Below are 57671 nucleotides of genomic sequence, written 5' to 3' on the forward strand. Positions count from 1 at the left end.
AGTCATCACTGTGCGGGTAGCCGAGTTCGTCGCAGCCCTTGAGGAACACATCGCAGATCGGATGGGTCTGGCCCTTCATCGGCGTGATGCTGATCGGGCCGCTGCCGCCGTGGTATTCGCTGTCGCCTAGCGGATGGTTCTCCAGTTTGCGGAAGTACGGCAGCACGTCCTTGAAACCCCAGCCGTCATTGCCGTTGGCCGCCCAATCATCGAAATCATGGGCTTGTCCACGGACGTAGACCATCGCGTTGATCGAACCCGAGCCGCCCTGCACTTTGCCGCGCGGGGCATAGATTTCCCGGTTGTTCAGCTGCTTTTGCGGCTGGCTGTAGTACATCCAGTTGAAGGTCGGGTTGTAATACATTTTGGCGAAGCCGACCGGGATCTTGAACCACAGCGAACTGTCCTTGCCGCCCGCCTCCAGCAGCAAAACCGTGTATTTCCCCGAGGCCGAGAGCCGGTTGGCGAGGATGCAGCCTGCGGCGCCTGCGCCAGCGATGATGTAGTCGTATGTCATGTAAGTCATTGTCCAAATAAACCGTCAGGCGCGAACCCTGTGGGAGCGGGCTTGCTCGCGAAAGCGGTGGGTCAGTCACTATCGTTGTCGACTGTCAGGCCGCCTTCGCGAGCAAGCCCGCTCCCACAAGGGGAACTGCGCCAGTTTCGTCAGCCTCTGGCCGGCGATGTGTCTTTGACGTCTGCCGGGGTCGGCGCCATTTGCAGGTGCAAGCGCTCACCGGTGTACGGCGAATGCTTGCGCACCACGTCCATGTTCAGCTCCACCCCAAGGCCCGGCTCGGTGGACGGGATGATGTAGCCGTCCTCCCATTGCAGCGGTTTGGTCAGCACTTCGGCGTGGAAACCGCCCCAGGTCATGATGCTTTCCTGGATCAGGAAGTTCGGCGTGCAGGTCGCCAACTGAAAGCTCGCCGCCGCGCCAATCGGTCCGTTGTAGAGGTGCGGGGCGATCTGCGCGTAGTAGGCCTCGGCCATGCTCGCGATTTTCTTGGCTTCCAGCAGCCCACCGCAGCGCGCGACGTTCATCTGCAGGATCGACGCACCGCCGGCCTGCAACAGCTTGAAGAATTCGTACTTGGTGGTCAGCCGCTCGCCGGTGGCAATCGGGATGCTGGTCTTGGCCGCGACTTGCGCCATGGCCTCTTCCTGACCCGGCGGCACCGGTTCTTCGAACCACAGCGGGTCGTACTTCTCCAGCCGCTTGGCCAGGCGGATCGCCGAGGACGGCACCATCTGCCCGTGAGTGCCAAACAGCAGGTCGCACTTGTCACCCACCGCTTCGCGGATCTTGCGGCAGAAGGTTTCGCAGCGTTCCAGCACTTCCAGCGAGATCTGGTGACCGGAGTACGCGGTGTACGGTCCCGCCGGGTCGAACTTCACGGCCGTGAAGCCTTTGTTCATGTTCTCGATGGCGCATTCGGCGGCCAGGTCCGGGTCGTCGTAGTCGTATTCGCCCTTGCTGTTGACTGGATACAGGTAGGTGTAGGAACGCAGGCGTTCGTTGACCTTGCCGCCCAACAATTCGTACACCGGTTTGTTCGCCGCTTTGCCAATGATGTCCCAGCAGGCCATCTCCAGGCCGCTGACTACACCCATCATGGTCAGGTCCGGACGCTGGGTGAAACCGCTCGAATAGGCCTGACGGAAAAAGCGCTCGATGTGGTGCGGGTCATGGTTGAGCAGGTAGCGTTCGAACACGTCTTCGATGATCGGCAGCATGGCTTTGGGGCCGAAGGTCGCGGCGTAGATCTCGCCCACACCTTCAATACCGCAATCGGTCTTGAGCTTGACGAACAGCCAGTACATGCCGCCGATGTGCGGTGGCGGTACGGCAACGATATGGGTTTCAAGGGCGACGATTTTCATCTCAGGCACCTGTTTAATTCAAAGAAGTTAATTCAAAGAAGTCTTGATCAAAGATTGACGGTTGATACGAGCGCGCAAGGCCAGGGCCGCGAGGGTCCCGAGCAGGCCGACGAAGGCGATGTAGCCGAAATACAGCTTGTAACCAAAGGCACCGGGGAAATGCTCGGTGAGGTAGCCGTTGATCAAGGGAATAAAGGCGTCCGGCAGGTAACCGACCACCGAGACAATGCCGATGGCCAGCCCGGTGATGCGCAGCGGAATGTTGCAGGTGTCGAGGATCGCCCAGTACAAACCGCGAATGGCGTAGGTCATCAAACCGATGAAGATCACCGTGCCGATCAGCAACCCCAGGCTGTTGAGTGCCGGGAACACGATCAGGCCGACCATCGCCAATGTCGCGAGGAACAGCGCCACGATCAGCACCGAGATGTTCGAGAACTTGTCACCGAGCCAACCACCGCCGATCCCGCCAATCGGGCGCATCCACAACTTGATGGTGGTGATGGTGCCGGCCATGACCGCAGTCATGCCGCCGCCCTGCAAGTAATCGGAGAAGCTGTAGGTGGCCCAGAAGATGTGATAACCGCAGAACACAATGGCGGTCACCAGCCACAGCTCAGGGATTTTCACCAAGGTGGTCAGGTCGCTGAGCAGGTTGTACTTGCCCTTCTCCACCGCCGCCGTGTCGTCCATCGACTTCGGGTCTTTGATCAATACCAGCACACAGCCGATGGCGATACAGGTGAAGGCATACAGGTAGACCACGTGCTTGAAGCCTTCGGCCGCTGACTCGCCACGGGTTTCGGTGGCGAAAGCAAACAGCCCCAGCGCGACGGTTGCCAGCAAGGCTTCCACCAGGCCGCGACCGCCGTCGAGGACGCCGAAAAACCGGCCCTGTTCCGTGTGATGGGCAATCATCTTCACCCGCTTGAGCACCGAGGCCCAGAACGTCAGGCCGGTGGTCAGACCCCAGCAACCAAAGATGATCATCAAACCGGTCATCGACGGCGCCGTGGAGTACCAAAGCCCCAGGGCTCCGGTGGCCACCAGCGAAAAGAAAATCAGAAAACGTGGCGCAATCCGGTCCGCCAGCCAACCGCTTGGCAAGTAGCTGAGCAGGAAAATCGTCCCAAGCATCGAGTACAGATAACCCAGCTCGCTGTGGTTGATCTGAAACACCTCGAGCATGGTGGTCTGGTAGACCTGACGCAGGTACAGGATCGGGTAGATCGCACCGGCGGCCAGCACCAGCAGCATCAGTTGGAAATAGCGACTTCCCTTGTCACTGTGGCTTTTTGAACCCGCGTTCGAACCCTGAACAGCGGCAACAGTGGTTGCAGGCTTGGACATCTGAGTGACCTCGGGCAGCCCGGTGGTCCGGGTGCCCCAATAATTGTTTTTATATAAATCAGGTGTACTCAGGCAAATGTGAGAGCGGGCTTGCTCGCGAAAGCGGTGTGTCAGGCCATTGATGTGTCGACTGACACACCGTCTTCGCGAGCAAGCCCGCTCCCACATAAGCGGGAGGGGTGTTCCGTATGAATCAGTACTTCATGATTACAAGCCGCGTCTGGGTAAATTCGAGCATGCCGTGCTTGCCGTCATCGCCGCCCAGACCGGAACGTTTCCACCCGGCATGGAAGCCCTGGTACGGGTCGGCCGGGGTGCGATTGACGTACAACTCGCCAGCCTCGATGGCGTTGGCCACTTTCATGGTGGTGCGGTAGTTCTCGGTGTACAGCACCGACGACAGGCCGAACTGGTGATCGTTGGCCATGGCGAGCGCTTCGTCGATGGTGCGGTACTTGAGCACTGGCAGCACCGGGCCGAAGATTTCTTCCTGGATGATTTCCATGTCCTGACGGCAGCCGCTGAGCAGGGTCGGCGGGTAGAAATGACCTTTGCCTTCGGGCAGCACACCGCCTGTTTCCAGTACAGCACCGTCGGCGATGGCGCGCTCGACCATGGCGTGGATGTTCTGCTGCGAACTGGCGTTGACCAACGGGCCCATCAGGCTGGCGTCGGTGGCACGGTCGCCGAACTTCACCGCGCTGATCTTGGCTTTGAGCAGTGCGAGGAACTGGTCGTAGACGCTTTCCTGCACATACACCCGCTCGACCGCCGTGCACAGCTGGCCACAGTGAGTGGTTTTGGAGGCAATGATCGCGGTCGCGGCGGCTTCCAGATCAGCGTCGGCTTCGATGATCGCCGGGGTTTTACCGCCCAGTTCCAGCGATGGCTTGGCAATGTTGGCCTTGCAGTAATCGAGCACGATGCGCCCGGCGTTGACGCTGCCGGTCAGGGTGATCAAACCGACAGCCTTGTGGGTGCAGACGCTGGCGGCGGTGGCGTGGTCCATGGTCAGGATGTTCACCACGCCGGCCGGCAAGCCGGATTGCTGCACAGCCTTGGCGATTTCAAACGCCGACGTCGGAGTATTGTTGCTCGGGCGCACCACCACGGTGTTGCCGGCAATCAGCGCCGGGGCGATTTTGCGCAGCAGCGTATAGACCGGGTAGTTGAACGGAATCAGGCACGCGACCACGCCAATCGGCTCGCGGTGCAGGAACAGGTTTTCGTTCGGGGTGTCGCTGGGAATGATCTCGCCTTCGATACGACGCGCCCACTCGGCGTGGTAACGGGTGATCTGCGCGGCGTAACGGGCTTCGTTGCTGGCGTCGACAACGCTCTTGCCGGACTCGGCGGCCAGGGCGGCACCGATGTTTTCGGCGCAGGCCTCAAGGGCTTCGGCGAAAGCCCGCAGGTGTTCGGCGCGTTCGATGCTGGTGAGTTTGCCCCAGACCTTCTGCGCGGCGGCTGCGGCGTCTACGGCGGCCGTGGCTTCAGCGGTAGTAGCCGCCGAGACCTGACCGACCAAGGCTTCGGTCGCCGGGTTGTAGACTGCAATCAGCGCATCGCTGGCAGGCTCAATGAAGTGACCGTTTACAAAGTTTCGCTCGAGTCGCATGTGAATCGCCCATCGTTGTTTTTATCCAGTTCCCGCAGTCTTGGCATCCTGCACGGGTTGAACAAACGATTTATTGAGCGGGGGAACATTCGAAAAAGGCAGGTTACCCCTTGAACGAATCAAATCCCCTGTGGGAGCGAGCTTGCTCGCGATGACGGAGTGTCAGGCAACACTAATGCGACTGATACATCGCCATCGCGAGCAAGCTCGCTCCCACAAGGGTTATGCGGGTTTAGCTGGCGGCGGTGGAGGGTTCGAGCTGGCGCTGCGCCAACCAGATTTCCTCCTGCAACCACTGGCTGAACACCTGCAATTGCGGCATCAACGTCTGCTCCGGCCGGGTCACCAGCCAGTAGGATTGATGCCCTTCCACGTGCACGTTCAGCACCTGGGTCAACTGCCCGCTGGCCAGCTCCGGGGCGACCATGTGCCAGTCGGCGATGGTGATGCCCAAACCATCGGTGGCCGCGCGGATGGCCAGGTCCAGCAGGTCGAATTCATAACCGCCCTGGGTGTCGACACCGCTGATTTTCGCCGCGTCCAGCCAGTGTTTCCAGGTCAGGTAGCGCTGGTCTTCCCGGGCCAGCACGTGCAGCAAGGTCAGGCGATTGAGATCGATGCCGCCCTCGCTCCATTCCCGCGCATACAGCGACGGCGCGCACACCGCGATGTGCCGTTCCTGGATCAGCAGCGAGCTGTCCAGCCCGTCCCATTCGCCATCGCCAAAACGGATCGCGCAGTCCAGGGTGCTGGTTTCCGCCAGGCTGTCCTGCAGGCGGGTGGTGATGCTCAACTCCAGTTCCGGGTGCTTCTCCCGCAGGCGTCCCAGGCGTGGCATCAACCAGCGGCTGGTGAAGGTCGGCGGCGCGTTGATGTGCAGCCGATTGGCGTGAGATTTCTGCTGGATGCTGCGCACCGTCAGCTCGATCTTGTCGAAGGATTGATGCAGCGCCCGCAGCAAAACGCGGCCGGCGCTGGTCAGTTCAAGGTGATGATGCCGGCGCTCCAGCAGGTTCTCGCCCAGTTGTTCCTCCAGCTGACGCACCTGCCGGCTGACCGCACTCTGGGTGACATTGAGCAACTCCGCCGCCCGGGTAAAGCTGCCGGTGCTGCCGGCCACTTCGAAGGCTTTGAGCGCATTGAGCGCGGGCATTTTGCGTTTCATGAAGGTGACTCGCGCAAGGGCTGACGAGTGCCAAGCATCCCACGGCTTGTGGGAAATTTCCTGAGTAACATGCATTTTTGTGTTGTGCAGGACGATTTCAATCTGATGATGAGCGGCTTTGGGTGGGAGCGGGCTTGCTCGCGAAAGCGGTATGTCAGGTGACATTTTTGTCGAATGACCCACCGTTTCGCGAGCAAGCCCGCTCCCACCTTTGATCTCATTGGCCGATGGCGGGCTGTCTAGCTCAAGCCCCCACCTTCCCTGCGCTCAGTAACATGCCTTTATCGAACGTTTGCGCGTTGAATTTATCGTTTGTCGATCTTTGCGCCGACGACAAAACTGCGGCCATCTCAAATAAAAACAACATGAGAGCTGCCCCATGCCCCATCTCGACGAGCTAACAACTCTGGACGGCGCTCTGCCGCATCCAGCGGTAAACGACCTGTGCACTCAAGTCAAAAGTGGCGAGATCAACCGCCGACAATTCCTGCGCACCGCCGCGCTGCTGGGCATCACCGCCGCCAGCGCCAGCACCTTCCTCGGTTCCGCCCTGCTCGGTAATTCGGCCCACGCCGCCGATTCCGTGCCGCCGCGCCAGGGTGGCAGCCTGCGGTTTGCCTGCGCCATCCAGGAAATCCAGGACCCGATGCTGATCACCTGGATCGAAGCCTCGAACCTGCTGCGCAACTCGCTGGAATACCTGACTTGGGTCGACGCCGACAACATCACTCACCCGTACCTGGCCGAAAGCTGGAGCCCGTCGGACGACCTGAAGACCTGGACCTTCAACCTGCGCCAGGACGTGAAGTGGAGCAACGGCGACACCTTCAACGTCGAGGACGTGCAGCACAACATCGAACGCTGGATTGCCGCCGACTCCAAGTCGGTCAACCGCACCGCGTTCCAGGACATCAGCGCCTTCGAAAAACTTGGCGACTTCCAGTTCCGCCTGGTGCTCAAGCGGCCGATGCTGGCGATCCCGGAAATGCTCAACGCCTTCACCTGCGCCATCGTCCACCGCAGCTTCAAGGCCGGTGACGACTGGGCGAAAAATCCGCTGGGCACCGGTCCATTCAAGCTTGTCTCTTTTGCCGTGAACAAGCAGGCAACCTTCGCCAAGCGTGCCGACTACTGGCGCAAACCGGCCAACCTCGACGAGTTGCGTTACGTCGACATGGGCACCGACATCTCCACCCACCTCGCGGCGTTGCAGGCCGGGCAAGTGGACGTGCTGTACCGCGTGACCGTGGCCGAACTCGACCTGGCCAAACGCTTGCCGGGCGCGCAATTGCTGACCTGCAAATCGGCGCAAGCCGTCGTTATGCGCATGGCCTGCGACCAGAAGCCGTTCGATGACCTGCGGATTCGCAAAGCCGTGGTGCTCTGCGCCGACAACGCGCAAATGCTCAAGATCGCCTATCGAGGCATGGGCACCTTGGGTGAAGACCACCACGTCGCCCCGTCCCACCCGGAATACTTCCCGCTGCCCAAACGTGCCCGTGATGTGGCTGGCGCGAAAAAGCTTCTCGCCGAAGCCGGGCATCCGAACGGCATCGACATCGACCTGATCGTCGGCAACACCCAGGGCCGTTACGAACAGGATTGCGCGCAGATCCTGCAACAGAACTGCGCCGAGGCCGGCATCCGCATCAACCTCAAGGTTATTCCGGCCACCCAGTACTGGCCGATCTGGGACAAAGCCGCGTTCAGCCTCACCTACTGGGCTCACCGCCCATTGGGCGTGATGTCCCTGGAACTGGCCTACCGCAGCGGCGCGGCCTGGAACGAAAGCCACTACAGCGACCCGGCCTTCGACGCCGCGCTGGATAAAGCCATGGGCATCATCGACCCGAAACAACGGGCCGTGGCCATGCAAAGCGTCGAGCAAATCCTGCAAGACGCCTGCGTCATGGTGCAGCCGTTCTGGGGCGACAAGTTCACCGCTGCCAGCAAGAAGGTCCAGGGCTTCCAGGTTCACCCGTCGGACTTCTACCCAATGGATGAAGTCTGGTTGAGCGCCTGATTCAAGCGCCCGAACGCGCTCGTCCACTGCGGTGCGGCGGGCGCCATCCCTTGATTAGCCGGAGCGTGCGAGCATGGCTGAATTTCTATTGCGCAAGTTATTGGCGCTGGCGGCAACCCTGCTGTCGGTGTCAGTGATCGTGTTCCTGGCCCTGGAACTGAACATCGAGGACGTCGCAATCAACGTCCTCGGCCCCTACTCCGCTGCCGACCAACGCGCCGCGTGGCTAGTGGAACACGGTTACAACCAACCCTTTGTCTGGCGCTACCTGGTGTGGCTGAAGGATTTTGTCCACGGCGACTGGGGTACTTCGGTGCACTTCCGTGAGCCTGTGATTGACCTGCTGCTACCGAATCTCGGGCAAACGCTAATCCTTGCTGGACTGGCCTTGCTGGTGATGGTACCGGTGGCGCTGACGCTCGGGATTCTGGCGGGCATTCGCCAGGGTTCGGCGGTGGATCGGCTGGTGTCGTTTCTTTCGATCGTCACCACTTCAATTCCGGACTTCGCCAGCGCGGTGTTTGTCTCGGCGATCTTCGTCTTTTGGCTCAACTGGCTGCCGGGCGTAAGCAGCATGAGCGACGGCTTCAACGCTGTGGAACTGGCGCTGCCATTGATGGTGCTGTGCCTGTTCGGCATCGGTTATCTGGCGCGGATCACTCGCGCCTCGATGGTCGAAGTGATGCAGGCGCCGTACATCCGCACCGCCCGCCTCAAAGGCGCGTCGACTTCACGCATCGTGCTGCGCCATGCGCTACGCAACGTGCTGATCGCACCGATCACGGTGATCATGTTGTACATCCCGTGGTTGCTGTCGAACGTGATCGTGGTCGAGGTGTTCTTCGCCTACAAAGGCTTCGGTTCGCTGCTCTACACCGCGTCGCTGAACCATGACGTCTACTTGATCGAAGCCTGCGCGATGATCAGCGGCATCGTGGTCGGCGCGACCAAAATCTTCTCGGACCTGGCCTACACCTGGCTCAACCCGCGCATCACCTTGCGCAGTCTTGGCGGAGGTGGCCAATGAACTTCCTCAACTCGTTCAAACATCCCTTGGCGTTGCTTGGTTTGCTGCTGGTCGGCGGCTGGGTGCTGATGGCGCTGTTCGCGCCGTGGCTGGCGCCCCACGATCCACTGGAAAGCTTCACCCCGCTGCTGACGCCGATGACCCCGGATGGCAACGGCATGAGCTTCCTGCTGGGCACTGACATGATTGGCCGGGACATTCTTTCGCGGCTGATCTGGGGCACGCGCACCGTGTTGTTCTGGTCGATCCTGGCGACGCTGACCGCGTTCGCCGTGGGCATCGCCATGGGCCTGTGTGCCGGTTACTTCAATGGCTGGGTCGATGGGTTGCTGTCGTATGTCGCCGACACCGTGCTGTCGTTCCCGGTGCTGGTGTTGTACATCGTGATCATCATCGCCCTCGGCGCCTCGGCGCTGAACATCCTGATTGCGGTGACCTTCACCAGCGCCCCGGCAATCTTCCGGATCATGCGCGCACTGACCATCGACATCCGCTCCCGGGACTACGTGCTCAGCGCGATCACCCAGGGCGAAGGTTCGCTGCGAATCATGCTGGTGGAAATCCTCCCCAACTGCGGCGGCCCGCTGATCGTCGATTTCTGCCTGCGCATCGGCTACACCGCAATCATGATCGGCGCCCTCGGTTTCCTCGGCCTCGGCCTGCCACCACCGACCCCGGACTGGGGCGGCATGATCAACGAAGGCCGCAGCATGGCCATCGCTTTCCCGCACCTGGTGATCTTCCCGTGCATTGCCATCTCCACCCTGATGCTGGGCCTGAGCCTGCTGGCGGACGGTCTGGACGAACACGCCCAGAAAGGCACAAGGAGTTGAGCATGAGTCAAATGCAGAATTTGCAACAGGTGCTACGCGTGGAGAACCTCTCCATCGAACTGCCCGCCGGCGCTGACCGTAGCCACGCCGTAAAGGGCATCAGCCTCGACGTACGCAAAGGTGAAATTCTTTGTGTGATCGGCGAATCCGGCTCCGGCAAATCGGTGCTTTCGGCGGCGATCATGGGCGACTACGCCAAGGGCCTGCGGCACAGCGAAGGCGTGATCGACTTTCTCGGCGACGACATCTGCCGCATGGACGAACACTCCCTGCGCCGCTTGCGCGGCAACCGCATCGCGATGATTTTCCAGGAGCCTATGGCGGCGCTGAACCCGGCGATTCGCATCGGTCAGCAGGTCGAGGAGATCTTCGACATTCACGCGCCGACCATGCCCGCCGCCGAGCGCCGCGAACGCATGCTCGCCCTGCTCGACTCCACCCAATTGCCCGACCCGCCACGGATCGCCAACAGCTTTCCCCATCAACTCTCCGGTGGCCAATGCCAACGGGTGGTGATTGCCATGGCGCTGGCGATGAACCCGGATTTGCTGATCGCCGACGAACCAACCACGGCACTGGACGTGACCACTCAGGCCCAGGTACTGAAACTGGTGCGCGACCTGCGTGGTCGCGGCCAGCACGGGATTCTGTTCATCACCCACGACTTCGGCGTGGTGGCGGAAATTGCCGACCGCATCGCTGTGATGGAAGGTGGCGTGCTGGTGGAAATCGGTGAGCGCGATCAAGTGCTGAATGCACCGAAGCACCCGTACACCCGCAAGTTGATCGCGGCCGTACCGGCGTTGCACCCCGAGTTGCACGCACCGTGCGCCGAGGGTGAGTTGGCGTTGCGCATCGAGCATCTGACCAAAACCTACAATGTCGGCGGCCGTTTGGTGCCGGCGCTCAAGGATGTTTCGCTGCAACTGCCACGGGGCAAGACCCTGGCGATTGTCGGCGAATCCGGCTCGGGCAAGAGCACGCTGGTCAAAGCAGCGATTCGGCTGGTGGAAAGTGACAGCGGCCACGTCTGGGTCGGTGACACGGATTTCCTCGCGTTGCGCGGCTCGGCCCTGGCGGCCAATCGGCGGCGGATCCAGATGATTTTTCAGGACCCTTACGGCTCGCTCAACCCGCGGCATCGGGTCGGCGACATCATCGCCCGCGCTGCGCAACTGCGTGGATTATCGGCCAAGGATGCGTGGACCGAGGCCGGCGACTTGCTGGAACAGGTCGGGCTCAAACGTGACGCCCTCAAGCGCAAGCCACGGCAGTTCTCCGGCGGCCAGCGCCAGCGCATCGGCATCGCCCGGGCCCTGGCGATGCACCCGCAAGTGTTGATCGCTGACGAAAGCGTCTCGGCGCTGGATGTCTCGGTGCAAAAACAGGTGCTGGAGCTGCTCGCCGAGCTGCAACAGCGACTGAACCTGAGCATTTTGTTCATCACCCACGACCTGCGAGTGGCGGCGCAGATCAGCGACTACATCGCGGTGATGCGTCAGGGCGAAGTGGTGGAATACGGCACGGCGGAACAGGTGCTCTTGCGCCCGCAAAACACCTACACCCAGACCTTGCTGGCGGCGGCACCCGGCGCTTCGGCGATACCGGTGGTGCCCGTCGCGGAGCCACCGCTGAGGCTGACCCGACCTCAAGCCAACTGAGTCAATAACCCTTTCCCCATGCCGCAGCGTTCGCTGCGGCCCGGGCTGCTGTTGCCAACAATAATCAAAAAATCGGGAGTATCACTGTGCGCACATCCACCCCTCGTGCTATCCGTTCCATTGCCCTAATTCCTGTGCTTGGCGCCTTCGCGGCGCCGGCCATGGCGATTCAAGTGACCGACAACCTCGACCTCGGCGGCGCCGTTCGCGCACGTTGGGACTATGACCCGGATCGCGACATCCAGAAGTTCAACTTCGACACCGCGTTCCTTACCGCCAAGTACAACTCCGACACCTGGATTGGCGCAGCCAAGTACCGCTTCTATGGGCGGGCCTATCCTTACCAGTACACCAAGAATGTCGGTGACGTCCAGTTCGCCGAATCGGCGTGGATCGGCTACAAGTTCAACCCCGACCAGCAGGTCCAGGTTGGCCTGAACCAGGTGCCGTTCGGTTTGCAGCCGTACTTCGGCAGCACCTTCTACGAAACCCTCGGCAACGTCGTGGGCCTGGAAGACCTGGAAGAAATCGGCGCCAAGTACATCCAGCAAAGCGGCGACTGGAACATCCAGGCCGGCTACTACTTGCGCCCGGCCTGGCAAGGCAAAGGCACCAGCAAGGGTGACACCTACTCCAGCGTAGTGTCCGAAGCAGACAGTTACGTCGCCGACGGCAGCAACAACCAGGAACGCAACACGGTGGTGCTGCGGGTGGCCAAGGCCCTGGACCTGGGACCGTGGAAATCCGAAGTCGGGATCTCCGGCCTGACCTCGACCCTGGAGAACAAGGACACCAACAACGACGGCCGTCGTAACGCCGTGGCCGTGCACTACATCGGCAAAAACGGCCCATGGGGCGTGCAACTGCAAGCGGCGCGGCAGCAGATGTCGCCGCGCAACCCCGGCACCGATGAACTGGTGACCCTCGGCGGTTACGACGGCACCTTCAACGTCGCCAGTCGCGGCAACCTGTACGTGGCGGACGTGAGCTACGACGTCGGAGGCAAGTACCTGTTTGATCAAATCAGCGGGGTGAAGCTGTACGCCAACTACAGCGCCTTCGACAAATCCGCCGACGACTTCAAGACCTCGCAACGGATGATCTTCGGCACCTCGTTTTCCGTCAGCAAATTGTGGATCGCGACGGAATGGTTGTATGGCAAGAATGATCCGTACATCGGTGGGAGCAGCTACACCCAGAGTTTGGGGGCTGGCGGTAGTAACCAGTGGGAGAATCAGCTGTACATGAACATTGGGTATTACTTCTGATCCGGGATTTTTGGCGCCTTTAAGGGCCCCTTCGCGAGCAAGCTCGCTCCCACAGGTTTAGCGCATAACCTGTGGGAGCGGGCTTGCCCGCGATGACGTCAGCCCAAACACCACTTGCATCAGCCCATCACTGAAGAGTCAGATACGCCCTACAGAACATTCACCAAAAACAATAAACCTGCCCGTGCGTTAATGCGTCGAAGGCAGTTCCGGAGTCATCCTTTCATGCGTCAACTGCCCTCGCTCAACATGCTGCGCGTCTTTGAAGAAGTCGCGCGGCATCGCAGTTTCAGCCAGGCGGCGCTGGGTCTGAACGTTACCCAAGGCGCGGTCAGCCGTCAGATCAAGCAACTCGAAGACTATCTCGGTGTAGCCCTGTTCATTCGCACGCCTCAGGGCCTGTCGCTGACCGAAACCGGCATCGCCCTCTCCCCACACTTGAGCGACGCCTTCGACCACATCGAGCGCGCCCTGCAAGCGGTGCGCGTGCCCAACCTGCGCCAGCGCCTGCGCATCGTCGCACCACCGACCTGGGCCACGCGCTGGTTGTCGGCGCACTTGCGTGCCTTCTGCCAACGCTACCCAGACATCAGCCTGAGCGTGACCCACCAGAGCGGCCACGACAACCTCGCGGAAATCGACTGCCACATCCGCTTCGGCCTCGAAGCCGCTCACCATTGCAGCAGCCAGTTGCTGGTGATGGAACGGCACATGGCGGTGGCCAATCCGGAGTTGTTCGTCAACGGCCAGCCGCCGGACTTGCGGCAGTTTCCACTGCTGCACATCCTGCACGACGGCAAGCGCTTGAAGGTTTGGGAGAATTGGTTGGCGGCGATGGGGCGTGACGATATCGATGCCGCGCAAGGGCTGGAATTCAGCACGCTGGATCAGGTGATTCACACGGCTCTGGCCGGTGGCGGGTTGGCGGTGATTGACCGGCAGATGATCGAGAAGGAACTGGCCAATGGCAGCCTGCTGCCGATCACCCCGGTGGAAGTGGTGGGGCCGTATGGCTATTGGCTGGATGTGGCGAATGACAAACAGGGGTTGTCGAAAGTGCGGTTGTTTACCGAGTGGCTGGGGTTGGTCAGCAACCCATAGAACAACGACATTCAAGTGTGGGAGCGGGCTTGCTCGCTCCCACATTGGTTAATGGGTGGGTGTTAGAGCCCGCCCATCAACAGGTATTTGATTTCCAGGTAGTCGTCCAGACCGTACTTCGAACCTTCGCGACCGAGGCCCGATTCCTTGATGCCACCGAACGGTGCGACTTCCGTGGAAATGATCCCTTCGTTGATCCCGACCATACCGGCTTCCAGGCCTTCGGCCATGCGCCACACGCGACCAATGTCGCGGCTGTAGAAGTAGGCCGACAACCCGTACGGCGTGTCGTTGGCCCGTTGCAGCACCTCGGCTTCGTCCTTGAAGCGGAAGCACGCGGCCACCGGGCCGAAGGTTTCGTCCTGGGCGATCAGCATCTCGCTGTTGGCGTCGGTGAGGATGGTCGGCTCAAAGAACGTGCCGCCGAGCGCATGACGACGACCGCCGCACAACAGTTTGGCGCCCTTCTCCAACGCATCGCCCACGTGCAGTTCGACCTTGGCCAACGCCGCCGCGTTGATCAGCGGACCTTGCTCGGTTTCACCGTCCAGCGCACTGCCGACGCGCATCGCCGCGACCGCTTCAGCGAGTTTGCCGGTGAAGGCTTCGTACACGCCGTCCTGAATGAAAAAGCGGTTCACGCAAACGCAGGTCTGCCCGGTGTTGCGGAATTTCGAGGCCATGGCGCCTTTGACGGCGGCGTCCAGATCGGCGTCGTCGAAGACAATGAACGGTGCGTTGCCGCCCAGTTCCAGCGAGACCTTTTTCAAAGTCTCGGCGGCCTGGCGCATCAGCAGTTTGCCGGTGCGGGTGGAACCGGTGAACGACAACTTGCGCACGATGCTGGAAGCTTGCAGCGCCCCGCCAATCGCCACCGCGTCACCGGAAACGATGTTGAACACGCCCGCCGGAATGCCCGCCTGTTCCGCCAGCACCGCCAGGGCAAAGGCCGACAGCGGGGTTTCTTCCGACGGTTTGAGGATCATCGTGCAACCCGCCGCCAGCGCCGGGCCGACCTTGCGGGTGACCATCGCCAACGGGAAGTTCCACGGGGTAATCGCCGCGACGACGCCTATGGCTTCCTTGACCACGATGATTCGCGCGTCAACCTTGTGGCTCGGGATCACGTCGCCGTAAGCGCGCTTGGCCTCTTCGGCGAACCACTCCAGAAAGCTTGCGGCGTAGACCACTTCGCCCAAGGCTTCGGACAACGGTTTGCCCTGTTCACGGCTGAGTAAGGTGGCCAGGTCCTTCTGGTTGCTCAGCATCAGCTCGCTCCAGCGCTTGAGGCGCTGGCTGCGTTCCTTGGCGGTCAACTTGCGCCAGGCCGGCAAGGCACGGTTGGCGGCCGCGATGGCGAGGTTGGTTTCTTCGGCACCGGCCTTTTGCACTTCGGCGATCAGTTCGCCGTTGGCCGGGTTGAGCACCGGATAAGTCGCACCACCGCTGGACCATTGGCCATCGATGAAATTGCCGTTACGGATCAGCGCGCTCATGCCACATCCTCGGTCAGATTGAAGCGTTCCAGACCCGCCCGGGCCGAGCGCAGGATGCGTTTACCGGCGGTGTAATCGTTGATCACGTCGCACGGGGTGTAGTTGCGTTCCAGTTCATGCAGTTCTTCGGCATCAAGCCTGGTCTCCAGTGCCGCCAGGGCACTGTCGAACTGCGCGGTGGTGTCAGCGCCCACCAGCATGCAATCGACGCCCGGATGGTTGGCGACCCAGGCCTGGGCGATCTGCGCGTTCGATACACCACGGGCACGGGCCACCCGTTGCACCGAATGAGCGATTTCGAACGAGGCTTCGTCGCTGTACATCTGTTGGGTGAAAAAGTCGGTCTGGTTGCGGGTCGATTGCACGTCGCCGGTTAGCAACCCACGGGCCAGCGGACTGAACACCGAGACGCCAAGGCCCTGATCGCGGCAGAACGGGATCATCTCGCGCTCTTCTTCGCGGTAGGCGCAGTTCAGTTGCAGCTGCATGTTGATCGGCTTGACCCAACCATTGCGTTCGCAAGCCATGAGGATCTTCGCCAGTTGCCCGGTGAGCATGGTCGACACGCCAATGTAACGGGCCTTGCCGGAACGCACGATGTCGTTCATCGCGCTCATGGTTTCTTCAACCGGGGTGTTCACGTCGAAGTAATGCAGCATGAACACATCAACGTAATCCATGTTCAGACGCTTCAACGAGGCATCGATGCTGTCCATGATGTGCTTGCGCGAATGGCCGCTGGCATTGATGCCGTTGCGGGTGCCGTAGCCGACTTTGGTGGTGATCACCAGGTCTTCACGACGGGCCAGGCGCTGGACGATACGCCCCACCACTTCCTCGCCTGTGCCTGCGGAATAGAAGTCCGCCAGGTCGATGAAATTCACCCCGTTGTCCAAAGCGTGGGCGACGATCGGCTCGCTTTGCTTTTCATTGAAAATCCACGGTTTCCAGTCCGGAGTGCCCATATTCATGGTGCCCAGGCACAGGCGGGAGACTTGCAGGCCGGAGTTGCCCAAACGAATGTATTGCATGGCGCGGACCTCAGGCTTTTGGCGTGTAGAAAGGGTTGCTGATGTGATCGACCACATCCGCCAGTTGCGCGGTTTCCGGCTTGCCGGTCAGGGCGGCGCGGATCGCTGTGCGGCAGGCGTTGTAGTTGTTCAGGTAGACCGCATCGAGGTCATCGCAGGCCGGGTTGACCCAGTTGGCCGTGACGATGGCCCACTCGTCTTCGGCTTCCGGTGGCAAGGTGCCGTCCAGCAGCGCTTCAAGTACAGCCTTGGCGATCCCGGCCTGGGATGCGCCCCAAGTGGCGTTGCCATGCAGGTCGCTGCTGATCGCGGCTTTGTTGACATAAAGGGTCATCGGCTTGACCGGGATGTTCGGCTGGGCGATCACCATGAACGGGCAATGCCCCTGGCTCGGCGATGCCAGGCTGTTGGCAAACGCCTGCCCTGCCGGACCGTTGCGCGGGCCAATCAGAATGTTGATGTGCGCGGCGTTCACGCCAGGGCCTTCGAAACCTTCACCGATGTACAGGTCGAGTTCTTTCATGGGTCATTGCTCTTTTTGGATTTTTTTGGGTGATCAGAAGTGCACGCGGATCGTGAAGATCGCGGGGCAAATATCGGGGTTCGAAGAGCGCAGCACAGGGCTGGCGAGGACACGGCAGTGGGGCTTAGTCATGATTGCAAACGCTCTTTGTTGTTGATGAGCTGTGTTTGCGATTTTTTAACACTGGGGGTTCGGGGGGCTGTAACCATTAAAAGTCATGGGGGCATGAGTTCTGGTCATACCCAGCCCCGCCTGGTAGACCGCTGCCACGCCTTCGAAGACGTGTTCAATGTCGAGCGCCACAGCTCTATTTGAGAGGATGCCCTACGCAGAAAAGGGCGACCGGAAAAAAGGGCCGTTCAAGACGCAAGGCTTCCTTCATCTTAATGTCATCAAAACCCATCACGACTACACCGCCCAGACCCGCTGCGGTGACCGCCAAATACATATTTTGAGCGGCTGCTCCAGCTTCGAAATCAACGTAGCGTGCGCCCCTTAGACCGTCGGCTTGTTGAGCCGCGGTATCCATCAACGTTCATCCATGCGAGTTTGTGCTGACAGTAGCAGACGCTCTGCTGCCTTCTGCTCGCACTCAAAGAAATTCCTTTCGGATGTCGATACTCGACCGTTCGCCAATATTCCGGTAGTTCTGCGTGAGCCACGCCTCGGCCTCGCGTCGTCCGTTGTCGCGCAGTCCGCAAAGGAAGTCCCAGCCCGCGTTGTACTTGCTGGACACGCTGAGGGCGCACATCGCTTCGTCGGACCGAATGGAGTGGATCATCATCTCCTTCATCTCGTCGCGATCGACCTTGCCTTGCTGGATGAGGTCGGTGACAAAGGCGATGGTGCGCATCTCACGCATCAGCGACGAGTTGAAGCTGATTTCATTGATGCGATTAAGGATATCGGCAGCTGTAATGGGCACGCCCGTGCGGACGAGCGGGTTGATGTGGACGATCACCACATCGCGCGTATTGCAGTGGTAGATCAACGGGAAAATGGCCGGGTTTCCCATATAGCCGCCATCCCAGTAGTGCTGGCCGTCGATCGTGATCGCCTGGAACAATGTCGGCACACAGGCCGAAGCAAGCACCGCTTCGGCGCTGACGTCCTCGCCCGAGAAGATGCGTATCTTCCCCGTCTCGACATTGGTTGCGCACAGATAGAGGTGGAGCGGGCATTGCTTTCGCAAGGCGGCGAAATCGATATGACTCTCCAGCACCTCCCGCAGCGGATTCAAGTTGTGGCGATTGAACTGGTAAGGCGAGAAGATACGAAGCGCCATGTCCGCGAACGCATACACGGGCGAATGGTCCAGCCCGAAGCTGTGCGTCCCTTTCAGCCATGGCATCCAGCGCAATGGGTTATGACGCTCGGCGGACTGCGCCACGGCGTACCAGAAATCGTGCAGCGCCTGGCGCGCGCCGGTCTCGCCACCTTGCAGCATGCCGTAGGCCAGCACGACGGCATTCATCGCGCCGGCACTGGTTGCACTCACCCCTTCAATGGCAAGCCTGCCGTCCTCGAGCAACCGATCGAGCACCCCCCAAGTGAACGCACCGTGCATCCCGCCGCCCTGCAAAGCCAGCGCGACTGACTTACGCTCATGCGTCATCGATCGTTCACTCCCCGCTTGGTGCCCAGGCATCGAGCAGCGCCTTGGCTTGTAGCAAATCAACGCTGTCGAAGCCTTCGGTGAAGAAACTATAGATGTCGGCCAGCATCTGCCTGGCCGCCTCCCTGTCTCGTGTTGCCCATAGCTGAGCAAGGCTCACTGTGGCTCGTAACTCGAGTGACTTTGCCCCTTGCTGTCGAGCGATCGAGATCGCCTGGTGAAAGCATGCTTGCGCTTGCTGCTGCACGGCAGAATCCTGTCTGTCTTCGCCCGGACATTGGAGGATAAGAGTTCCCTTGAGCCTGTACAGTTCTGCTTCGTAAAAGTGCTCGCCTGTTCTGTCCACCATAGCCAGCGCGTCGGTCACGACATCCAATCCTGCCTGCGGTTGCCCGGCGCGCCCGTGAGCTGCGGCCAGCAGGGCCAGAAAATAAGAGCATCCAAGCTCTGCTCCGGCTGCCTGGTAAGTGGCGATACCCTGGGTGATCTGAGCGATACCCTCGTCCAGGTTTCCCTGCTCGGCGCGAGCCCAACCCTGGAGAATAGTCCCCCACGCCAAATAAAACGGAAACCCTTGTTCGAGTGAAAGCTTGATGGCGGCATCAGCACACTCTTCGGCAAGTTGTACGTCGTGCCGAAACTGTCCCAGTATCGAGGTACCAGACAGGGTGAAGGCCAGGCTGAACGGGTCGCAAATCTTATTGGCCAGAGCAAGGGCATCCCGGCTGCGCGTGCTTGCCTGATCGGGGAAACCCAATAACCAAAGGGACCAGGCCGAGTGTGTCAGGGCGTAGCCCGGGTCTATGCCGTACGTAATGGCATGTGTGCTATGACGGTCCGGATTGTAGAGGACACGCACCCGCTCCTGGTGTTCAAGGGCATTGCGCAGATCCCCCTGTAAAAGCAATGTCGCCCCGAGTGCCGCATGGGCTCCCACGAGCAAGTCCGGATTCTGCGCAGTTTGCGCAACACTGAGCAATCGTTCACCCAGTTCGCATGCAGTTGAGTATTGCGCACGCAACTGGTAGTGCGTCCGCAGCCCCAGCAGCGCAGGGAAAAGCGAGTCGTCGCCTACTTGCGCGCATAGCGCCAGTGCACGGGTGTAGGTGGCCGCCACCTCGGGCACACCATAGCCTCGCACGGCCATCAAGGCCGGCCCCAGGCAGAGCAGCAACGTCAGTTCCTGATGAGCACGCGCGGGCGTGTCGGGCAGATGCTCGAGCAATTCCAGCGCCGCGCCGAGGTGCCGCACCGCATCGAGATGGGCACTATGCTGGAGGGCCTGTTGCCCGGTACGCTGCAGGTATTCCACGGCCTTCGGGACATTCCCGCTCAGTCTGTAGTGGTGCGCCAGTTCGCTGCAGTAATCCGCGATGCGGGTGGGGAACAGTGCCTCAATGGCCTGCGCCGTGCGTTCGTGCAGTGCGCTACGCCGCTCCGTGAGTAGCGAGTAGCCTGCGACCTCCTGGGTCAGCGCATGCTTGAACGAATACTCCACCTCCGGAAAGGCGGGCCGCTGGTAAATGAACTCCGCGGCCTCCAATCGGGCCAGCAGATCGCGCAAATCGTCGTCCATCCGAGCGCCCCGTCCATCATAGATGCGCTGGATCAGACTGAACACAAACTCCTTGCCGATGACGGCGAGCGTCTGCAGCAATTCCTTCTGCGCAACGGGGAGCCGGTCGATACGGGCGGCGAGCACACCCTGCACAGTGGTGGGAATGTGCAGCGCAGCCGGAGTTTGCTCGATCCGGTAACGGCCGGGTTCGCCGAGCAGCGATTTCTCCTCGACCAGCGTTTGCACTACTTCCTCCATGAAGAAAGGGTTGCCCTCCGTCTTCTCCAGGATGAGCTGTTTGAGGGGGACGAGGGTCAGATCGTCCCCAAGCAGGGCCGCGAGCATTCCCTGGGCTTCGGCCGGGCCCAGCGGTTCGAGCCGCAGCTGGCTGCAATGGCCCGCGTGCGTCCACACAGGTTGATACTCGGGCCGGTAGTTCACGAGGAGCAGGATCGGAGCACTCGCCACGCGGTCGATGAGGCACGCGAGGAATGCTTCGGTCTCGCGGTCCAGCCATTGCAGGTCCTCGAACAGCAGTTCGATCGGCTGATCGCGACTCTCGCGCGCCAGGAGTTGCGTAATCGCGTCGAAGATGCGATCGCGCCGGATCTGCGGATCCATTTCCGCGAGCGCCGAACTGCGTTCGCCAATACCCAGCAGATAAAGCAGGTAGGGCACGAGATCCTCGAAGCTGCGCTCAAGCGTCAGGGTCTTGCCCATGACCTTTTCCCGGCACCGCCGCTCGTCGTCCAGGGCAGTGATCTGAAAATAGTTTTTCAGAAGCTCGATGAGCGGAAAATAAGCAAAGGCCTTGCCGTGCGACACCGAGAACGTCTCCAGCACCAGACAGCCGCGCCGCGAGCGTTCCTTGAACTCATGGAACAGCCGCGACTTCCCGACCCCGGCCTCGCCTACCACCGCGACAACCTGCCCGAGGCCCCCTTTGGCCTGATCGAGCGCCTGATGCAGGTGGTCCAGCTCGACCTGGCGGCCGACGAACCTGGCCAGTCCGCGATGTGCCGCCAGTTGCAGGCGCGTGCGCAGCGCGCCGATACCCTGCACCTCGTACACGACGAGCGGTTCGGGGATACCTTTGACCTGGGTGGCCCCCAGAGTCCTGAACTCGAAATAGCCCTCCGCCAACTTGTGGGTGGACTCGCTCACCAGGATCGACGATGGCGCGGCGATTCCCTCCATCCGGGACGCAATGTGGATCGTGTGCCCGACCGGATCGTAATCGGTGTGCAAATTGTCCGTGCGGATCGAACGCACGACGACCTCTCCGGTGTGGATGCCAACGCGGATTTGCAGCGGAATGCCTTTCTCCAGACGAATACGGTCGCCATGTCGGTGTATCGCCTCCTGCATGCGCAGAGCCGCATACAGCGCCCGCTGCGGGTGGTCTTCATGGGCGATGGGTGCGCCGAATAGCGCAAGGATGCCATCGCCCAGCGTCTTGGCCACATAGCCTTCGTAGTAGTGGACGGCTTCCATCATCAGCGCAATGACGGGCTCGATCAGGCGCTGGGCCTCTTCCGGATCGAGGTCGTGGATCAGCGCCATGGAACCAGCCATGTCGGCAAACAGCGCCGTGATGGTCTTGCGTTCGCCGGCGGTCTCGCCCCGGGCTTCCATGGCCGCCTGTTCAGCGCGGATGCGTTCGGCAAGGTAATGGGGCGTGTAATGAATGGGCGCTGGAGAAGCCTCTGAAACAGGCTGGGGGCGCGGTGATGGCGCAGCAGGCGCATCGGTTAGCGGTGCGCCGCATTCACTACAGAATTTGGCGCCAAGGCCCGCCTCGTGGCCACAGCGCGGACAGCTGCAAGACAGCCTGGTGCCGCACGCTTCACAGAAGCTGGCCCCGGAGGGATTCTCGAATTCGCAGTTTGCGCAGCGCATACGACCTCCTCCTTTGCCTGGTGCCTGCTTCTTAACATTAGGCGCCGGACCCGCTGGCGGCAAGACGCAACCGGATGAGGCTTTTTTTAATACTCGTTCGTTATGCAGACGGTGCCTTCAGTACCTGCTGCACCGCACCGTCCACACTCAAACCACTGAGTACTACCTGCAAACGCTCTGTTTCCGGCAAGGCCGACAATGCTGCTTTGGCCTCGTGCTTCAATCGTGCCAACACCAATCGCCGGCCTTCGACGCTGACATGAACAAAGAATTCCTCCAGCGCCTCGATGCTGGTGCCATCCAGGTCGGGTGACTCCTCCAGACTCAGAATCACCGTATGAATCGGCTCCTCACTGTCTCGTATCAACCTGAGCGCCCCGCCCAGGATCCGTTCGACATTGGCGAAAAACAGTGGCTCACCGGGGCGAAGAATAAGCACACCAGGAATTTTCAGGGCCAAAGGATGCCGCTGCAGGTCGACGTAATCATGCCCGCCGCCCATTTGCCCAAGGATCTGGATATCCGCCGAGGACATCTGCCGCAGCATCAGCATCACGCTGATGGCAACCGCTACCAACAATCCGTCCAGCACGCCGAGTACCAACACCGCAACCACGGCACAGATGACCAGCAACCGATCGCGGCGCCAGATAAAATAGCGCCCTAGCGGCTCCAGGCTCAGCCCACGAGCCAGGGCCTGAATGACGATGGCGGCCAGTACCGGCTCCGGCGTCAGGGCAATATATGGCAGCACGGTCAACACGATGACCAGCACCACCAAGGCCGCGACACCCCCCGCCAGACGTGAACCGGCACCTGCTGCTTCATTGGCGGAGGTCGCCGAATAGCCAGCGCCCGCCGGCATGCCATGAAACAGGCCGGACAGCAGATTGGCCGCCCCCAGCGCCAGCAAATCCCGGTTCGTAGACACCCGATCGCCATGTTTGAGGGCAAAAGAACTGATCGAGCCGTACGACTCGGCATACAAGATCATCACCATGGCAAAGCCCAACTCACCGAGGCGCAACCAGCTAGTGAATGGCAACACCGGCAACTGTGGGACTTCCAGGCTCAGGTCGATCACACCGATCAGATTCACACCATAGGCCGGCAGGTTCAGCCACTGACCGGCCGCGATGCCGACCATCACCACCAACAGTCCTCCCGGCATGTGTTTGACCCGTGCAAACAGCCATAACAGCGCCAGGGCAACCGCCGCAACACCGGCGCCGGTCCAGTTCCAGCGCGGTAATTGCTCCAGTAACTCAGGCAGAAAGCGAATCAGGTTGCTGTTCGTCAGGTGCACGCCAACAACCGTCGCGACCTGTTTGAGGATGATGGTGATCGCCAGCCCTAAAGCGAACCCGCGCAACACGGGCTTGGCAATGAAGGACGTCACGCTGCCGAGCTTGAACAGCCCCGCCAGTAAAAAGAACGCCCCGGTGACCAATACCAGACCGATTGCCAGCGTCAATCGCAGCGCCGAATCGCCACCGGCAAGCGTCGCGGTTGCCGCTGCCAGAACGGCTGCCGAAGAGGATGTCGCGGACACAATGGCGAAACGGCTGGTACCGAACAGCCCGTAACACAGTAAACCGGCGAACAAGGCGATGACCCCGGCCTGAGGCGGTAATGCACCAATGCTCGAATAGGCAACGGCTTCAGGCAACAGCAAGCCGGCAATCGACAAGCCTGCCAGCAGATCCTGCGTCCGGCTTGCCTGCGGCGGTGCCGCCTGCTCTGGGGCTGGCGCAGAGGTTGGGGCGCGCGGACTACTCAGCAATCGAACTGACCCCGCTCGACAGGAAACGGGGCTTCTGACTGCGTGCAAGATTCATGGTGTTGGCCTGAAGTTTCTGACCCTGATCGGTTACAAGGTCACTGGCGATTCGGCTCTGGGGGGGAAATCAGCCCGGAGAAACTTACTGAACGGCGTCGCGTCCGTAAGCCGCAAGCATAGTCGCCAATAGCGATACGGCCTTGATATCAATCAACCGGGCAGCGTTCACACGCTGAACCGGCCGTCGCCAAGGGTCAGTTAAGGTGCGAAACCTGTGGGAGCCGGGCTTGCCCGCGAAGCGAACACCGCGGTTTTTCAGGCATTACGCGTCATCGTTCTTCGCGGGCAAGCCCGCTCCCACAGGTTTTTCTGCAACTTAACTGACCCTTGGCCGCCGGCTCAGGTTCAGGCTGTGAGCGAATAGATCAACGCCGAAATCGCCACCAGCCCTACCAGCGTCACGAAGACGTTGGAGGCCTGACCGCGATACCGAGCCATGGCCGGCACACGACGAATCGCATACATCGGCATCAGGAACAGAATCGCCGCGATGATCGGGCCACCGAGGGTCTCGATCATGCCGAGGATGCTCGGGTTGAGCGTCGCGACGATCCAGCACACCACCAGCATGAAAGCTGCAGTCATGCGATCCAGAGCCTTCGGCGTCGGGCGACGACCGCTCTTGACGATCAAGCCCTTCAAGCCTTCGCTGGCGCCAATGTAGTGGCCCAGGAACGACTTGGAGATCGCCACAAATGCAATCAGCGGTGCGGCGAAAGCAATCGTCGGGTTGCTGAAATGGTTGGCCAGGTACGACAGGATCGACAGGTTCTGCGCCTTGGCTTCGGCCAGTTGTGCCGGTGACAAGGTCAACACACAGCTGAAGACGAAGAACAGCACCATCACCACCATCAAGCCGTGGGCGCGCGACAGAATCTGTGAGCTGCGCTCTTCGGCATGGGCGCCATAACTGCGCTTCTGATCCACTGCAAACGCCGAGATGATCGGCGAGTGGTTGAACGAGAACACCATCACCGGAATCGCCAGCCACAGGGTATGCAGCAGGGCCGACGGCTCAGGCAGCGTGGAGGCGGTAGCCAGAATGCCGCCGTTCCAGTGCGGCACCAGAAAAACCGCTAAAAACAGCAAGGCAACGATGAACGGATAGACCATCAGGCTCATGGCCTTGATGATCGCTTGCTCTCCGCAACGCACCACCGCCAACAAACCGATAATCAGCACGAATGACAGAATCGCTCGCGGTGGCGGCGTGATGTGCAACTGATGTTCGAGGAAACTGCCCACGGTGTTGGTCAGGGCTACGCTGTAGATCAGCAGGATCGGGAAGATCGCGAAAAAATACAGCAAGGTAATCACTGCGCCCGCCTTGATCCCGAAGTGCTCTTCGACCACTTCGGTGATGTCCGCACCTGCGCGGCCGGAGAGCACAAAGCGAGTCAGGCCACGGTGCGCATAAAAAGTCATCGGGAACGCCAGCAACGCCAGGATCAACAGCGGCCAGAAACCGCCAATGCCGGCGTTGATTGGCAAAAACAGGGTACCCGCACCGATCGCCGTGCCGAACAGGCCCAGCATCCAGGTGGTGTCATGGCGATTCCAGCTACTGAGGCTAGCTGGTTGAGCCGCTTCATAGCGTTCGTCGACGCTATTGGCTTGATCATTCATCCGGTCGGATCTCCGCATTCCGGTCATTTGCCACACAGTCGGAGCGAGTCAGAAAAAGCTGACAGGCAGCGCCCCGGCCGTAACAGGGGCGCGATTCTCCGGGATTAATGAACAGAAGCAAAGACTTAGCTGAGGAGCGGTTATGCGGATCAGTTTTGCCGTCTCTCTCGAAAAATAGATTTTTAAAGAAATCTATTTTATAAATGTTACTTAACATGTATTTTTGATCCACTCAACAGCCACCCTCCTGCGGAGTCATCCCATGCCTTTAGTTCGTGTCGACATCAAAAAGCACCAGGACCCCACTTACGTGAAACGGGTCGGCAAGCTGATCTACAACGCCATGCACACCGCCATCGGCGTCCCTGAGCACGACAACTTCCAGATCCTCGCCGAGCACGATGAACAGCACTTCATCTACGACCCGGTCTACCTGGGCATCAACCGCACCGACAACCTGGTAATCATCCAGATCACCCTGAACGAAGGCCGCAGCCTTGAGCAGAAGAAGCTGCTCTACACAACCATCGCCGAAAGCCTCAACAGTGAACTGGCCGTGCGCCTGGAAGATGTGTTCATCAACCTGGTAGAGGTCAAGAAAGAGAATTGGTCGTTCGGCAACGGGGTTGCTCAGTACGCCGGTTGACCCCAACATGACGGCTTGAATCTGCTTTTATCTTTTATGTGAGCCACTGATGCCCCGAGTCTCCCGCAAACAAGCCGACCTCAACCGCGAAATCATCGCCGAGGCTGCGACGCGCCTGTTTCGCGAACGGGGCCTGCACGGCATCAGCGTGGCCGACGTGATGGGTGCTGCCGGGCTGACCCATGGTGGTTTCTACGGTCACTTCGATTCCAAGGAAGCGCTGGCGCAGGAGGCCTGTGGCCGCGCATTCGAGCAATCGGCGCAGCGCTGGCAGGTCAAAATCGACGAAAGCACCGACAAACATACTGCGCGACGGGCCATCGTCGAGCCCTACTTGTCACCCGCCAATCGCGATAATCCTGGAGAAAGCTGTCCGGTGGCGGCCTTCGCCGGCGACATGTGCCACGAAGCCTGCGAAAGCGGGCTGCATCAGACCTATACACAAGGCCTGGAAACACTGCTGCAGACCTTCTCCTCGCTGATGGAATCCGACAACCCCGACACCGACCGACAAGCCGCGCTGGTGCAGTACTCGCTGTTGGTCGGCGCTTTGACCCTGGCGCGGGCCACTCGCGGCGAGTCGTTGTCCGATGAAATCCTCGACGCCGCCCGGACGTTTCTGATGGCGCAGCGCTGACGGTAGCGTTGACAAGCTTCGACAGCCAACAGCATGATCGGCCCATGAACATTTTCGCGCTCATTCTCACCCGTACCACCACGACCGCCTACGGCGGGTCGTGTGGTCGTTACGTGGATTGAACATCGCGCAGTGAACCCAAGGCCCCGCCAGCAATGGACGGGGCCTTTTGTTTCTCCGTCCATCTGGCACACAAGGAGAAACACCATGCCATCACTCAGCGCCAAACACCCCGCTCTGTTGATCATCGATATGCAGGTCGGGCTATTCGATGGACCGGAAAAACCCCATGACGGGGAACGCGTTCTGGCCAACATCAATCAACTGATCAGCAAAGCTCGCCTGACCGGCGCGCCCATTTTTGCGGTGAGGCATACCGGCCCTCAAGGTTCGCCCATCGCCTCCGGGAATCCATTGTGGCAACTGCTGCCCACCCTTGAACTGGACTCGAGCGTTGACACGCTGTTCGATAAAACCAGACCCAGCTGCTTTTTCGGCACCCCTCTGACCGATCAGCTGACAGCGGGCGGGATCAATGAGTTGGTCATCGTCGGCATGAAAACCCAGTTCTGCATCGACACTACTTGCCGTGTTGCCGTCGAACTGGGGTTTCAACCAACCCTGGTAGCGGACGCCCATACCTGTATGAACACGCCAGCGCTGCCGGCGGCAGCGATCATCGAACACCACAATGCGACGCTTGGCGGGGCTTTCGTGAAACTGCTGAACACGGCAGATGTTCAATTCTGACGGGATAAGTGCCAGCCGCTAAAAGATCGCAGCGTGGCTGCAGCTCCTACGCCGACCGATGGGTGAACACCGATCCCCCTGTAGGAGCTGGCGCAGCCTGCGATCTTTTGATCTTGCACCTGACCTCTAAACGCGCCGGGGTTGCGGGGGACACCTGTTTCGATAAGCTGCGATCTTTCAACCCACACCGCGCCGCGCCAACTACCCTTGTCAAACATTTCCCGAGCCAGCAATCTTGGGTCTTCTTCAACAATGTCCTGGGGATGGGCAGCGCACTATTTAAAGCTTCGGCAAATCCATCGATTGAAATCCTTAGGAGCGCAGTATGCCCGTCACCGTTCTGGTACTGGTTGAAACCATTAACGACTACCTGCCGATCCTCGAAAAAAGCGGTTTTCACCTGATTCTGGCGCCTACACCCGCCGAGCGGGCTCAGGCCATAAAGACTCACGCCGGACAGATAAAGGCCGTGCTGACCCGCGGTCCCCTTGGGTTGTACGCTGAAGAAATCGCCGCCCTGCCGCATCTGGAAATCATTTGCGTGATCGGTGCTGGCTATGAACATGTCGACCTGCAAGCCGCCAGCAACCGGGGCATCCGCGTGACCAACGGCGCTGGAGTGAACGCTTCGTCGGTGGCCGACCACGCCATGGCGTTGCTGCTGTCCCTGGTGCGTGACATCCCTCGAGCGGATGCGGCGGTCCGGCGCGGTGAGTGGCCGAAAATCATGCGCCCGTCACTCGCTGGCAAACGCCTGGGCATTCTCGGCCTTGGTGCTGTCGGCATGGCCATCGCCAAACGCGCCGCCAACGGCTTCGACATGACGGTGAGCTATCACAATCGTCAGTTGCGCAGCGACGTGCCCTATAGCTTTTGTTCGACCCCCGCCGAACTGGCCCGGGCCTCTGACTTTCTGATCATCGCTACCCCTGGCGGTCCGGGCACACACCATTTGATCAACAAACAGGTGCTGAGCGCGCTGGGTCCTAACGGCTTTATCGTCAACATTGCTCGGGCCAGCGTCATTGTCACCGCTGATCTGATCACGGCGTTGGAGCAACGCCGGATCGCCGGTGCTGCACTGGACGTATTCGATGCCGAGCCGCAAGTGCCGGAAGCGCTCAAGGTGCTGACCAATGTGATCCTCACGCCGCATGTCGCCGGGCTCTCTCCAGAAGCGACCCGAGGCACCGTTGAGTTGGTGGGCAAGAACCTTCTGGCCTATTTCTCCGGTCGCCCGTTGTTGACGCCAATTGAGCTACCGCTCGCGAAATGATCGGGGGTGACGCATTGGGCTTTCAAACGTTTGTATCAAAAGCAATGATTGTCCGGCAACACGCTCACCTATAAAGGCTTGCTGTGGTTGTGGGCTCCGGGTGGGCGCATTAGATTAGCCAATGATGATGGCCCTTAAAAATAAGCAGAAGGGATAAGCATGGCGCTTACTGACCAGTCCACCCGCATCCGCTCCGGCGAAGAACTCGATGTCAACCTCATCGACCCGTACCTCAAGGCGCACATTCCAGGCTTGAGCGGAACGCCGCAGATCAGCCAGTTTCCGGGTGGTGCTTCGAATCTGACCTACCTGCTGGAATACCCCGAGCAGGAGTTCGTCCTGCGTCGACCGCCGTTCGGCCATAAAGCCAAATCCGCCCACGACATGGGCCGTGAATATCGCATTCTCAATCAGCTCAAAGACGGCTTCCCGTATTGCCCGAAAGCCTATGTGCACTGCACCGACGAGTCGGTGATCGGCGCCGAGTTCTACGTGATGGAGCGGGTCAAGGGCATCATCCTGCGTTCCGACCTGCCGCCGGAACTGGGCCTTGATGCGCAGAAGACCGAAGCGTTGTGCAAGAGCTTCATCGACAAATTCGTCGAACTGCATCGGGTCGACTACAAAGCCTGTGGCCTGGCCGATCTGGGCAAGCCTGAAGGTTATGTCCAGCGACAGATTCGTGGCTGGAGCGATCGCTACGACAAGGCGCTGACCCCCGATGCACCCAGCTGGGAAGCGGTCAAAGCCTGGCTCAATGACAAGATGCCCGCCGATCATCCGACCTCAAGCATCGTGCACAACGACTATCGCTTCGACAACGTGATCCTCGACCCGAACAACCCGATGCAGATCATCGGCGTGCTGGACTGGGAACTGACCACCCTGGGCGATCCGCTGATGGACCTGGGCAACACCCTCGCCTACTGGATCGAAGCCGGCGACCCGGCTCCCGTACAACTGATGCGCCGCCAGCCGAGCCATGCGCCCGGCATGTTGACCCGCCGCCAGTTCGTCGATTACTACGCCGAACGCGCAGGGCTCCAAATCGACAACTTCGACTTCTACTACACCTACGGGCTGTTCCGCCTGGCCGGTATCGTGCAGCAGATCTACTACCGCTTCTTCCATGGCCAGACCCAGGACAAACGCTTCGCGCAGTTCATTCACATGAACACACTGCTGGAGCACATGAGCCTGCAAGTCATCCACAAATCCAGCCTCTGACTGCGCGCCCAGCGCCTGGCATACAACAAGGAAAAACCATGTCTAAGACTCAGTTGTTCGACCTCGACGGCAAGATCGCTTTCGTTTCCGGCGCCAGCCGCGGTATCGGTGAAGCCATCGCCAAACTGTTGGCCCAGCAAGGTGCCCACGTGATCGTCTCGAGCCGCAAACTCGACGGTTGCCAGCCTGTTGCCGACGCGATCATCGCCGATGGCGGCAAAGCCACGGCGGTCGCCTGCCACATCGGTGAAATGGACCAGATCACCCAAGTCTTCGCCGGGATTCGCGAGCAGTTCGGGCGTCTGGATATTCTGGTCAACAACGCGGCGACCAACCCGCAGTTCTGCAACGTACTGGATACTGACCTCGGCGCATTCCAGAAAACCGTCGATGTGAACATTCGCGGTTACTTTTTCATGTCGGTGGAAGCCGGCAAGCTGATGCGCGAGAACGGTGGCGGCAGCATCATCAACGTCGCTTCGATCAACGGCATCTCGCCGGGCATCTTCCAGGGCATCTACTCGGTGACCAAGGCTGCAGTGATCAATATGACCAAGGTCTTTGCCAAGGAGTGCGCGCAGTTCGGCATCCGCTGCAATGCGTTGCTGCCGGGGCTGACTGACACCAAGTTTGCTTCGGCGCTGGTGAAGAATGACGCGATTCTCAATACCGCGCTGCAGCAGATTCCGCTCAAGCGAGTGGCTGCGCCGAGTGAGATGGCCGGGGCGGTGTTGTATTTGGCCAGTGATGCTTCGAGCTATACCACTGGGGTTTCGCTGAATGTGGATGGTGGGTTTTTGTCCTGATTCAGTGTTTCTGGTGAATGTGAGGCAGCCATCCAGGCTGCCTTTTGTTTTTCCGGAAGTGGCCATTTTGCTTTCGAACCACCGAGACTGATGACGCTCACTCCCCTTCGAGCAGATGCCCCAAAAACAATCCCGCAGCGACCGACAACGCCTCTCGCGACCTTACGCACAAGCTGAGTTCGCGGGACGCCCACGCCTCATCCAGCCTGACCACCTTCGCCCCGTCCATTTTGTAAATCCGCGCACTCCCCTCAGGCATGATGCCAATGCCCACTCCGGCCTGAACCATCAGGCACAGCGCGTCGTAGCTGGAGACTTCCATACGGATTTTCAGTGAGCGCCCCAGGTCGTTGGCGGCCTTGATCAACTGAAAGTTGAGGTGAGTGCCGCTGCGCAAGGCAATGTATTCGTGTTCCAGGGTTTCGCTGAATTTGACTGATTGGCGTGCGGCCAGCGGATCTCCGTTGGGCACCAGCAACACCAGCCGATCAGTGCGAAACGGGAAGACCTCGATGTCGGCGCCATGCGGCAGACGCGTGAAGATGCCGATGTCGGCGCGGTTTTCGGCTACCGCTTTGGTGATGGCCAGACTTTGCTTTTCTTCGAGGCTGACGTTGATCAGCGGGTACAACTCCATGAACGACTTGATCAAGCCGGGCATGAATTGGGTGATGGCGGAGATGTTGGCCTGGACATGCACCGAGCCACGACGGCCGTAGGAGTATTCGCGCATCTGAACGACGATTTCGTTGAGGTTGTTCAGGGCACTGCGAGCCATGAACAACAGCGACAGGCCGGCGTCGGTCGCAGAAATGCCTTTGTTGGTGCGGTTGAGCAGTTTCGAGTCGAGCAGTTCTTCCAGTTCGCTGAGCCGCTTGCTGACCGCCGCCGCAGCGATGTGTTCGCGCTTGGCAGCGGCAGCTATGGTGCCTTCTTCGACGACGCTGACGAAGAGTCGCAACGAGACCGGATCGAGTTTCATGTGAGGTACCAGGTTTGCTGGCCTGAATGGCCAGCATAGTACCTCCTCAGGCATCGGCTCAGAATGCTCCGGACAACAGATGGCCGGCGTTCGGCACCTGAGCCTTGAGGCCGAGGGTTTTCAGCATCTGATAAACGGTAGCGACCGACGCCGACAGCACCGGTTTGTCGAGGCGATCCTGTACGACCTGGATCGCTGGCAGCGAAGGCATCTGTACACAGCACGACAGCACCACTCCGTCGGCCTGTCCGATATTCAGCTTGTCGGCGTGGGCCACCAGATTCATCGGGTCCAGACGACCGACTTCGAGGTTGTCGGACACCTCCAGACTAATGGAGTCGACCACTTCGATTCCAGCCGCCTCAATGTAGTCGATGACCTGCTGGGTCAGCGGTTTCATGTACGGAGTGATGATCGAGACTTTCTTGTAATCGAGCATGTTCAGGCTATCGATCAGCGCACCTGCGGAGCTGAGAACCGGAGAGGTCGACTTGTTAGAGGCAACGGTTTTGCTCAGACGCTCTTGCGAAACTTTGTGATAGCCCGCGCCCTGGCACATGATCGCCACCAGGCAGGCGTAGGCCATGACATCAACCCGCGCGTCACTCAGCTCCAGCGCGCAGCGGTCACTGTCGATATCCATCTTTTTCAGCTCCTCGGGGCTGACGTGCATCATGCGCATGCGCGAGGAGTGGAAGGTGAAACGCTCTTCTGGAAACAGCGAGTAACGCGAAGTCAGCATCGCCGGGATTTCGGTTTCCATCGTCGTGTTGGAGCTGGGTACGATTTGGCCGATTCGGAAGTTTTTCATGGGTTTGTCCTCTGAACAGTGCAGATCAGTTGCCGCTGGTGAGTTGAACGCCTTTGGTTTCCTGCAGCGTGAACACCATGACGGCGGCGATGACGTAGGAAACGGAGGCAAGAGAAATGGTGGCGGTGAAGCCGATGAGCGGGATCAAGATGGGTACCAGCTTGATGCCGGCAATGGCGCCGACCCGCCCGAAGTTGAAGCAAAAACCCGACGCAGTAGAACGGATGCTGGTCGGGAACAACTCTGAGTACCAGGCGCCGAAGCCACTGAAATATCCGGTGAAGAAACCCATCAGCGCGGCCAGCGAACCGAGGGTGATGACGTTCTGAGTGGTGAACAGCAGCTTGCCGTCGGTCAATGGCATCAAGGTCGCCGAGTAGGCAAACACGGGCACCATGATCGCCATACCGCCAAAGAAGATCGCGAACGACAAGCGTCGACCGATGCTTTCCGCCAGGTAGCCGTAGGCCAGATAACCGATGGTGGCGCCGATGCCGATCCAGATGACGAACACCGGTGCTTGATCGATGCGTACGTTCAGAATGTTCTGCAGATAAGCCGGCATGAAGGTGGTGATGATCCAGTAGCCGTACATGCCCAGCACCGAAATGCTCAGGCCCAGCATCGTCAGCTTCAGGTACTGCGGACGGAAAATTTCCATCAATCGGCCTTTGTCGGTGTTGCGGCTCATGTATTCGCGGTTGGCCAGCCATACCGGCGACTCCTTGACGAACAGCCAGATGAACACCAGGGTGAAATAGGCCGGGATCGAGGCATAGATGAACAACGTCCGCCAGGACTCGGGGTTGCCGCCGTCCAGGAAACTCCAGGCGAAAATCGCCGCCAGAAGACCACCACCCGACCAACCGGTCTGCATCACCGCAAACGCCTTGGCGCGACCGGCCGGTGGCCAGATCTCCGAAACCAGCGCTGCAGCGGCGGACCACAACCCCCCCACGGCGATGCCGACGCAGAAGCGGAACAGATTGAGTTGCCAAAGGCTGTCGGCAAAAGCGCAGAGCAAGGTGCCGGTACCGTAGACGAACACCGACAGCATCATGGTTTTCTTGCGGCCGATCTTGTCGGAAACATTACCGAGGAAGAAACCGCCAATACCGGTCGCCAGCAGAAACCAGGCAACGGTGGAGACGATATCGCCCAGGCCAACGGAGAAGGTCTTGGCGATCGCCAGCAGCACAAAGCCGAAGATGGTCGCGTCCAGAGCATCAAACAACCAGGCGGCCCAGGAGCCACCCAACGTAACGTAACGCTGGCTGGCGGTCAGTTGACCGCCTCCATCGACTAAAGGGGCACTGGCCGCAGATCTGGCAGCTAGGGTTTTCATGGGTTAAACCTCATGGGACTCAACTTATTATTTTTGGGAACTCGTGCGCCGACGAAAGCGATCGGCGAGCGAATGGTCATATGCGACCGATGTTAGGAGGGGAAAAGGGCGTCGTATATCAGGCATTGGCGAGCTTGCCATCGCGGATGGCGATGGCTACAACAGAGACGACTGCAAGCGGCACGCTACACTTTTCAGGTTCCGCCGCAGCGTCTGAGCGGCCATAGCCCCTGTCTCCTGATCTGGAGGTATCCAATGAGCGATAGCACCGAACTTTTCACCGGCTGGGCCGCAACGGCGGCCGGCGCTCCACTGGAGCGCTATAGCTACGATCCCGGTCCATTGGGGGAAGAAGAGGTAGAAGTCGCAGTGGAGTACTGCGGCGTCTGTCACTCCGACCAGTCGATTATCGATAACGAATGGGGCCTGAGCCATTACCCCTTTATCCCCGGCCACGAGGTGGTCGGCAGTATCGTGCGAGTGGGCGCACAGGCGCGTGGCCTCGCAGTGGGACAACGGGTGGGCATTGGTTGGTACAAGGGCAGTTGCATGCATTGCTCCTCGTGTATCGGAGGCTCCCACCAGTTATGCAGCACAGTCCAACCCACCATAATCGGCAGCAACGGAGGCTTCGCCGACCGCCTGCGTTCGCACTGGGCCTGGGCTCTTCCAATACCGAACGGACTCGACCCGGCCATGGCCGGACCACTGTTCTGCGCCGGCTCGACGGTGTTCAACGCGCTAGTGGAATTCGACGTCAAGCCCACTGACCGGGTCGGTGTGGTGGGAATCGGCGGGCTCGGTCATCTGGCACTACGCTTCCTCAACGCCTGGGGCTGCGAAGTCACAGCCTTTACCTCGTCGTTGAGCAAGCAGGACGAAGCCAGGCGCCTGGGCGCGCACAACGTAGTCGCCTCGACCGACAGTAACGCGCTGAAGTCCATTGCCGGCACCCTGGACTTTCTCCTGGTGACCGCCAACGCCGACCTCGACTGGCCAGCCATGCTCGCAATCCTGCGCGGCAAGGGTCGCCTGCATTTTGTTGGCGCAGTGCCCGGCGCTATTCCAGTGCATGTGTTCGACCTGCTTCCCCAACAAAAGGCCTTGTCCGCCTCGCCGGTCGGCTCCCCCGGTACCACGGCGACCATGCTGGAATTCTGCGCACGTCATCAGATCCTGCCGCAGGTCGAGCACTTTCCCATGAGCCGGGTCAACGAAGCCATCGATCACCTGCGCAGTGGCAAGGCGCGCTACCGCGTCGTGCTGGACGCGAGCAAATGACAGACTGGCGCGTCGGGTAACGCCGCAGGCACGGACCTGCTGGTTCGCTCAACGCGCCGAAATGCTCGATTGCGGACATCGACGTCCGAAATGTTCGGACCTCTAACGCATTTTTCCCGACCCTCTCTATTCCTACACTAGGTCCATCAACTTTTCCGCAGCGGGAATACCATGGACTCAACCCAATTCATCAAAGGCAAACGGCCGCTGTACTGGCTGGCTGTGGGCACTTTTGCCGTCGGTACCGAAAGCTTCATGATTGCTGGCCTGCTTCCCGGCATGGCGAAGGATCTTGACGTTAGCGTCGGCGTGGCGGGCCAGTTGGTCACCGTATTTGCACTGGCCTATGCACTGGGCTCTCCGGTGCTTGCTGCGCTGACAGGGCATCTGAATCGGCGCAGGCTGTTGATCGGCGCCATGGCGTTATTTGCGGCTGCCAATCTGCTGGCCTTTGCGGCCAGCGGTTACTGGTCGTTGATGGCCGCGCGAATGGTGTTAGCACTCGCGGCGGCGGTTTATGTACCCGGTGCGAATGCGCTGGCCAGCGTGGTCGTGCCACCCGAGCAGCGTGGTCGCGCCATCGCCATCGTCAACGGAGGCCTGTCGCTCGCCATCGCCCTCGGTGTTCCGGCGGGCACCGTGCTGGGTGCGGCAATGGGCTGGCGCGCCACGTTCGGCAGCGTCGCGATCATTTCCGCGTTGGCTGTTGCCGGTTTGCTAATAGGACTTCCACGCGAGATAGGGGCCGGACTCGCCACTGCCAGCCTGCGCCAGCGTGTTTCAACCGCGGCTCAGCCAGCGGTATTGCGTACGCTGCTGATCACTACGTTGTGGGCGATGGCCAGCTACACCACTTACACCTACCTCGCTCCGTTTTTGGAATCCACCACCCTCATAAATGGCCCGGCGATAGGTTTCGTGCTGTTTGGCTGGGGTGTTTCAGCCGCAATCGGCCTGGCCATCAGCGGCCCAGCGGTAGACCGCAGAGGTCCGCGCGCAGTGATCCTGCCAGCGTTGGCGGCATCCACTACCGCCTTCATCGTCTTGTCACTGGCGCCGCACTTTGTCGGCAAACAGTTCGTGGTTGTGCCGATCGTCCTCGCCATCGCCGCCTGGGGCGTGGCGCACTGGGCTTTTTATCCTGCCCAGCAAACCACGCTGGTCGGTGTGGCGGGCGTTGCGAGCGCGCCGGTGGTGTTGTCGCTCAATGCCTCCTTTATGTACCTCGGTTTCTCACTGGGTGCGGGTCTCGGCTCCCTGACTTTGCGCTACAGCTCGTTAGCCAACCTTGGCTTTGTCAGTGCCCTCTGCGCGGCGGCGGCCTTGACCTTGGCCTATGCCAACGGCCGCCTGGCTTGCGGAGTCAGATGCGCAAGTGCGCACTCATGTAGTCAATAAAAACGCGTAGCCTGGGCGAGGCATAGCGGCTGGCTGGCCACAGCATCCAGAAGACGACCTGGCGGTCGATGTAGTCGTCCAGCACCGTTACCAGCTGCCCGTTTTCCAATGCTTCGCGCACCAGGAAAGTAGGCAGAAAGGCAATGCCCCTGCCCTGGATTGCGGCATAGGCAAGAGGCTCGATCGTGTTCGACGTCATCGTGGCGGGCAGCACCAGTTCAGCCTCGGAGGTTTCGAGCCGCAGCGGCCAACGCTCCAGCTTTCCCGTTGCGGGGAATTTGTGTTGCAGGCAGAAATGGCGTTCCAGTTCACGCGGATAAGTGGGTACACCATGGCGCTTGAGGTACGTGGGTGACGCCACCAGCACATGTGCGCAGGAACCCAAGCGGCGCGCGGCCAAGCGAGAATCGGTTTGCTCGCCGGTCCGAATCACCGCGTCGAACCCCTCCTCGATCACATCGACCATGCGGTCGCAATAATCGATATCCAGTTCGACTTCCGGATACCGCTCCATGAACCCGTCAAAGGCCGGCATCATCAGGTCGCCCAGTAGAGGAGTGCCCACGCGAAGCCGCCCACGCGGGCTGCCAGCCAGGCCTGACAGCTCGGACTCGGCAGCGGTGACCTCGCTGAGGATGCGGCGGCATCGCTCAAGGAACAGGGTCCCCTCGGCAGTCAGCGTGATACTGCGTGTGCTGCGATGAAACAGCCGTACATGCAAGCGCTCTTCCATCCGAGCGATGGTTTTGCCCACGGTCGATGACGACACCCCCAGCTGCCGGCCGGCCTCGGTAAAGCTGCGCGTTTCGGCAACTTGCACGAACATTGAAATGCCACTGAGACTTTCCATCACTTCCTGCCTGCCCCGGTAGTGCCCCACCAACAAGGCGGGATTACGGAAAAACCATCCGAAATGTTCGGCATCGCGGGATATTTTTCTTCAACCGTCGTACGCCTACAGTGCGCACATCCCACCACTGACAGGTATCGAAGACATGTCCAAGCTGCATACGAACATCCAAATAGGCCCTTATCATATTGCCCACCGCATCGTGTTAGCGCCACTTACCCGCATGCGTGCCGAGCCGGGCGCCATCCCTGGCCAGTTGATGGCCGAGTACTACGCCCAGCGTACCACCGCCGGTGGCCTGCTGATCGGCGAAGCCACTATCGCCGCACCCAATGGCAATGGCTACCTCGGTGCTCCCGGTCTGTATGACGACAGCCAGATCGCCGGCTGGAAGCTGGTGACCGACGCAGTCCATGCCAAGGGCGGCAAAATCTTCCTGCAGCTCTACCATGCGGGCGCCAGTCCAATAGCCTGCTGCAGCCGGACGGCGCCCAGCCGGTGGCCCCTTCCGTCGTGGACCACGGCGGCCTGGCCTTCACCGAGACCGGCTGGACCCCCGGCAGCCCGCCGCGCGAACTGACCATCGCTGAAATCCGCGGGCTGGTAGAAAGCTTCCGCGCCGCGGCCGAACGCGGTATCGCTGCCGGATTCGACGGCGTGGAGTTGCACTCGGCCAACGGCTACCTGTTCGATCAATTCCTGCAGGACGGCAGCAACAAACGTACGGATATCTACGGTGGCTCGTTCGAGAACCGCAGCCGGTTCCTGCTGGAAGCGGTAGAGGCTGTGATCTCCGTCTGGGGCAGCAATCGGGTGGCGGTGCGTCTGGGGCCGAGCGGCAATTTCGGCGATATGTCCGACAGCGACCCCGTTGGCCTGTTCACCTATGTCGCGCGCGAGCTGGACAAGCTGGACCTCGCCTATCTGCATCTGATCGAGCCGCGCATCCTGGGTGTCGCCGAGGACGAGAGCCGGGACCAGAATCCGGTGGCGTCCCAACTCATCCGCCAGCACTACAAGGGCACCCTTATCGCAGCGGGCGGTTTCTCCGGTGAATCGGCCAAGGCGATCCTGGAGGCAGGCGATGCAGATCTGGTCGCCTTTGGCCGCCACTTCATCGCCAACCCTGACTTGCCAGAGCGCCTGCGCAACGGCTGGCCGCTGAACCCGTACGACCGCGAGAGCTTCTTCGGTGGCACGCAGGTGGGTTACACGGACTATCCTTTCTACACCGAAGCTGCCTGATACTCTGCATCGCCGGCAACTGGGGCCATAGTGCCCCAGCTGTCCAGAAAACCTGACTCACCTCAGCAACGGGGCCTGGCGGGCCAAAGGCGTATTCTGGCTGATGGGAGGTGCCAGCCATATGAAGGACCTTTTCTCCTACAGGCTTTTCACAAGGGTGGCGCGACTGGGCAGTTTTTCGGCCGCGGCACGCGAAATGGGTCTTTCTCAATCCCAGGTCTCCAGGATTGTTGCCGAACTCGAAGCCGATCTCGGCACCCTGCTTTTGGCGAGATCGACACGCGCAGTCGTGCCCACTGAGGCGGGGGCAGATTTTCTGTCACGCATGGAGCCCATCCTTGCGGCGGTGGAAGCAGCAGAGCAGAGCGTGCGCGAGGGTGGAGAGCTGCGAGGCGTCGTCCGGATCAGCATGCCAACCAGCATAGGCGTCAGGGAAATCATTCCGCGTATAGCGCCGTTCGCAGCGATACACCCCAACCTTCATATCCAGGTCCTGCTCGCCGATCATTGGCAGGACTTGGTGCGCGAAAATATCGATGTTGCGATACGACTGGGACGGCTGGTGGATTCCAGCGCAACGAGCCGCCAGATCATGACGATCTCCAGGTTTATTCTCGCCTCACCGTCCTATCTGCGTACCGCTGGAGAACCGACCATACCGGAGGACCTGCAATCACATCGAATCATCGCGGGTCCAGCCTCGACTGTCCCGAGCGGTTGGATGTTCAAACGCAATGGAGAGACCAGGACCATTCAGCTCGAGGCGCACTTCTCGACCGATGAAAATGAGGGGGCTGTCGCAGCCGCAGCCGCTGGGTTGGGAATCACGTCGACAACGGCATGGGCGTGCCGGCGGGAGCTGGAAAGTGGTGAACTTGTCCCACTGCTCACCGACTGGGAGACCGAATCCGTACCTGTTCATGCCTACTTTCCCCATGGCTCGCGTACCCGCAGTGCCGGTCGCGCCTTGATCGAGCATCTTGTAGCCAGTCTCCTCGCCGAAAGCAGCGACAGGTCGAGCTTGTAGATTGATGCCACCAGCATTGCCTATGCATCCCTTGCATAGAAGATAGCGAAAAAGAGTGGCTACTCTGATCCCGCCGCAGCTGCCAAATTTAGTGCCGTCATCCCGCACGACGCATCGGTCGACCTTTTCATCCGAGCGGCGCGCTGGACGCCCTTACTTCATCAATCAAGGAGAAGTGTCATGCGTATGACCGGCAATACTATCTTCATCACCGGCGGCGGCTCCGGCATTGGCCGAGGCTTGGCCGAAGCCTTCCACACGCTCGGCAATAAAGTGATCATCTCTGGCCGGCGCAAGGAACGGCTGCAGGAGACGCTCGACGCCAATCCCGGCATGGCCGCCATTGAGCTCGACATTACCGATCCGGGCAGCATCCAGGCGGCAGCGCAGACGCTCATCTCCACTTACCCGGAGGTGAATGTGCTGATCAATAATGCCGGCATCATGATGGTGGATCACGCCGACAGGCCAGTGGACGATGCGCTCGCGCTGTCGACCGTCACCACTAACCTGCTCGGCCCGATCCGCATGACCTCGGCTCTGGTCGAGCATCTGAAGGCACAGCCTGATGCGGTGATCGTCAACGTCTCCTCCGTTCTCGGCTTCGTGCCGATGGCAGTGACGGCGGTCTATTCGGCGACCAAGGCAGCGCTCCATTCCTACACGTTGTCACAGCGCTACCTGCTGCGCGGACATGGCATCCAACTGGTCGAAATCGCGCCGCCTTGGGTACGCACCGAACTGCTCGATAGCAGCGAGGAAGAGCGCGCTATTCCTCTCGACCAGTTCATTACTGAAGCGATGACGCAGTTCGAGAGCGGCGTGGACGAAGTCCTCGTCTCTCCCGCCGAGACTATGCGTGCCAACCCCAGCCCGAACGAGCATGCGTGGGTCAATCAGTTCAACGACATGATCGCAGCCGGGCCGGCTTTGGGCTGACCGCGACTATGTCAGAACTGGCAACATCAGGCGGCCCCTGCGGTCGCCTGCCCCTCACATTGCTAACAGGACCAGGACTATGACCGCACGCACACCAGACGAGAACAAGGCCATCGTTCTCGAAGGCTTCGAAACCCTATTCAATCGCAAGGATTTGGCTGCGGCCGAGCACTTCTGGTCGCCCTCCTATATCCAACACAGTGCTCATGTGCCCCCAGGTCGCGAGGGCCTGTTCGGTCTGGTCGCCGCCGGGCCGGTCGACCTGCGTTACGAATGCCAGCTCGCTGTGGCGCAAGGCGATTTCGTCATGCTGCACGGCCGGTTCTCTGGCCTCGGCCAGTCGGCTAATTGGGTCGTGGTCGACATCCTGCGCCTCGAGGACGGCGTGATGGTTGAACATTGGGACGTCATCCAGGACGAGGCGACGCGCGAAAGCTCCGCCGGCGGCCATCCCATGTTCGGCGATCACTTCCCGGGCTGACGCCCCCCGAACAACCACTCGGTCGCTGTCAGGCTGCCATCGCGAGAAAACCTCGCTTATAAATAATGAATATTTATTCTACCTATTGAACATTAAGAATTTTTATTCCATAAATACGCACCCCGAAAACAAAAATCCAAAAGGACCCCAACGATGCGCGAACTCGGAATCGGCTTGATCGGCACAGGCTTCATGGGCCGCGCCCACGCCCTCGCCTTTCGCAACGTCAGTGCAGTCTTCGAACTCCCCATACACCTGCATCTGGCCGCCCTGGCCGACGCCGACAGCCAACGCGCCACACACTGCGCCAACGCCTGGGGCTTCGAAAAAGCCCACAGCGACTGGCAACAACTCATCGACGACCCAAAGGTCAACGTCGTAGCCATCACTACCCCCAACCACCTGCACTACCCCATGGCCATGGCCGCCCTGGCCGCGGGCAAACCGGTGTACTGCGAAAAACCACTGGCCGTCAGCCTCGAACAGGCCGACCAGATGCGCCGCGCCGCCAAGGCTGCGGGCGTGGTGACACGGGTCGGCTACAACTACCAGCACAACCCGATCATCGGCCTGGCCCGTGACTTGATTCAGAGCGGTGAACTCGGCGAGATCATCAGTTTTCAGGGCGAGTTCAGCGAAGACTTCATGGCCGATCCGCAATCACCCTGGTCGTGGCGCTGCGAAGCGCAACATGCTGGTGGCGCACTGGCGGATCTGGGCAGTCACTTGCTGGCGATGGCTCGGTATCTGGTGGGTGAGGTGGAAGCCGTGTGTGCCGACACCCAGACCGTGCATCGGCAACGTCCTGCCACCACTGGGAGCCACGATCAGCGCAGCATCGCAGTCGATGATCAGGCCCATGCCCTGCTGCGTTTCGCCAACGGTGCGCGCGGCACGTTCAGCAGCAGTTGGCTCAAGCATGGCTACAAAAATCATCTGAGCTTCGAAATCAGTGGCACTCGCGGCACGCTGGCGTTCGATCAGGAACGCTTGAATGAGTTACGCCTGTGCCGCGCGGGTCAGGATGGTTTTCAGCGGTTACTGGCCGGCCCTTCCCTGCCGGGTTACGCCGCCTTCAGTCCGGCGCCGGGGCATCAGTTGGGGTACAACGAGTTGAAAACCCTGGAGGTGCACGGGCTGATCATGGCGCTGGCCGGGCAAGGTTCGCAAGGGACCGACTTTGAAGAAGCCTGGGAAGTGGAACGCCTGGCGACGGCCATTCGGTTGGCCGCGCTGGAGCAGCGTTGGGTCAAGGTGGATGAGGTCTAACTGAGCGCGCTGGCGCGGTGGGCTTCGAAGCACACCACGGCTTCAAATCCCACCCGCCAATCGCTTCAGGTCTTGGTAACCACTTGCGTCACGCTGCCAACGTGCTGGCAATCGCTTGCGATGCCGCCAACATCGCCCGCAACAACACCGCGCAACCGGCCGCCAGATCGTCCGGCGCGGCGTTTTCGATTTCGTTGTGGCTGATGCCGCCTTCACACGGCACGAAGATCATCCCGGCCGGGCCCAATTCGGCGAGGAAGATCGCGTCATGCCCGGCGCCACTGACGATGTCCATGTGTGACAGGCCCAGTCCCTGCGCGGCACTGCGCACGGCATCGACGCAGCCCTTGTCGAAATACAGCGGTGGGAAATCGGCGGTCGGCGTCAGTTCGAAGCTCAGGCCGTGCTCCTCGCAGGTGGTGTCGATCACGTGTTTGACCTCGTCGATCATCGAGTCCAGCCGCGCGGGTTCGAGATGACGGAAATCCAGCGTCATGCGCACTTCGCCGGGAATCACGTTGCGCGAGCCGGGATAGGCTTGCAGACAACCGACCGTGCCGCAAGCATGAGGCTGATGACCCAACGCGACGCGGTTGACGGCAGAAACTATCACCGCAGCGCCGACCAACGCGTCCTTGCGCAGGTGCATCGGGGTTGGACCGGCATGGGCTTCAACGCCCTTGAGTTTGAGATCGAACCACTTTTGCCCCAACGCGCCCATCACCACGCCAATGGTTTTGCGCTCATCCTCAAGGATCGGTCCTTGCTCGATATGCGCTTCGAAATAAGCGCCGACGGCATGGCCGCTGACCTTGCGACTACCGGCATAGCCAATGGCGTTCAGCGCTTCGCCGACGGTCACGCCTGCGGCATCGGTCTTGGCCAGGGTTTCTTCCAGGGTGAATTTCTCGGCGAACACCCCGGAGCCCATCATGCATGGGGCAAACCGCGAGCCTTCTTCGTTGGTCCAGACCACCACTTCCAGCGGCGCTTCGGTTTCGATGCCCAGGTCATTGAGCGTGCGCAGCACTTCCACTCCGGCCAACACGCCAAAGCAACCGTCGAATTTGCCACCCGTGGGCTGGGTGTCGATATGGCTGCCGGTCATCACCGGTGGCAGTTCCGGATTGCGCCCGGCGCGACGGGCGAAGATATTGCCGACGGCGTCGATGCTCACGGTGCAGCCAGCCTCCTCGCACCATTGCACAAAGATGTCGCGAGCCTGGCGATCGAGGTCGGTCAGGGCCAGGCGACAGACACCGCCCTTGACCGTGGCGCCGAGTTTGGCCAGTTCCATTAGCGACTGCCACAGACGGTCGCGATTAATGTGCTGATGGGTGGACTGCAGAACGTCAAGGGCAGCGTTCATGTTGATCTCCTCAGGCAATTTATTGGTTTTCTCAGGCGAATCCGGGATCTTGGCTCTCACTCAAATCTTCTATGTTTGTAAGGCCGTCTTCGCGGGCAAGCCCGCTCCCACATGGACGGTGCAATACCTGTGGGAGCGGCGGTGCGGCGATCCGACTTGCCCGCGAAGCTTTTTGGCCATCACACCGTCGTTTTGGCCACCGCCGTGTTGCTACGACCCATCAAGCACAATCCGTAATACAACAAGCCGCCCAGCGCCGAGCCGGTGAACCAGCCATAGCTGTAAAACCAACTAAAGGCGTCACTGCCCAACGACAGCACGGTCAGCGCCACCGGGATTGCGAAGGCGATAAAGCCGTTCCAGTTCCATGCCGGGTACACGTCATCGCGGTACAGGCCCGCCAGGTCGAGTTGCTGTTTCTTGATCAGGAAATAGTCCACCACCATGATCCCAGCGATCGGTCCCAGCAGGCTGGAATAGCCCAGCAACCAGTTCGAATAAACGGTTTCCAGGCTGATATCAGAAACCAGCAAACCGAGTTTCTTCAGCAGTTCATGGGCCATCAATGCCAGGCCCACCAGCCCGGTGAACATCACCGCTTTGGTCCGGTTGATCAACTTGGGCGCAATGTTCTGGAAGTCGTTGGTCGGCGAAACAATGTTCGCCGCAGTGTTGGTGGACAGGGTCGCGATGATGATCAAGGCCATGGCCAGCGCCACCCAGACGGGGCTTTGAATATGACCGATCAGGGTCACCGGATCGGAGACCGTCACCCCAACCAGCTTGGCTGAAGCCGCGGTCATCACCACACCCAGCGCAGCGAACAGGAACATGGTCAGCGGTAAACCGAAAATCTGCCCAAGGATCTGGTCTTTCTGGCTTTTCGCGTAGCGGCTGAAGTCAGGAATGTTCAGCGACAACGTCGCCCAAAACCCGACCATGGCGGTCAGCCCAGCCATGAAGTAGCTGGTCACGCCAGCGCCTTCAGGACGTTTCGGCGGTTGCGCCATCAACTCAGTCAACGAGACATTCGGCAAGGCCCAGATCAACAGACCTGCGCCCACCAATACCAGCAGCGGCGCAGACAGGGTTTCCAGCCACTTGATCGATTCCGCCCCGCGCAGCACCACCCACAGGTTGAGTACCCAGAACATCATGAAACCGATCACCTCGCCGGTGCCGCCAAGGGCTTTCCAGCCCTCGAACACCGAGCCGAGAAACAAGTGAATGGCCAGGCCGCCAAACATCGTCTGGATGCCAAACCAGCCGCACGCTACCAGCGCCCGAATCAAACACGGCACGTTGGAACCGATCACCCCGAACGACGAACGCAGCAACACCGGAAACGGAATGCCGTACTTGGTGCCGGCGAAGGCATTAAGGGTCAAGGGGATCAATACGATGATATTGGCGAACAGAATCGCCAGCAGTGCCTCACCGACCGACAGCCCGAAGTACGCGGTCAGCACCCCGCCGAGGGTGTAGGTCGGCACACAGACCGACATGCCGATCCAGAGCGCCGTGATGTGCCATTTGTTCCAGGTGCGTTCATGCACCTTGGTCGGCGCGATGTCGTGGTTGTAACGGGGACTGTCGAGTACATCGCTGCCGGCTTGAAGCTCGTACAAGCCGTTGCGCTCGGTCACCTGTGATCTGATCTGTTGCATGTCCGCTCCACTGTTCTTTTGATTATTTTTGCTCATCGGGTTGGCTGGCGGATTAAGCCGCGAACCGAAACGATGGCCGGAGTACTTGCACGTCCAACACGACTCATACGGATCGGCCAGCTTGCTAGCAGCGGCACTCAATAAACGTGCCGACTCTCCCGCGTGCTTGCCCATCCAATCCGTACAGTTCATACAACTCACTGATGTTTATCAGTTTTATTAAAAGCATTACCGAGCCCTTCGGTAGGTGTTCCGACACTCAGGCCGAATGCCAGACACGTTATCCAAACAGTCAGGACTCAATCTGGTGCATCACTCTTTTTTCAAATGATTCCACACGCTCATAGGCATAGCTCAAGCAGCTGATTTCACATAAGAAATCTTGACCATATTTGGATCCTGTCAAGTGCGTCAAAATGGTGAGAGGCCTCACCATTTTGGTGATTTCATAATTAATTACTTATAAATCAATTGGTTATATTGAATATAAGCTTATAAAAAATAAATTTGCTCAATCCAATAACACCAGCTAGCGTCTATTCCTGACAGCGTTGACAGGAATACAACTTCCTACAGGCTGCCGCAACTACAACATCAAGAACTGGCATTAGCCGGTCAGGCCTGTGAGGAACTCGCAATGTCGCTGTTGATCCGTGGTGCCACCGTTGTTACCCATGATGAAAGTTACCGCGCTGATGTGCTGTGTGCTGACGGCTTGATCCAGGCCATCGGCAACAACCTGGATGTTCCGGCAGACGTAGAAGTGCTCGATGGCAGTGGTCAGTACCTGATGCCGGGCGGCATCGATCCCCATACCCACATGCAACTGCCCTTTATGGGCACTGTCGCCAGTGAGGACTTTTTCAGCGGCACGGCAGCCGGGCTCGCAGGCGGCACCACCTCGATCATCGACTTCGTGATTCCCAATCCGCAGCAATCATTGATGGAGGCTTTTCATCAGTGGCGCGGATGGGCCGAAAAGTCCGCCGCGGACTACGGCTTTCACGTCGCCATCACCTGGTGGAGCGAGCAGGTTCGCGAGGAAATGGCCGAGCTGGTCAACCACCATGGGGTGAACAGCTTCAAGCATTTCATGGCTTACAAAAACGCGATCATGGCCGCTGACGATACGCTCGTGGCCAGTTTCGAGCGCTGTCTGGAGCTGGGCGCCATACCCACGGTGCACGCGGAGAACGGCGAGCTGGTCTTTCACCTGCAACGCAAACTGATGGCCCAGGGCATCACTGGCCCCGAAGCCCATCCATTGTCGCGGCCCTCTCAGGTTGAAGGCGAAGCCGCAAGCCGCGCTATCCGGATCGCCGAAACCCTCGGTACGCCGCTGTATCTGGTCCACGTCTCGACCCGCGAGGCGCTGGATGAAATCACCTACGCCCGCAGCAAAGGCCAGCCGGTCTACGGCGAAGTTCTGGCCGGGCACCTGCTGCTGGACGACAGCGTGTACCAGCACCCGGATTGGCAAACCGCCGCCGGTTATGTGATGAGCCCACCCTTCCGCCCTCGCGGCCATCAAGAAGCACTTTGGCATGGCCTGCAATCGGGCAACCTGCACACCACCGCCACCGACCATTGCTGTTTCTGCGCCGAGCAGAAAGCCGCCGGCCGTGACGACTTCAGCAAGATCCCCAACGGCACTGCCGGTATCGAAGACCGCATGGCCGTGCTCTGGCATGAAGGCGTGAACACTGGGCGGCTGTCGATGCAGGATTTCGTTGGCCTGACCTCCACCAACACCGCAAAGATTTTCAACCTGTATCCGCGTAAAGGCTCGATCCGCGTCGGTGCCGATGCCGACCTGGTGCTCTGGGACCCGGAAGGCACCCGGACCATTTCGGCCAAGACCCATCACCAGCAGGTCGACTTCAACATCTTCGAAGGCAAGACCGTGCGCGGCGTGCCCAGCCATACCATCAGCCAGGGTCGGCTGGTCTGGGTCGACGGCGACCTGCGGGCCGAACGCGGCGCCGGGCGTTATATCGAGCGGCCGGCCTACCCGGCGGTGTTCGATCTGCTGAGTAAGCGGGCTGAGTTGCACAAGCCGGTTGCTGTGAAACGCTGAAAGCGGCCTTCGGCCTATCGCGAGCAAGCTCGCTCCCACAGGGGACTGCGATCGAAATGTGGGAGCGGGCTTGCCCGCGAAAGCGTCATCACTGGCGACAAAAATCCAATGCCCATTAGAGGCAGTACCTCAAAAACCGTGAGGCCATCACCGTGATCAAGACCCTGAACCACCTCCCGCATCCCCATGAGGATGCGGCCGCCCTTGCCGGCCATTTCACCGATCTGGCGCCGCCGCTCAATGCCCGTCAGGCCACACTTGAAGCCTCACGCTGTCTGTATTGCTACGACGCACCCTGCGTCAACGCGTGCCCGAGCGAGATCGACATCCCCTCGTTCATCCGCAATATCCATCAGGAAAACGTTCAGGGCGCCGCGCAGACGATCCTTTCGGCGAACATCCTCGGCGGCAGTTGCGCACGGGTCTGTCCGACGGAAATCCTGTGTCAACAAGCCTGCGTGCGCAACAACGCCCAGGAATGCGCACCCGTACTGATCGGCCTGTTGCAACGGTATGCCGTGGATAACGCGCAGTTCAGCGAACACCCATTCAAACGCGCAGCACCCACCGGTAAGCGCATTGCCGTGGTCGGTGCCGGGCCGGCGGGGTTGTCCTGCGCTCACCGCTCGGCGATGCACGGCCATGAGGTGGTGATTTTCGAAGCCCGCGAGAAAGCCGGCGGACTCAACGAATACGGGATCGCCAAGTACAAACTGGTGGACGACTTCGCTCAACAAGAGCTGGAGTTTCTGCTGGGTATCGGCGGGATCGAGATTCGTCACGGGCAAAAACTTGGCGACAACCTCAGCCTGACTGAACTGCGTCAGCAGTTCGATTCGGTGTTCCTCGGCCTCGGCCTGGCCGCCAGCAAGCAACTCGGTCTGGCCCATGAAGAGGCCCCCGGCATGCTCGCGGCCACCGACTATATTCGCGAACTGCGTCAGGCCGATGACCTGACTCAATTGCCACTGGCCAATCGCTGCATCGTCCTCGGTGCCGGCAATACCGCCATCGACATGGCGGTGCAAATGGCTCGCCTCGGTGCGCGCGACGTGAACCTGGTGTACCGCCGTGGCCTGGAGGAAATGGGCGCCACACTGCACGAACAGGACATTGCCAAGGCCAATCAGGTCCGCCTGTTGACCTGGGCCCAGCCCGAAGAGGTGTTGCTGAACAAAAAGAGCCAGGTCCGCGGCATGCGCTTTGCCCGCACGCGACTGGAGAATGGTCGCTTGCAGAGTACCGGCGAAACCTTCGAACTGGCCGCCGATGCGATCTTCAAAGCCATCGGCCAATCCTTCGATGACGCCGCATTAAGCGATCCGCTGGCCCGTGAGCTGAAGCGCCAGGGCGACCGCATTCTGGTGGACGAACAGCTGCGCACCAGCATCCCCGGCGTCTATGCCGGCGGCGACTGCACCAGCCTCGACCAGGACCTCACCGTCCAGGCCGTGCAGCACGGCAAGCTGGCCGCTGAAGCCATCAATGCCCAACTCATGCTCAATGTGGAGGCTGCGTAAATGGCCGATCTTTCGATTGTATTCGCCGGTATCAAAGCCCCCAATCCGTTCTGGCTGGCCTCCGCGCCGCCCACCGACAAGGCCTACAACGTGGTCCGTGCCTTCGAGGCCGGCTGGGGTGGTGTCGTCTGGAAAACCCTCGGTGAAGATCCGGCGGCGGTCAACGTGTCATCGCGTTACTCCGCCCACTTCGGCGCCAACCGCGAAGTCATCGGCATCAACAACATTGAGCTGATCACCGACCGCTCACTGGAAATCAACCTGCGGGAAATCACTCAGGTCAAAAAGGACTGGCCGGACCGCGCGCTGATTGTGTCGCTGATGGTGCCCTGCGTCGAAGAATCGTGGAAAGCCATCCTGCCGCTGGTGGAAGCCACCGGCGCCGACGGCGTCGAGCTGAACTTCGGCTGCCCCCATGGCATGCCTGAACGCGGCATGGGTGCCGCGGTCGGCCAGGTGCCGGAATACATCGAGCAGGTGACGCGCTGGTGCAAGACTTACTGCTCGCTGCCAGTGATCGTCAAACTCACGCCGAACATCACTGACATCCGTGTTGCCGCCAGGGCGGCCCATCGTGGCGGTGCCGATGCGGTGTCGCTGATCAACACCATCAACTCCATCACCAGCATCGATCTGGATCGGATGGTCGCTCATCCAATGGTCGGCAGCCAAAGCACCCACGGCGGTTACTGCGGTTCGGCGGTCAAACCGATTGCGCTGAACATGGTTGCCGAGATTGCCCGCGACCCACAAACCCAAGGCCTGCCGATTTGCGGCATTGGCGGGATTGGCAGTTGGCGTGATGCGGCGGAATTCATCGCGCTGGGCAGCGGTGCGGTGCAGGTGTGTACCGCGGCGATGTTGCATGGGTTTCGCATTGTCGAGGAGATGAAGGACGGTTTGTCGCGCTGGATGGACAGCCAAGGCTACGCCAACCTGCAGGCGTTCTCGGGACGTGCGGTGAGCAATACCACGGACTGGAAGTACCTGGACATGAACTACCAGGTCATCGCCAAAATTGACCAGGAGGCCTGCATCGGTTGCGGTCGCTGCCATATCGCCTGTGAAGACACCGCGCATCAGGCCATCGCCAGCCTCAAACAGCCTGACGGCACGCACAAATATGAAGTGATCGACGACGAATGCGTGGGCTGCAACCTGTGCCAGATCACCTGCCCGGTTCAGGACTGCATCGAGATGGTGCCCGTCGACACCGGCAAGCCGTTCCTGGACTGGAACCACGATCCGAGGAATCCGTATAGCGTGGTGGTTTGAAACCCGAGTCAGTGCCTGGCGGCCGCTGCGTCAGATAGACCGCTATCGCGAGCAAGCCCGCTCCCACATTGGACCTTCAGTGTGCACAGGCTCTATGCCCGTTCCCCAATCTAGTGTGGGAGCGGGCTTGCTCGCGATGGGGCCCTTGGCCACACCACAACTCAAGGCTCCAACCCAATCCCCCGCAAAATCACACTGGTCACGGTCTGCACCGCCCGCTCGAACTGCATGTCCGACAGCGGCTGGTGATCGTTGAGGATCATCACCTGATGATCGAAGTCGGCGTAGTGCTGGGTCGAGGCCCAAATCATATACAGCAGGGCCGACGGCTCCACCGCCAGGATGCGTTTGTCATCCACCCACTGGCGAATCTTCGCTTCCTTCATCTTCGCCCAGTCGTACAGGCTGGCATCCAGCGCCTCGCCCAGGGTCGGTGCGCCGTGGATGATTTCATTGGCCCAGACTTTCGAGCCATAAGGCCGGGTGCGGGAATGGTTCATCTTGGCGCGGATATAACTGCTCAGCACCACCCGCGGATCATCGAACATCTCGAAGCACATCGCGTCCTGCTTCCACACTTCCAGCAGGTCGAACAACACGGCGCTGTACAACTCGCTTTTTGTGCTGAAGTAGTAATGCAGATTGGAGCGAGGCAGTTGCACTTCTTTGGCAATATCGGCCATCGCCGTACTGCCATAACCCTTCTCGGCAAAGATTTTTTCAGCCGCCAGAAGAATTTTCTCGACGTTACTGCGACGAATCTCGATCTTGTGATTGCCCATGAGGGCTCCCTGACTACAGCGTTGGCCAAGACTAGCATCCGCTCTAGCCTCGGGGCGACAGCCGACAACGAACTTCGTGCGCCAGGGTCTGTTGACGTTTGGTGACGAACCGCGTTGCTGTGCCAACGTGTGCGAGGCAAGGCGCGGGATGCCGCCAATGGTTGTTCCCTTGGCAAATCCCGCAACGCAGCCTCGCGCACGTTGGCGCGCAACCCGAAGGGACGGGGCCCACTTGGCGCAGGGCGGCGTTGCTCGGAACTTATTTGGAACGACCAAACCACGTTCCTCGCGCCTTGCCCTGCGCCAAGTGGACACCCGTCGCGGTCGTCACCAAACGTCAACAGACCCTCGACTCCCCCGCGAACAATGCGAGCTCCATTTCACACACACCTCGCTTCATGTTCTATTAGCGCCCCGTCCTACTCATAGAAGGTACCCAATGATGCTGATCAAAAAAGCCCTGACCACTGCCGCTCTGCTGAGCACGCTGCTCGCCGCTTCTTCAGTGTTTGCTCACGCCCATCTGAAAAGCGCGACACCGGCCGCCGACAGCACCGCTGTTGCGCCCAAGGAACTGCGTCTGGTGTTCTCCGAAGGGGTGGAAGCAACCTTTACCAAAGTCAGCCTGAGCAAGGACGGCGCTGCTGTCGCAATCAAAAGCATTGCCACTGAAAGCGCCGACAAGAAGACCCTGATCGTGACGCCGGCAGCGCCATTGGCAGCAGGCAACTATAAGGTCGAGTGGCACGCGGTATCGGTCGACACCCATAAAAGCGAAGGCAACTACAGCTTCAAGGTTGGCCAGTAATTCATGGCAAACGCGCTGGTGCTGTGCCGTTTCCTGCATTTCGCAATGGTGTTGATGCTGTTTGGTGCCTGCGTCTTCAGACCGCTGCTGTTAGGCCGCGAGCCGCGGACTGAAGCGCTCACGACGCTGGATCGACGTCTGGCTCGCATCACCCGGCTGCTGGCCTCGTTGGCCCTGGCCAGCGGGGTCTGCTGGCTGCTGCTGATCACCGCCAGCATGGCCGGATCGTGGCAGGCGGCGCTCGACCTGCCGACCGTGTACGTCGTCCTGAGCAATACCTTTTTCGGGCAGGTCTGGAGCTGGCACCTGCTGCTCAATCTGCTGTTGGTGGTGTGCCTGATCACGCCGTTAAGCACCTCGTTTCCACTGCGCCTTGCCCTGAGCGGTCTGCTGCTGGCAACACTGGCACCGGTCGGCCACGGCGCCATGCTCGACGGCCTCAGCGGCCAACTGTTGATCCTCAATCAGGTGATTCATTTAGCGTGCGTCGGCGCTTGGCTCGGCGGGTTGATGCTGTTGGTATTGATCCTGCGGCAACCGGCAAGCTATCCGCTGGGTTTGATCCTGCTGCATTTCAGTGGCATCGGTTACGGATTGGTGGCGGGTTTGGTGGTCACCGGATTGATCAATGTCCGGGTGCTCACTGGCGCCTTTTGGCCGACCCCGTTGTTCTCCGGTTTTGCGCTGATTCTGCTGATCAAGGTCGCCCTCGTCAGCGGCATGCTCGCGCTCGCGCTGCGTAATCGATTGAAAGTGAATGACTGTGGGCAGCGCCTGACGGTGCTGCGCACCAGCGTGATGATCGAGTGGCTGCTGGGCGTTGCCGCCGTGGCGGCGGTTTCGTTGCTGGGGACGATGCCGCCGATGGTGGCTGGCTGAAATGATCGGACGCAGAGCGTCCAGGGCGGCATTCCCACGCGGGAGCGTGGGAACGATCAATGTCCTGCGCCCACTTTCTTGCGGTACTCAGAGGGTGTCTCAAGCATTTCATGGCGAAAGTGCCGATTGAAGTTCGACAGGTTGGCGTAGCCCACCTCGAAGCAGATGTCCGATACCGACAGCTTGCTTTGCAGCAAAAGACGACAGGCACGCTGGATCCGTAGCTTGCGGGTCAGGTCGACGAAGGTGTGCCCGGTGGTGCGCTTGAAAAAGCGCGAAAAGGCCGGTTCGCTCATCTCAAGCTGCCGGGCGATCACCGACATGCGCAGTTCTTCGTTCAGATCCTTGAGGATGTAATCGAAGACCTGGGCCATGCGTTCGGTGGTCAGGCTGTCGAGCATCGGCGCGTATTGCTGGCTGGCGAGGGTCCGGCTCTCCCCGGCCTCCGCCTCGTTCAGGGTTTGCAGCAACGAGACAAACAGCGCAAGGCGCTTCAAACCGCTGCTGCGGCCGATTTCCTCCAGCAATTCGATGGCCTGACGCTGAGTCGCGCCACTGAACTCAATGCCCTGCCGTGCGCGGCTGAACAAGCCTTGCAACTCGTCCAGCTCCGGCAGGGTCTCGCGCAATTTCAACAAGCTTTCGCCGTCGAACTGCAACACCACATCACGCCCGACAACCTGCTCGCCGGGCGCCAGATCGCTGATCCAGTCATGGGGCAAGCCAGGGCCGATCAACGCCAGATGCCCGACACCGAAATGCCCGATGTAGTCCCCGGCAAACAACCGGCCGCTGCCATGGCGGATCAGGTGTATCTCGAATTGCGGGTGATGATTCCAGCGCGCCAACGGGTACGGGTAGTCATGCTCGTACCAGCGAAAACTGTGCTGTGGCTCGGTAAAGATCACCTCAAGCTCGGAGGGCTTCTCGCCGGTTTTCTTGCTGCTCATCACCCAAGGGTTCCGTTCTGGCAGGTCATATCAAGGTCGGGTCGAAGCTGATTTGCAGCTTCACATCCCCCGGCAAGGCGCTGGCGGCACGCTCGAAGGCTTCGACGCCGCGTTCAAAAGGAAAAGTCGCCGACACCAGCGGTTTCAGATCGACCTTGCCGCTGGCGATCAGGTTCACCGCCCGTTGGTAGACATTGGCATATCGGAACACCGTCTCGATACGGATTTCCTTGGCTTGAGCCGCCACCACATCAAACGCCACCGGTTCGACCGGCATGCCCACCAGCACCAAGGCGCCGCCCGGGCAAACGCTGGCCAAGGCGTCGTTGTAGGCGCGTGGGCTGCCACTGGCTTCAAACACCACGTCGGCACCCCAATTGTCGGTCAACTCGGCGACCTTGGCCGGCAACGCGGTTTCGCGGACGTTGACTGCAATAATGCCGTCGTAACTCCGGGCGATCGCCAGTTTTTCTTCCATCAGATCGGACACCAGCACCTGACTGGCCCCGGCTGCGAGCGCCGCCAGAGCGGTCATGATGCCGATGGTGCCGGCACCGATCACCACCGCCACATCCCCGGGTTTGATCCGCGCTTTCACCGCGGCCTGCATGCCGATAGCGAAAGGTTCGACCAGCGCGCCTTCGGCAAAACTGACGTGGGCCGCAAGCTTATAGGCAAACGCTGCCGGATGAATCACCTCCGGCGTCAGGCAACCATGCACCGGCGGCGTGGCCCAGAACACCACCGCAGGGTCGATGTTGTAGAGGCCCAGGCGCGAAGCCTTCGAGGTGGGATCAGGAATCCCCGGCTCCATGCACACCCGATCACCGACCGCCAGATGCCGAACCCGGCTGCCCACTTCGACCACCGTCCCTGCCGCCTCATGCCCGAGCACCAGCGGTTGATCGACCACGAACGGGCCGATCTTGCCATGGGTGAAGTAATGCACGTCGCTGCCACAGATACCGACGGTGTGGACGCGAATTCGCACATCGTCCGCGCCCATCTCCAATGGCAGGTCGATATCGCGGATCCTGAGGGTGTGTTGTTTTTCCAGAACCAGGGCTTGCATGGTGAACCTCGCTTGTCGGAAGGCCAGTTCGATGCCGTTCCCTCAGGTGAAAAACACCTGAACAGGTTCGGCTGGCCGCACCGTCAGAATCCCATCGGCGAGAAGCGGCAGCTAGCGCGGTGGATTCGCCGCAACGGTGGTTTTTTGCAGGTGCATATCCTGAACCTATGCCCTGAGCAACATATAGCCCGCCACGACCACGCAAATACTGGCGAATCCCAGCTGCAACCCTCTGGCGGGAATATGGGAAGACATCCGTGCAAACCGATGATGACGCCAAGCAATCCTTAATAATGCTCAAGCGTTGCGCAAAGAAAATGAAAAAACCTTACAAAAAAGCAGACCTGTCTGAAAGAATTTTCCGAAAGATCAAACAAAAAACATGAGTTCTTGAAATTTCAAACCGCAAAAAATATACATACGTCTACACAACACAATTCTCAACATCACACGCTGTCTTTTCAACGTCGAGGCATTATGAAAAACGCAATATCACCTACAAGAAGTGAAAACTTTTCCGAATGGTATCAACAAGTCATCATCCAGTCTGAACTGGCTGAAAATTCTCCCGTTAGAGGTTGCATGGTCATCCGCCCTTGGGGCTATGGCATATGGGAGCAGATTCAACGAGAGCTTGATCAAAAATTCAAAGATACAGGCCATGCGAACGCATATTTCCCACTGTTGATCCCCTTATCCTTTTTTCAAAAAGAAGCCGAACATGTCGATGGTTTTGCCAAGGAGTGCGCAGTTGTAACCCATCACCGTCTGGAACAGACAGCAGATGGAAAACTCACTCCCGCTGGCGAACTGGAAGAGCCTTTGATCATCAGGCCTACCAGCGAAACGGTGATCGGTGCCTCCTTTTCACGATGGGTGCAAAGTTATCGGGATCTGCCGCTACTCATCAACCAGTGGGCCAACGTCCTGCGCTGGGAAATGCGTCCAAGGATCTTCCTGCGCACCTCAGAGTTCCTGTGGCAAGAAGGCCACACCGTTCACGGCTCCAGTGAAGAGGCCTTGGACGAGACGCTGAAGATGCTGGATATCTATGAGCGGTTTACTGTCGATCACCTGGCCATACCAGTAATCAAGGGTGAAAAGTGCTCATGGGAACGTTTCCCGGGCGCCGTCAGTACCTACACCATCGAGGCAATGATGCAGGACGGCAAGGCCCTGCAGGCGGGAACTTCACACTTTCTGGGACAGAACTTCGCCCAGGCGTCAGACATCCGCTTCGTGAACAAGGAAGGGGTAAAAGAGCTGGCCTGGACCACTTCGTGGGGCGTTTCCACACGTTTGATTGGCGCCATGATCATGGCCCATGGCGATGACGACGGACTGGTGATTCCACCGCTGGTGGCACCGACGCAAGTCATCATTGTTCCGATCGTACGCAGTGAACAGGATGCCGAAGCCATCCATGCCTACTGCGATAAGTTGCAAAAGCAGATCTCCCGGAAAAGACTGAAGGGGCAAAACCTGCGTGCCAGCGTTGATAAGCGGGACATGAGTGGCGGCGAAAAAAAGTGGTATCACATCAAGCGCGGCGTGCCTGTTCGGGTCGAAGTCGGAATAAAGGAACTGGAGCAGAACATGGTTTCTTATTCCTGCAGAGACAACAGCAAGAATACGTTAAAAGTTGAGATGAATAGCTTTGTTAAAGACTTGCCAAAAACCCTGCAGGCTATTCAGACAGGCCTACTTGAAAGTGCCAGAAAAAAGCTGTCGGACAATACCGAAACAGTTACTACGCTTGACAACTTTAAACAAGCTTTCAAACGCAAGGACAAACTCAATACATTCGTTATCGCCCCCTTCATTGATGACGAGAACGTTGAGAAAACCATCAGCGAACTGGGTGTAACCGTTCGATGCATTCCATTCGTTCAACCCAAGGCTGCAGCCACCTGTTTATTTACAGGCCAACCCACCACATCCTGGGCGCTGTATGCAAAGTCATATTGATCCTTGATCACCAACAGCCCCGTTTGCCAGGGGCTATCAGGCGCTGTAGCCGGCCCTTTGAGCTTATGCCTTGAACAACATATAGCCCGCCACGACGATGCAAATGCTCGCAAATCCCACCTGCAACCCTTTGGCTGGCACGTGGGAGGACAACCGTCGGCCAACCATCATCCCGACGATGCTCGCAACAATGAACGCCCCGCCCGTGGCGTCAATAGACACTCCGGCGTGGAACGCGCCGATGACGCCTATCGCCGAGATCAGACTGATCACCATCAACGAGGTGGCGACGATCCCGCGCATCTGCACATCGGTCAGTTGCTTGAAGGCCGGTACGATCAGAAAGCCGCCACCGACACCAAGCAGCCCGGAAACAACCCCCGTGACAGCGCCCAACGCGGCCAGGGTCGCCGTGCATTTCGCCGTCCAGGAAAAGCGCCCGGTCTGCTGATCGAGCATGCAGTTTTTCTGCCCCCACGAGGCACTGCCATGATCACTCGGCCCGGGATCTGGCGACTCTCGTCGCAGCATCCGCCATGCCACGATCATCATTAGCAGGCTGAACAGAATCATCAGAATTTTTTCGGGCAAGCGATGGGCGAAATAGATGCCGACCGGCGAAAACAGGGCCCCGAGTAACGCGATCAACAACGCCGCGCGGTAACGCACCAGACCATGTCGCAGCCCATCGATGGCGCCGACCGCCGCCGCGCTGCCCACGGCGAACAGCGCAACAGGCGCCGCCTGAGTCATGCTCCAGCCCAAACCCAGCACCAACGCCGGCACCGCGAGAATACCGCCACCCGCCCCCGTCAA

At 59.9% G+C, this 57671-nt stretch carries 47 protein-coding genes and 1 pseudogene (1 of these 48 running past the window's edge); 25 read left to right on the plus strand and 23 right to left on the minus strand.

Features of this window, described 5'->3' with window-relative positions; genetic code table 11:
* The 5 genes from ACN1C3_RS07955 to ACN1C3_RS07975 form a co-directional block, all read right to left on the minus strand.
* On the minus strand, positions 1 to 517 hold a 517-nt coding region (locus ACN1C3_RS07955; protein ID WP_419115549.1), incomplete at its 3' end, for a GMC family oxidoreductase.
* 149 nt (positions 518 to 666) lie between these two features.
* Complete coding sequence (locus ACN1C3_RS07960; protein ID WP_046046632.1) at positions 667 to 1884, minus strand: mandelate racemase/muconate lactonizing enzyme family protein; 1218 nt, start codon at positions 1882 to 1884, stop codon at positions 667 to 669.
* Positions 1885 to 1911: 27 nt separating this feature from the next.
* Positions 1912 to 3234 (minus strand): MFS transporter, encoded by a 1323-nt coding sequence (locus ACN1C3_RS07965; protein ID WP_419115267.1) that lies wholly within the window; start codon positions 3232 to 3234, stop codon positions 1912 to 1914.
* A 193-nt stretch (positions 3235 to 3427) separates the two neighbouring features.
* Positions 3428 to 4852, minus strand: coding sequence for an aldehyde dehydrogenase (aldA, locus tag ACN1C3_RS07970; RefSeq protein WP_419115268.1), 1425 nt, complete (start codon positions 4850 to 4852; stop codon positions 3428 to 3430).
* Positions 4853 to 5084: 232 nt separating this feature from the next.
* On the minus strand, positions 5085 to 6017 hold the full coding sequence (locus ACN1C3_RS07975; protein WP_419115269.1) for a LysR substrate-binding domain-containing protein: 933 nt from the start codon (positions 6015 to 6017) through the stop codon (positions 5085 to 5087).
* Between the two features lie 379 nt (positions 6018 to 6396).
* Between ACN1C3_RS07975 and ACN1C3_RS07980 the strand changes: the two genes are divergently transcribed.
* The 6 genes from ACN1C3_RS07980 to ACN1C3_RS08005 all read left to right on the plus strand — a co-directional run bounded on the left by ACN1C3_RS07980 (position 6397) and on the right by ACN1C3_RS08005 (position 13930).
* Positions 6397 to 8040, plus strand: coding sequence for an ABC transporter substrate-binding protein (locus ACN1C3_RS07980; RefSeq protein ID WP_419115270.1), 1644 nt, complete (start codon positions 6397 to 6399; stop codon positions 8038 to 8040).
* A gap of 73 nt (positions 8041 to 8113) precedes the next feature.
* Positions 8114 to 9067, plus strand: coding sequence for an ABC transporter permease (locus ACN1C3_RS07985; RefSeq protein WP_419115271.1), 954 nt, complete (start codon positions 8114 to 8116; stop codon positions 9065 to 9067).
* Entirely contained in the window at positions 9064 to 9900 is an 837-nt protein-coding gene (locus ACN1C3_RS07990) for an ABC transporter permease (RefSeq protein WP_419115272.1), read from the plus strand. Before ACN1C3_RS07985 ends, ACN1C3_RS07990 begins: the two co-directional genes overlap by 4 nt.
* 11 nt (positions 9901 to 9911) lie before the next feature.
* Positions 9912 to 11561: a dipeptide ABC transporter ATP-binding protein gene (locus ACN1C3_RS07995; RefSeq protein WP_419115550.1), complete on the plus strand. Its 1650-nt coding sequence runs from the start codon at positions 9912 to 9914 to the stop codon at positions 11559 to 11561.
* Positions 11562 to 11647: 86 nt separating this feature from the next.
* Complete coding sequence (locus tag ACN1C3_RS08000; RefSeq protein WP_419115273.1) at positions 11648 to 12829, plus strand: hypothetical protein; 1182 nt, start codon at positions 11648 to 11650, stop codon at positions 12827 to 12829.
* 225 nt (positions 12830 to 13054) lie between these two features.
* The gene (locus tag ACN1C3_RS08005; protein WP_419115274.1) at positions 13055 to 13930 is read left to right on the plus strand and encodes a LysR substrate-binding domain-containing protein; all 876 of its coding nucleotides are present in this window, start codon (positions 13055 to 13057) and stop codon (positions 13928 to 13930) included.
* Positions 13931 to 13992: 62 nt separating this feature from the next.
* On the opposite strand, the gene ACN1C3_RS08010 is transcribed toward ACN1C3_RS08005, so the two are convergent.
* From ACN1C3_RS08010 to ACN1C3_RS08045, 8 genes are all read right to left on the minus strand, one after another.
* Positions 13993 to 15426 (minus strand): NAD-dependent succinate-semialdehyde dehydrogenase, encoded by a 1434-nt coding sequence (locus ACN1C3_RS08010; protein WP_419115275.1) that lies wholly within the window; start codon positions 15424 to 15426, stop codon positions 13993 to 13995.
* Complete coding sequence (locus ACN1C3_RS08015; protein WP_419115276.1) at positions 15423 to 16457, minus strand: aldo/keto reductase; 1035 nt, start codon at positions 16455 to 16457, stop codon at positions 15423 to 15425. The genes ACN1C3_RS08010 and ACN1C3_RS08015 overlap by 4 nt, the downstream gene beginning before the upstream one ends.
* A 10-nt stretch (positions 16458 to 16467) precedes the next feature.
* Complete coding sequence (fae, locus tag ACN1C3_RS08020) at positions 16468 to 16980, minus strand: formaldehyde-activating enzyme (protein WP_054615233.1); 513 nt, start codon at positions 16978 to 16980, stop codon at positions 16468 to 16470.
* A 307-nt stretch (positions 16981 to 17287) separates the two neighbouring features.
* On the minus strand, positions 17288 to 17509 hold the full coding sequence (locus tag ACN1C3_RS08025; protein ID WP_419115277.1) for a nitroreductase family protein: 222 nt from the start codon (positions 17507 to 17509) through the stop codon (positions 17288 to 17290).
* Between the two features lie 63 nt (positions 17510 to 17572).
* On the minus strand, positions 17573 to 18595 hold the full coding sequence (locus ACN1C3_RS08030; RefSeq protein WP_419115278.1) for a patatin-like phospholipase family protein: 1023 nt from the start codon (positions 18593 to 18595) through the stop codon (positions 17573 to 17575).
* 7 nt (positions 18596 to 18602) lie between these two features.
* A complete protein-coding gene (locus ACN1C3_RS08035) occupies positions 18603 to 22052 on the minus strand; it encodes an adenylate/guanylate cyclase domain-containing protein (RefSeq protein WP_419115279.1) in 3450 nt (1149 codons plus the stop codon).
* Positions 22053 to 22152: 100 nt separating this feature from the next.
* On the minus strand, positions 22153 to 23754 hold the full coding sequence (locus ACN1C3_RS08040) for a SulP family inorganic anion transporter (RefSeq protein WP_419115551.1): 1602 nt from the start codon (positions 23752 to 23754) through the stop codon (positions 22153 to 22155).
* 483 nt (positions 23755 to 24237) lie between these two features.
* Positions 24238 to 25518, minus strand: a complete 1281-nt coding sequence (locus tag ACN1C3_RS08045; protein ID WP_419115280.1) for a serine/threonine transporter — start codon at positions 25516 to 25518, stop codon at positions 24238 to 24240.
* Positions 25519 to 25780: 262 nt separating this feature from the next.
* Between ACN1C3_RS08045 and ACN1C3_RS08050 the strand changes: the two genes are divergently transcribed.
* From ACN1C3_RS08050 to ACN1C3_RS08075, 6 genes are all read left to right on the plus strand, one after another.
* Entirely contained in the window at positions 25781 to 26164 is a 384-nt protein-coding gene (locus ACN1C3_RS08050; protein WP_419115281.1) for a tautomerase family protein, read from the plus strand.
* Between the two features lie 49 nt (positions 26165 to 26213).
* Positions 26214 to 26801 (plus strand): TetR/AcrR family transcriptional regulator, encoded by a 588-nt coding sequence (locus ACN1C3_RS08055; protein ID WP_419115282.1) that lies wholly within the window; start codon positions 26214 to 26216, stop codon positions 26799 to 26801.
* 207 nt (positions 26802 to 27008) lie between these two features.
* The gene (locus ACN1C3_RS08060) at positions 27009 to 27551 is read left to right on the plus strand and encodes a cysteine hydrolase family protein (RefSeq protein ID WP_419115283.1); all 543 of its coding nucleotides are present in this window, start codon (positions 27009 to 27011) and stop codon (positions 27549 to 27551) included.
* Positions 27552 to 27876: 325 nt separating this feature from the next.
* Positions 27877 to 28827 carry a 2-hydroxyacid dehydrogenase gene (locus ACN1C3_RS08065; protein ID WP_419115284.1) on the plus strand — a complete coding sequence of 317 codons (951 nt, stop codon included), beginning with the start codon at positions 27877 to 27879 and terminating at the stop codon, positions 28825 to 28827.
* A 159-nt stretch (positions 28828 to 28986) separates the two neighbouring features.
* A complete protein-coding gene (locus ACN1C3_RS08070) occupies positions 28987 to 30054 on the plus strand; it encodes a phosphotransferase family protein (RefSeq protein ID WP_419115285.1) in 1068 nt (355 codons plus the stop codon).
* 38 nt (positions 30055 to 30092) lie between these two features.
* A complete protein-coding gene (locus ACN1C3_RS08075) occupies positions 30093 to 30860 on the plus strand; it encodes an SDR family oxidoreductase (RefSeq protein ID WP_419115286.1) in 768 nt (255 codons plus the stop codon).
* 97 nt (positions 30861 to 30957) lie between these two features.
* On the opposite strand, the gene ACN1C3_RS08080 is transcribed toward ACN1C3_RS08075, so the two are convergent.
* The 3 genes from ACN1C3_RS08080 to ACN1C3_RS08090 are packed head-to-tail and all read right to left on the minus strand — an operon-like array spanning position 30958 to position 33998.
* Positions 30958 to 31842, minus strand: coding sequence for a LysR family transcriptional regulator (locus tag ACN1C3_RS08080; RefSeq protein WP_419115287.1), 885 nt, complete (start codon positions 31840 to 31842; stop codon positions 30958 to 30960).
* Positions 31843 to 31900: 58 nt separating this feature from the next.
* Complete coding sequence (locus tag ACN1C3_RS08085) at positions 31901 to 32653, minus strand: Asp/Glu racemase (RefSeq protein ID WP_419115288.1); 753 nt, start codon at positions 32651 to 32653, stop codon at positions 31901 to 31903.
* Between the two features lie 25 nt (positions 32654 to 32678).
* Positions 32679 to 33998: an MFS transporter gene (locus tag ACN1C3_RS08090; protein WP_419115289.1), complete on the minus strand. Its 1320-nt coding sequence runs from the start codon at positions 33996 to 33998 to the stop codon at positions 32679 to 32681.
* A gap of 255 nt (positions 33999 to 34253) precedes the next feature.
* Between ACN1C3_RS08090 and ahr the strand changes: the two genes are divergently transcribed.
* On the plus strand, positions 34254 to 35279 hold the full coding sequence (gene ahr / locus ACN1C3_RS08095) for an NADPH-dependent aldehyde reductase Ahr (RefSeq protein ID WP_419115290.1): 1026 nt from the start codon (positions 34254 to 34256) through the stop codon (positions 35277 to 35279).
* Between the two features lie 171 nt (positions 35280 to 35450).
* On the plus strand, positions 35451 to 36677 hold the full coding sequence (locus ACN1C3_RS08100) for an MFS transporter (RefSeq protein ID WP_419115291.1): 1227 nt from the start codon (positions 35451 to 35453) through the stop codon (positions 36675 to 36677).
* Here ACN1C3_RS08100 and ACN1C3_RS08105 read toward each other — a convergent pair.
* Positions 36643 to 37527, minus strand: a complete 885-nt coding sequence (locus ACN1C3_RS08105) for a LysR family transcriptional regulator (protein ID WP_419115292.1) — start codon at positions 37525 to 37527, stop codon at positions 36643 to 36645. The genes ACN1C3_RS08100 and ACN1C3_RS08105 overlap by 35 nt on opposite strands.
* Before the next feature lie 145 nt (positions 37528 to 37672).
* Between ACN1C3_RS08105 and ACN1C3_RS08110 the strand changes: the two are divergent.
* The 5 genes and pseudogenes from ACN1C3_RS08110 (at position 37673) to ACN1C3_RS08130 (ending at position 42488) form a co-directional block, all read left to right on the plus strand.
* Positions 37673 to 38772: pseudogene (locus tag ACN1C3_RS08110) on the plus strand (alkene reductase).
* Between the two features lie 121 nt (positions 38773 to 38893).
* Positions 38894 to 39799 carry a LysR family transcriptional regulator gene (locus ACN1C3_RS08115; RefSeq protein ID WP_419115293.1) on the plus strand — a complete coding sequence of 302 codons (906 nt, stop codon included), beginning with the start codon at positions 38894 to 38896 and terminating at the stop codon, positions 39797 to 39799.
* Between the two features lie 180 nt (positions 39800 to 39979).
* Positions 39980 to 40738, plus strand: a complete 759-nt coding sequence (locus ACN1C3_RS08120; RefSeq protein ID WP_419115294.1) for an SDR family oxidoreductase — start codon at positions 39980 to 39982, stop codon at positions 40736 to 40738.
* Between the two features lie 79 nt (positions 40739 to 40817).
* The gene (locus ACN1C3_RS08125) at positions 40818 to 41219 is read left to right on the plus strand and encodes an ester cyclase (protein ID WP_419115295.1); all 402 of its coding nucleotides are present in this window, start codon (positions 40818 to 40820) and stop codon (positions 41217 to 41219) included.
* A gap of 153 nt (positions 41220 to 41372) precedes the next feature.
* Positions 41373 to 42488, plus strand: a complete 1116-nt coding sequence (locus ACN1C3_RS08130; protein ID WP_419115296.1) for a Gfo/Idh/MocA family protein — start codon at positions 41373 to 41375, stop codon at positions 42486 to 42488.
* 88 nt (positions 42489 to 42576) lie between these two features.
* On the opposite strand, the gene ACN1C3_RS08135 is transcribed toward ACN1C3_RS08130, so the two are convergent.
* The gene (locus ACN1C3_RS08135; protein ID WP_419115297.1) at positions 42577 to 43857 is read right to left on the minus strand and encodes a Zn-dependent hydrolase; all 1281 of its coding nucleotides are present in this window, start codon (positions 43855 to 43857) and stop codon (positions 42577 to 42579) included.
* 179 nt (positions 43858 to 44036) lie between these two features.
* Positions 44037 to 45524: an NCS1 family nucleobase:cation symporter-1 gene (locus tag ACN1C3_RS08140; RefSeq protein ID WP_419115298.1), complete on the minus strand. Its 1488-nt coding sequence runs from the start codon at positions 45522 to 45524 to the stop codon at positions 44037 to 44039.
* 637 nt (positions 45525 to 46161) lie between these two features.
* Between ACN1C3_RS08140 and hydA the strand changes: the two genes are divergently transcribed.
* The 3 genes from hydA (at position 46162) to preA (ending at position 50396) form a co-directional block, all read left to right on the plus strand.
* On the plus strand, positions 46162 to 47601 hold the full coding sequence (gene hydA, locus ACN1C3_RS08145; RefSeq protein ID WP_419115299.1) for a dihydropyrimidinase: 1440 nt from the start codon (positions 46162 to 46164) through the stop codon (positions 47599 to 47601).
* A 152-nt stretch (positions 47602 to 47753) separates the two neighbouring features.
* Entirely contained in the window at positions 47754 to 49121 is a 1368-nt protein-coding gene (locus tag ACN1C3_RS08150) for an NAD(P)-dependent oxidoreductase (RefSeq protein ID WP_419115300.1), read from the plus strand.
* Positions 49122 to 50396, plus strand: a complete 1275-nt coding sequence (gene preA, locus ACN1C3_RS08155; RefSeq protein WP_419115301.1) for an NAD-dependent dihydropyrimidine dehydrogenase subunit PreA — start codon at positions 49122 to 49124, stop codon at positions 50394 to 50396. It abuts the gene before it with no gap.
* A 161-nt stretch (positions 50397 to 50557) separates the two neighbouring features.
* Here the strand turns inward: preA and ACN1C3_RS08160 are convergent, their stop codons facing one another.
* Entirely contained in the window at positions 50558 to 51178 is a 621-nt protein-coding gene (locus ACN1C3_RS08160) for a TetR/AcrR family transcriptional regulator (protein ID WP_419115302.1), read from the minus strand.
* Positions 51179 to 51620: 442 nt separating this feature from the next.
* On the opposite strand from ACN1C3_RS08160, the gene copC reads away from it, so the two are divergent.
* The gene (copC, locus tag ACN1C3_RS08165) at positions 51621 to 51986 is read left to right on the plus strand and encodes a copper homeostasis periplasmic binding protein CopC (RefSeq protein WP_419115552.1); all 366 of its coding nucleotides are present in this window, start codon (positions 51621 to 51623) and stop codon (positions 51984 to 51986) included.
* A gap of 3 nt (positions 51987 to 51989) precedes the next feature.
* The gene (gene copD, locus ACN1C3_RS08170) at positions 51990 to 52865 is read left to right on the plus strand and encodes a copper homeostasis membrane protein CopD (protein WP_419115303.1); all 876 of its coding nucleotides are present in this window, start codon (positions 51990 to 51992) and stop codon (positions 52863 to 52865) included.
* A 56-nt stretch (positions 52866 to 52921) separates the two neighbouring features.
* Here the strand turns inward: copD and ACN1C3_RS08175 are convergent, their stop codons facing one another.
* On the minus strand, positions 52922 to 53815 hold the full coding sequence (locus tag ACN1C3_RS08175) for a helix-turn-helix domain-containing protein (protein ID WP_419115304.1): 894 nt from the start codon (positions 53813 to 53815) through the stop codon (positions 52922 to 52924).
* Positions 53816 to 53840: 25 nt separating this feature from the next.
* Positions 53841 to 54887, minus strand: coding sequence for an NAD(P)-dependent alcohol dehydrogenase (locus tag ACN1C3_RS08180; RefSeq protein ID WP_419115305.1), 1047 nt, complete (start codon positions 54885 to 54887; stop codon positions 53841 to 53843).
* Positions 54888 to 55364: 477 nt separating this feature from the next.
* Here ACN1C3_RS08180 and proS point away from each other — a divergent pair, with 477 nt between their 5' ends.
* Positions 55365 to 56855 (plus strand): proline--tRNA ligase, encoded by a 1491-nt coding sequence (proS, locus tag ACN1C3_RS08185; RefSeq protein WP_419115306.1) that lies wholly within the window; start codon positions 55365 to 55367, stop codon positions 56853 to 56855.
* Between the two features lie 63 nt (positions 56856 to 56918).
* On the opposite strand, the gene ACN1C3_RS08190 is transcribed toward proS, so the two are convergent.
* Positions 56919 to 57671, minus strand: partial view of a sulfite exporter TauE/SafE family protein gene (locus ACN1C3_RS08190; protein WP_419115307.1) — the 3' portion only. Its footprint extends 48 nt past the window's final position; 753 of the gene's 801 nt are visible here — the last part of the coding sequence; its start codon lies off the right edge, out of view — the gene reads right to left on this strand; it ends in the stop codon at positions 56919 to 56921.

Source organism: Pseudomonas sp. H11T01 (assembly GCF_048515765.1).
In the GTDB taxonomy this organism is placed as follows: Bacteria; Pseudomonadota; Gammaproteobacteria; order Pseudomonadales; family Pseudomonadaceae; genus Aquipseudomonas.

What these genes read in the sequence shown, in the direction of transcription:
- ACN1C3_RS07960 (WP_046046632.1), bottom strand. Translation starts at nt 1,884, where the DNA reads ATGAAAATCGTCGCCCTTGAAACCCATATCGTTGCCGTACCGCCACCG.
- ACN1C3_RS07965 (WP_419115267.1), bottom strand. Translation starts at nt 3,234, where the DNA reads ATGTCCAAGCCTGCAACCACTGTTGCCGCTGTTCAGGGTTCGAACGCG.
- aldA (WP_419115268.1), bottom strand. Translation starts at nt 4,852, where the DNA reads ATGCGACTCGAGCGAAACTTTGTAAACGGTCACTTCATTGAGCCTGCC.
- ACN1C3_RS07975 (WP_419115269.1), bottom strand. Translation starts at nt 6,017, where the DNA reads ATGAAACGCAAAATGCCCGCGCTCAATGCGCTCAAAGCCTTCGAAGTG.
- ACN1C3_RS07980 (WP_419115270.1), top strand. Translation starts at nt 6,397, where the DNA reads ATGCCCCATCTCGACGAGCTAACAACTCTGGACGGCGCTCTGCCGCAT.
- ACN1C3_RS07985 (WP_419115271.1), top strand. Translation starts at nt 8,114, where the DNA reads ATGGCTGAATTTCTATTGCGCAAGTTATTGGCGCTGGCGGCAACCCTG.
- ACN1C3_RS07990 (WP_419115272.1), top strand. Translation starts at nt 9,064, where the DNA reads ATGAACTTCCTCAACTCGTTCAAACATCCCTTGGCGTTGCTTGGTTTG.
- ACN1C3_RS07995 (WP_419115550.1), top strand. Translation starts at nt 9,912, where the DNA reads ATGCAGAATTTGCAACAGGTGCTACGCGTGGAGAACCTCTCCATCGAA.
- ACN1C3_RS08005 (WP_419115274.1), top strand. Translation starts at nt 13,055, where the DNA reads ATGCGTCAACTGCCCTCGCTCAACATGCTGCGCGTCTTTGAAGAAGTC.
- ACN1C3_RS08010 (WP_419115275.1), bottom strand. Translation starts at nt 15,426, where the DNA reads ATGAGCGCGCTGATCCGTAACGGCAATTTCATCGATGGCCAATGGTCC.
- ACN1C3_RS08015 (WP_419115276.1), bottom strand. Translation starts at nt 16,457, where the DNA reads ATGCAATACATTCGTTTGGGCAACTCCGGCCTGCAAGTCTCCCGCCTG.
- fae (WP_054615233.1), bottom strand. Translation starts at nt 16,980, where the DNA reads ATGAAAGAACTCGACCTGTACATCGGTGAAGGTTTCGAAGGCCCTGGC.
- ACN1C3_RS08025 (WP_419115277.1), bottom strand. Translation starts at nt 17,509, where the DNA reads ATGGATACCGCGGCTCAACAAGCCGACGGTCTAAGGGGCGCACGCTAC.
- ACN1C3_RS08030 (WP_419115278.1), bottom strand. Translation starts at nt 18,595, where the DNA reads ATGACGCATGAGCGTAAGTCAGTCGCGCTGGCTTTGCAGGGCGGCGGG.
- ACN1C3_RS08035 (WP_419115279.1), bottom strand. Translation starts at nt 22,052, where the DNA reads ATGCGCTGCGCAAACTGCGAATTCGAGAATCCCTCCGGGGCCAGCTTC.
- ACN1C3_RS08045 (WP_419115280.1), bottom strand. Translation starts at nt 25,518, where the DNA reads ATGAATGATCAAGCCAATAGCGTCGACGAACGCTATGAAGCGGCTCAA.
- ACN1C3_RS08050 (WP_419115281.1), top strand. Translation starts at nt 25,781, where the DNA reads ATGCCTTTAGTTCGTGTCGACATCAAAAAGCACCAGGACCCCACTTAC.
- ACN1C3_RS08055 (WP_419115282.1), top strand. Translation starts at nt 26,214, where the DNA reads ATGCCCCGAGTCTCCCGCAAACAAGCCGACCTCAACCGCGAAATCATC.
- ACN1C3_RS08060 (WP_419115283.1), top strand. Translation starts at nt 27,009, where the DNA reads ATGCCATCACTCAGCGCCAAACACCCCGCTCTGTTGATCATCGATATG.
- ACN1C3_RS08065 (WP_419115284.1), top strand. Translation starts at nt 27,877, where the DNA reads ATGCCCGTCACCGTTCTGGTACTGGTTGAAACCATTAACGACTACCTG.
- ACN1C3_RS08070 (WP_419115285.1), top strand. Translation starts at nt 28,987, where the DNA reads ATGGCGCTTACTGACCAGTCCACCCGCATCCGCTCCGGCGAAGAACTC.
- ACN1C3_RS08075 (WP_419115286.1), top strand. Translation starts at nt 30,093, where the DNA reads ATGTCTAAGACTCAGTTGTTCGACCTCGACGGCAAGATCGCTTTCGTT.
- ACN1C3_RS08080 (WP_419115287.1), bottom strand. Translation starts at nt 31,842, where the DNA reads ATGAAACTCGATCCGGTCTCGTTGCGACTCTTCGTCAGCGTCGTCGAA.
- ACN1C3_RS08085 (WP_419115288.1), bottom strand. Translation starts at nt 32,653, where the DNA reads ATGAAAAACTTCCGAATCGGCCAAATCGTACCCAGCTCCAACACGACG.
- ACN1C3_RS08090 (WP_419115289.1), bottom strand. Translation starts at nt 33,998, where the DNA reads ATGAAAACCCTAGCTGCCAGATCTGCGGCCAGTGCCCCTTTAGTCGAT.
- ahr (WP_419115290.1), top strand. Translation starts at nt 34,254, where the DNA reads ATGAGCGATAGCACCGAACTTTTCACCGGCTGGGCCGCAACGGCGGCC.
- ACN1C3_RS08100 (WP_419115291.1), top strand. Translation starts at nt 35,451, where the DNA reads ATGGACTCAACCCAATTCATCAAAGGCAAACGGCCGCTGTACTGGCTG.
- ACN1C3_RS08105 (WP_419115292.1), bottom strand. Translation starts at nt 37,527, where the DNA reads ATGGAAAGTCTCAGTGGCATTTCAATGTTCGTGCAAGTTGCCGAAACG.
- ACN1C3_RS08115 (WP_419115293.1), top strand. Translation starts at nt 38,894, where the DNA reads ATGAAGGACCTTTTCTCCTACAGGCTTTTCACAAGGGTGGCGCGACTG.
- ACN1C3_RS08120 (WP_419115294.1), top strand. Translation starts at nt 39,980, where the DNA reads ATGCGTATGACCGGCAATACTATCTTCATCACCGGCGGCGGCTCCGGC.
- ACN1C3_RS08125 (WP_419115295.1), top strand. Translation starts at nt 40,818, where the DNA reads ATGACCGCACGCACACCAGACGAGAACAAGGCCATCGTTCTCGAAGGC.
- ACN1C3_RS08130 (WP_419115296.1), top strand. Translation starts at nt 41,373, where the DNA reads ATGCGCGAACTCGGAATCGGCTTGATCGGCACAGGCTTCATGGGCCGC.
- ACN1C3_RS08135 (WP_419115297.1), bottom strand. Translation starts at nt 43,857, where the DNA reads ATGAACGCTGCCCTTGACGTTCTGCAGTCCACCCATCAGCACATTAAT.
- ACN1C3_RS08140 (WP_419115298.1), bottom strand. Translation starts at nt 45,524, where the DNA reads ATGCAACAGATCAGATCACAGGTGACCGAGCGCAACGGCTTGTACGAG.
- hydA (WP_419115299.1), top strand. Translation starts at nt 46,162, where the DNA reads ATGTCGCTGTTGATCCGTGGTGCCACCGTTGTTACCCATGATGAAAGT.
- preA (WP_419115301.1), top strand. Translation starts at nt 49,122, where the DNA reads ATGGCCGATCTTTCGATTGTATTCGCCGGTATCAAAGCCCCCAATCCG.
- ACN1C3_RS08160 (WP_419115302.1), bottom strand. Translation starts at nt 51,178, where the DNA reads ATGGGCAATCACAAGATCGAGATTCGTCGCAGTAACGTCGAGAAAATT.
- copC (WP_419115552.1), top strand. Translation starts at nt 51,621, where the DNA reads ATGCTGATCAAAAAAGCCCTGACCACTGCCGCTCTGCTGAGCACGCTG.
- copD (WP_419115303.1), top strand. Translation starts at nt 51,990, where the DNA reads ATGGCAAACGCGCTGGTGCTGTGCCGTTTCCTGCATTTCGCAATGGTG.
- ACN1C3_RS08175 (WP_419115304.1), bottom strand. Translation starts at nt 53,815, where the DNA reads ATGAGCAGCAAGAAAACCGGCGAGAAGCCCTCCGAGCTTGAGGTGATC.
- ACN1C3_RS08180 (WP_419115305.1), bottom strand. Translation starts at nt 54,887, where the DNA reads ATGCAAGCCCTGGTTCTGGAAAAACAACACACCCTCAGGATCCGCGAT.
- proS (WP_419115306.1), top strand. Translation starts at nt 55,365, where the DNA reads ATGAAAAACGCAATATCACCTACAAGAAGTGAAAACTTTTCCGAATGG.